General features: G+C 62.9%; 59 protein-coding genes and 1 other RNA gene (1 of these 60 only partly in view). 32 read left to right on the top strand and 28 right to left on the bottom strand.

Translation table 11 applies throughout. The features are described from left to right. From F3H26_RS06115 to F3H26_RS06105, 3 genes are all read left to right on the top strand, one after another. Positions 1–759 carry the 3' portion of a hypothetical protein gene (locus F3H26_RS06115; RefSeq protein WP_149775168.1) on the top strand. Its footprint begins 456 nt before the window's first position, so 759 of the gene's 1,215 nt are visible here — the last part of the coding sequence; its start codon lies off the left edge, out of view; it ends in the stop codon at positions 757–759. Then, on the top strand, positions 756–2,105 hold the full coding sequence (locus tag F3H26_RS06110) for a cytochrome P450 (RefSeq protein ID WP_149775167.1): 1,350 nt from the start codon (positions 756–758) through the stop codon (positions 2,103–2,105). The genes F3H26_RS06115 and F3H26_RS06110 overlap by 4 nt, the downstream gene beginning before the upstream one ends. 72 nt (positions 2,106–2,177) lie before the next feature. Further along, a complete protein-coding gene (locus tag F3H26_RS06105; protein ID WP_149775166.1) occupies positions 2,178–3,059 on the top strand; it encodes a fructose bisphosphate aldolase in 882 nt (293 codons plus the stop codon). A gap of 2 nt (positions 3,060–3,061) precedes the next feature. Here the strand turns inward: F3H26_RS06105 and F3H26_RS06100 are convergent, their stop codons facing one another. The 4 genes from F3H26_RS06100 to fumC are packed head-to-tail and all read right to left on the bottom strand — an operon-like array spanning position 3,062 to position 5,513. Beyond that, a complete protein-coding gene (locus F3H26_RS06100; RefSeq protein WP_149775165.1) occupies positions 3,062–3,664 on the bottom strand; it encodes a DNA-3-methyladenine glycosylase I in 603 nt (200 codons plus the stop codon). A gap of 51 nt (positions 3,665–3,715) precedes the next feature. Then, the gene (locus F3H26_RS06095) at positions 3,716–3,946 is read right to left on the bottom strand and encodes a ribbon-helix-helix domain-containing protein (RefSeq protein ID WP_149775164.1); all 231 of its coding nucleotides are present in this window, start codon (positions 3,944–3,946) and stop codon (positions 3,716–3,718) included. Further along, on the bottom strand, positions 3,943–4,119 hold the full coding sequence (locus tag F3H26_RS06090; protein ID WP_149775163.1) for a DUF4169 family protein: 177 nt from the start codon (positions 4,117–4,119) through the stop codon (positions 3,943–3,945). The genes F3H26_RS06095 and F3H26_RS06090 overlap by 4 nt, the downstream gene beginning before the upstream one ends. Further along, complete coding sequence (fumC, locus tag F3H26_RS06085) at positions 4,119–5,513, bottom strand: class II fumarate hydratase (RefSeq protein ID WP_149775162.1); 1,395 nt, start codon at positions 5,511–5,513, stop codon at positions 4,119–4,121. Before fumC ends, F3H26_RS06090 begins: the two co-directional genes overlap by 1 nt. Positions 5,514–5,721: 208 nt before the next feature. Here fumC and F3H26_RS06080 point away from each other — a divergent pair, with 208 nt between their 5' ends. Continuing rightward, a complete protein-coding gene (locus F3H26_RS06080; RefSeq protein ID WP_149775161.1) occupies positions 5,722–6,282 on the top strand; it encodes a hypothetical protein in 561 nt (186 codons plus the stop codon). Between the two features lie 30 nt (positions 6,283–6,312). Here F3H26_RS06080 and F3H26_RS06075 read toward each other — a convergent pair whose 3' ends face one another. The 8 genes from F3H26_RS06075 to F3H26_RS06040 form a co-directional block, all read right to left on the bottom strand. Next, positions 6,313–6,777 (bottom strand): SspB family protein, encoded by a 465-nt coding sequence (locus tag F3H26_RS06075; protein ID WP_149775160.1) that lies wholly within the window; start codon positions 6,775–6,777, stop codon positions 6,313–6,315. Positions 6,778–6,853: 76 nt separating this feature from the next. Then, on the bottom strand, positions 6,854–8,107 hold the full coding sequence (gene chrA / locus F3H26_RS06070; protein ID WP_149775159.1) for a chromate efflux transporter: 1,254 nt from the start codon (positions 8,105–8,107) through the stop codon (positions 6,854–6,856). Between the two features lie 249 nt (positions 8,108–8,356). After that, positions 8,357–8,788 (bottom strand): ester cyclase, encoded by a 432-nt coding sequence (locus tag F3H26_RS06065; protein ID WP_149775158.1) that lies wholly within the window; start codon positions 8,786–8,788, stop codon positions 8,357–8,359. Positions 8,789–8,890: 102 nt separating this feature from the next. Next, positions 8,891–9,238: a transfer-messenger RNA gene (gene ssrA / locus F3H26_RS06060) on the bottom strand. Between the two features lie 35 nt (positions 9,239–9,273). Further along, positions 9,274–9,636, bottom strand: a complete 363-nt coding sequence (locus F3H26_RS06055) for a DUF4345 family protein (RefSeq protein WP_149775157.1) — start codon at positions 9,634–9,636, stop codon at positions 9,274–9,276. Between the two features lie 64 nt (positions 9,637–9,700). Continuing rightward, positions 9,701–10,351 (bottom strand): hypothetical protein, encoded by a 651-nt coding sequence (locus F3H26_RS06050; protein ID WP_188127711.1) that lies wholly within the window; start codon positions 10,349–10,351, stop codon positions 9,701–9,703. Between the two features lie 13 nt (positions 10,352–10,364). Next, positions 10,365–11,765 (bottom strand): selenium-binding protein SBP56-related protein, encoded by a 1,401-nt coding sequence (locus F3H26_RS06045; protein WP_149775155.1) that lies wholly within the window; start codon positions 11,763–11,765, stop codon positions 10,365–10,367. 127 nt (positions 11,766–11,892) lie between these two features. Continuing rightward, positions 11,893–12,624, bottom strand: a complete 732-nt coding sequence (locus tag F3H26_RS06040) for a FadR/GntR family transcriptional regulator (protein WP_149775154.1) — start codon at positions 12,622–12,624, stop codon at positions 11,893–11,895. A gap of 111 nt (positions 12,625–12,735) precedes the next feature. Here F3H26_RS06040 and F3H26_RS06035 point away from each other — a divergent pair, with 111 nt between their 5' ends. The 17 genes from F3H26_RS06035 to F3H26_RS05955 all read left to right on the top strand — a co-directional run bounded on the left by F3H26_RS06035 (position 12,736) and on the right by F3H26_RS05955 (position 28,804). After that, on the top strand, positions 12,736–13,473 hold the full coding sequence (locus F3H26_RS06035; protein ID WP_149775153.1) for a DUF2182 domain-containing protein: 738 nt from the start codon (positions 12,736–12,738) through the stop codon (positions 13,471–13,473). 17 nt (positions 13,474–13,490) lie between these two features. Beyond that, positions 13,491–14,120 (top strand): DUF1326 domain-containing protein, encoded by a 630-nt coding sequence (locus F3H26_RS06030; protein WP_005983316.1) that lies wholly within the window; start codon positions 13,491–13,493, stop codon positions 14,118–14,120. Next, the gene (locus F3H26_RS06025; protein WP_149775152.1) at positions 14,120–14,647 is read left to right on the top strand and encodes a DinB family protein; all 528 of its coding nucleotides are present in this window, start codon (positions 14,120–14,122) and stop codon (positions 14,645–14,647) included. The genes F3H26_RS06030 and F3H26_RS06025 overlap by 1 nt, the downstream gene beginning before the upstream one ends. Continuing rightward, positions 14,648–15,751, top strand: coding sequence for a dimethylsulfoniopropionate demethylase (locus F3H26_RS06020; protein ID WP_149775151.1), 1,104 nt, complete (start codon positions 14,648–14,650; stop codon positions 15,749–15,751). A gap of 102 nt (positions 15,752–15,853) precedes the next feature. Further along, positions 15,854–16,849 carry an acryloyl-CoA reductase gene (gene acuI, locus F3H26_RS06015; protein WP_149775279.1) on the top strand — a complete coding sequence of 332 codons (996 nt, stop codon included), beginning with the start codon at positions 15,854–15,856 and terminating at the stop codon, positions 16,847–16,849. A gap of 183 nt (positions 16,850–17,032) precedes the next feature. Further along, on the top strand, positions 17,033–17,596 hold the full coding sequence (gene frr, locus F3H26_RS06010; RefSeq protein ID WP_149775150.1) for a ribosome recycling factor: 564 nt from the start codon (positions 17,033–17,035) through the stop codon (positions 17,594–17,596). Positions 17,597–17,605: 9 nt separating this feature from the next. Next, positions 17,606–18,337 carry an isoprenyl transferase gene (locus F3H26_RS06005; protein ID WP_149775149.1) on the top strand — a complete coding sequence of 244 codons (732 nt, stop codon included), beginning with the start codon at positions 17,606–17,608 and terminating at the stop codon, positions 18,335–18,337. Next, positions 18,334–19,116, top strand: coding sequence for a phosphatidate cytidylyltransferase (locus F3H26_RS06000; protein ID WP_149775148.1), 783 nt, complete (start codon positions 18,334–18,336; stop codon positions 19,114–19,116). The genes F3H26_RS06005 and F3H26_RS06000 overlap by 4 nt, the downstream gene beginning before the upstream one ends. Then, on the top strand, positions 19,116–20,288 hold the full coding sequence (dxr, locus tag F3H26_RS05995) for a 1-deoxy-D-xylulose-5-phosphate reductoisomerase (RefSeq protein WP_149775147.1): 1,173 nt from the start codon (positions 19,116–19,118) through the stop codon (positions 20,286–20,288). The genes F3H26_RS06000 and dxr overlap by 1 nt, the downstream gene beginning before the upstream one ends. A gap of 4 nt (positions 20,289–20,292) precedes the next feature. Next, positions 20,293–21,645 (top strand): RIP metalloprotease RseP, encoded by a 1,353-nt coding sequence (rseP, locus tag F3H26_RS05990; protein ID WP_149775146.1) that lies wholly within the window; start codon positions 20,293–20,295, stop codon positions 21,643–21,645. Positions 21,646–21,985: 340 nt separating this feature from the next. Beyond that, entirely contained in the window at positions 21,986–24,346 is a 2,361-nt protein-coding gene (bamA, locus tag F3H26_RS05985; RefSeq protein WP_223162448.1) for an outer membrane protein assembly factor BamA, read from the top strand. Between the two features lie 71 nt (positions 24,347–24,417). After that, entirely contained in the window at positions 24,418–24,936 is a 519-nt protein-coding gene (locus F3H26_RS05980; protein ID WP_223162447.1) for an OmpH family outer membrane protein, read from the top strand. A gap of 72 nt (positions 24,937–25,008) precedes the next feature. Further along, positions 25,009–25,482 carry a 3-hydroxyacyl-ACP dehydratase FabZ gene (gene fabZ / locus F3H26_RS05975; RefSeq protein WP_149775144.1) on the top strand — a complete coding sequence of 158 codons (474 nt, stop codon included), beginning with the start codon at positions 25,009–25,011 and terminating at the stop codon, positions 25,480–25,482. Beyond that, positions 25,479–26,264: an acyl-ACP--UDP-N-acetylglucosamine O-acyltransferase gene (gene lpxA, locus F3H26_RS05970; protein WP_149775143.1), complete on the top strand. Its 786-nt coding sequence runs from the start codon at positions 25,479–25,481 to the stop codon at positions 26,262–26,264. Before fabZ ends, lpxA begins: the two co-directional genes overlap by 4 nt. Positions 26,265–26,268: 4 nt before the next feature. Then, positions 26,269–27,063, top strand: coding sequence for an LpxI family protein (locus F3H26_RS05965; RefSeq protein WP_149775142.1), 795 nt, complete (start codon positions 26,269–26,271; stop codon positions 27,061–27,063). Beyond that, positions 27,063–28,220, top strand: coding sequence for a lipid-A-disaccharide synthase (gene lpxB, locus F3H26_RS05960; RefSeq protein ID WP_149775141.1), 1,158 nt, complete (start codon positions 27,063–27,065; stop codon positions 28,218–28,220). The genes F3H26_RS05965 and lpxB overlap by 1 nt, the downstream gene beginning before the upstream one ends. Continuing rightward, positions 28,220–28,804, top strand: coding sequence for a hypothetical protein (locus F3H26_RS05955; protein WP_223162446.1), 585 nt, complete (start codon positions 28,220–28,222; stop codon positions 28,802–28,804). The genes lpxB and F3H26_RS05955 overlap by 1 nt, the downstream gene beginning before the upstream one ends. Here F3H26_RS05955 and mnmA read toward each other — a convergent pair. After that, positions 28,798–29,943 carry a tRNA 2-thiouridine(34) synthase MnmA gene (mnmA, locus tag F3H26_RS05950; protein WP_149775139.1) on the bottom strand — a complete coding sequence of 382 codons (1,146 nt, stop codon included), beginning with the start codon at positions 29,941–29,943 and terminating at the stop codon, positions 28,798–28,800. The two genes, F3H26_RS05955 and mnmA, sit on opposite strands and share 7 nt — an antisense overlap. A gap of 130 nt (positions 29,944–30,073) precedes the next feature. Between mnmA and sciP the strand changes: the two genes are divergently transcribed. From sciP to F3H26_RS19835, 5 genes are all read left to right on the top strand, one after another. Then, positions 30,074–30,367 carry a CtrA inhibitor SciP gene (gene sciP, locus F3H26_RS05945; protein WP_149775138.1) on the top strand — a complete coding sequence of 98 codons (294 nt, stop codon included), beginning with the start codon at positions 30,074–30,076 and terminating at the stop codon, positions 30,365–30,367. Positions 30,368–30,452: 85 nt separating this feature from the next. Further along, positions 30,453–31,169 (top strand): response regulator transcription factor CtrA, encoded by a 717-nt coding sequence (gene ctrA / locus F3H26_RS05940; RefSeq protein ID WP_149775137.1) that lies wholly within the window; start codon positions 30,453–30,455, stop codon positions 31,167–31,169. Positions 31,170–31,290: 121 nt separating this feature from the next. Then, on the top strand, positions 31,291–33,417 hold the full coding sequence (gene ligA, locus F3H26_RS05935) for an NAD-dependent DNA ligase LigA (RefSeq protein WP_149775136.1): 2,127 nt from the start codon (positions 31,291–31,293) through the stop codon (positions 33,415–33,417). Then, on the top strand, positions 33,414–35,504 hold the full coding sequence (gene recG / locus F3H26_RS05930; protein WP_149775277.1) for an ATP-dependent DNA helicase RecG: 2,091 nt from the start codon (positions 33,414–33,416) through the stop codon (positions 35,502–35,504). Before ligA ends, recG begins: the two co-directional genes overlap by 4 nt. Positions 35,505–35,615: 111 nt before the next feature. Continuing rightward, positions 35,616–35,738 carry a hypothetical protein gene (locus F3H26_RS19835; protein WP_262504552.1) on the top strand — a complete coding sequence of 41 codons (123 nt, stop codon included), beginning with the start codon at positions 35,616–35,618 and terminating at the stop codon, positions 35,736–35,738. Positions 35,739–35,922: 184 nt separating this feature from the next. Here F3H26_RS19835 and F3H26_RS05925 read toward each other — a convergent pair whose 3' ends face one another. Both F3H26_RS05925 and F3H26_RS05920 read right to left on the bottom strand, forming a co-directional pair. Further along, a complete protein-coding gene (locus tag F3H26_RS05925; protein WP_149775135.1) occupies positions 35,923–36,561 on the bottom strand; it encodes a MarC family protein in 639 nt (212 codons plus the stop codon). Between the two features lie 57 nt (positions 36,562–36,618). Further along, entirely contained in the window at positions 36,619–37,071 is a 453-nt protein-coding gene (locus F3H26_RS05920; RefSeq protein ID WP_149775134.1) for an iron-sulfur cluster assembly scaffold protein, read from the bottom strand. Positions 37,072–37,119: 48 nt separating this feature from the next. Here F3H26_RS05920 and hisI point away from each other — a divergent pair, with 48 nt between their 5' ends. Continuing rightward, complete coding sequence (gene hisI / locus F3H26_RS05915; protein ID WP_149775133.1) at positions 37,120–37,509, top strand: phosphoribosyl-AMP cyclohydrolase; 390 nt, start codon at positions 37,120–37,122, stop codon at positions 37,507–37,509. Positions 37,510–37,519: 10 nt separating this feature from the next. Here the strand turns inward: hisI and gluQRS are convergent, their stop codons facing one another. The 4 genes from gluQRS to F3H26_RS05895 form a co-directional block, all read right to left on the bottom strand. Continuing rightward, complete coding sequence (gene gluQRS, locus F3H26_RS05910) at positions 37,520–38,425, bottom strand: tRNA glutamyl-Q(34) synthetase GluQRS (protein WP_149775132.1); 906 nt, start codon at positions 38,423–38,425, stop codon at positions 37,520–37,522. Continuing rightward, a complete protein-coding gene (locus F3H26_RS05905) occupies positions 38,422–39,036 on the bottom strand; it encodes a class I SAM-dependent DNA methyltransferase (protein WP_149775131.1) in 615 nt (204 codons plus the stop codon). The genes gluQRS and F3H26_RS05905 overlap by 4 nt, the downstream gene beginning before the upstream one ends. Before the next feature lie 9 nt (positions 39,037–39,045). Next, entirely contained in the window at positions 39,046–40,413 is a 1,368-nt protein-coding gene (gene trmFO, locus F3H26_RS05900) for a methylenetetrahydrofolate--tRNA-(uracil(54)-C(5))-methyltransferase (FADH(2)-oxidizing) TrmFO (RefSeq protein WP_149775130.1), read from the bottom strand. A gap of 273 nt (positions 40,414–40,686) precedes the next feature. Continuing rightward, positions 40,687–41,472, bottom strand: coding sequence for an enoyl-CoA hydratase (locus F3H26_RS05895; protein ID WP_149775129.1), 786 nt, complete (start codon positions 41,470–41,472; stop codon positions 40,687–40,689). A 58-nt stretch (positions 41,473–41,530) separates the two neighbouring features. Here F3H26_RS05895 and F3H26_RS05890 point away from each other — a divergent pair, with 58 nt between their 5' ends. Continuing rightward, complete coding sequence (locus tag F3H26_RS05890; protein ID WP_149775128.1) at positions 41,531–41,974, top strand: PaaI family thioesterase; 444 nt, start codon at positions 41,531–41,533, stop codon at positions 41,972–41,974. 61 nt (positions 41,975–42,035) lie between these two features. Here the strand turns inward: F3H26_RS05890 and F3H26_RS05885 are convergent, their stop codons facing one another. Further along, entirely contained in the window at positions 42,036–42,263 is a 228-nt protein-coding gene (locus F3H26_RS05885) for a DUF1127 domain-containing protein (protein WP_188127710.1), read from the bottom strand. Between the two features lie 99 nt (positions 42,264–42,362). Between F3H26_RS05885 and F3H26_RS05880 the strand changes: the two genes are divergently transcribed. The 3 genes from F3H26_RS05880 (at position 42,363) to rpsI (ending at position 44,880) form a co-directional block, all read left to right on the top strand. Then, entirely contained in the window at positions 42,363–43,766 is a 1,404-nt protein-coding gene (locus tag F3H26_RS05880; RefSeq protein WP_149775127.1) for an aminotransferase-like domain-containing protein, read from the top strand. A gap of 163 nt (positions 43,767–43,929) precedes the next feature. Further along, on the top strand, positions 43,930–44,388 hold the full coding sequence (gene rplM, locus F3H26_RS05875; RefSeq protein ID WP_149775126.1) for a 50S ribosomal protein L13: 459 nt from the start codon (positions 43,930–43,932) through the stop codon (positions 44,386–44,388). A gap of 6 nt (positions 44,389–44,394) precedes the next feature. Next, on the top strand, positions 44,395–44,880 hold the full coding sequence (rpsI, locus tag F3H26_RS05870; protein WP_149775125.1) for a 30S ribosomal protein S9: 486 nt from the start codon (positions 44,395–44,397) through the stop codon (positions 44,878–44,880). 70 nt (positions 44,881–44,950) lie between these two features. Here the strand turns inward: rpsI and F3H26_RS05865 are convergent, their stop codons facing one another. The 8 genes from F3H26_RS05865 to F3H26_RS05830 all read right to left on the bottom strand — a co-directional run bounded on the left by F3H26_RS05865 (position 44,951) and on the right by F3H26_RS05830 (position 53,400). Further along, the gene (locus F3H26_RS05865; protein ID WP_149775124.1) at positions 44,951–46,111 is read right to left on the bottom strand and encodes an ABC transporter substrate-binding protein; all 1,161 of its coding nucleotides are present in this window, start codon (positions 46,109–46,111) and stop codon (positions 44,951–44,953) included. Positions 46,112–46,142: 31 nt separating this feature from the next. Continuing rightward, positions 46,143–48,029: an AMP-dependent synthetase/ligase gene (locus F3H26_RS05860; protein ID WP_149775123.1), complete on the bottom strand. Its 1,887-nt coding sequence runs from the start codon at positions 48,027–48,029 to the stop codon at positions 46,143–46,145. A gap of 5 nt (positions 48,030–48,034) precedes the next feature. Continuing rightward, positions 48,035–48,808, bottom strand: coding sequence for an ABC transporter ATP-binding protein (locus F3H26_RS05855; protein WP_149775122.1), 774 nt, complete (start codon positions 48,806–48,808; stop codon positions 48,035–48,037). Beyond that, complete coding sequence (locus F3H26_RS05850) at positions 48,805–49,569, bottom strand: ABC transporter ATP-binding protein (protein WP_149775121.1); 765 nt, start codon at positions 49,567–49,569, stop codon at positions 48,805–48,807. The genes F3H26_RS05855 and F3H26_RS05850 overlap by 4 nt, the downstream gene beginning before the upstream one ends. Then, positions 49,566–50,663 (bottom strand): branched-chain amino acid ABC transporter permease, encoded by a 1,098-nt coding sequence (locus F3H26_RS05845; protein WP_149775120.1) that lies wholly within the window; start codon positions 50,661–50,663, stop codon positions 49,566–49,568. Before F3H26_RS05845 ends, F3H26_RS05850 begins: the two co-directional genes overlap by 4 nt. A gap of 4 nt (positions 50,664–50,667) precedes the next feature. Further along, entirely contained in the window at positions 50,668–51,543 is an 876-nt protein-coding gene (locus F3H26_RS05840) for a branched-chain amino acid ABC transporter permease (RefSeq protein WP_149775119.1), read from the bottom strand. A gap of 81 nt (positions 51,544–51,624) precedes the next feature. Then, positions 51,625–52,653, bottom strand: a complete 1,029-nt coding sequence (locus tag F3H26_RS05835; RefSeq protein WP_149775118.1) for a zinc-binding dehydrogenase — start codon at positions 52,651–52,653, stop codon at positions 51,625–51,627. A 228-nt stretch (positions 52,654–52,881) separates the two neighbouring features. Beyond that, positions 52,882–53,400 (bottom strand): hypothetical protein, encoded by a 519-nt coding sequence (locus tag F3H26_RS05830; RefSeq protein WP_149775117.1) that lies wholly within the window; start codon positions 53,398–53,400, stop codon positions 52,882–52,884. A 387-nt stretch (positions 53,401–53,787) separates the two neighbouring features. Between F3H26_RS05830 and F3H26_RS05825 the strand changes: the two genes are divergently transcribed. Then, the gene (locus tag F3H26_RS05825; RefSeq protein WP_188127709.1) at positions 53,788–55,002 is read left to right on the top strand and encodes a tyrosine-type recombinase/integrase; all 1,215 of its coding nucleotides are present in this window, start codon (positions 53,788–53,790) and stop codon (positions 55,000–55,002) included. Positions 55,003–55,275 lie beyond the last annotated feature (273 nt).

The raw sequence follows: 55,275 nt of genomic DNA, 5'->3' as shown, positions 1-55,275 counted from the left end.
TTTCCCTGGGCCGGAGCGTTGGCGGTGTTGCCCGCAGTGGCGGTGTCGGTGGCCGCGATGCTTTGGTTCCGCAGGATCGACAACCGCCTGTTCGCCTATTACTTGATGCACGATTATGCCTATTCGGCGCGGCTGCGGGGCGAAACGCCGCCCGAGTTGCAGGCCCGGTTGGACGAATTCCGCGCCTTGATCGCGGCGGCCCTGCGGTCGCCGGTCGATGAAGTTCTGGTGGTGGGCCACAGTTCCGGCGCCCATCTCGGGGTCTCGGTTCTGGCGGACCTGCTGCGGCGGGGCGAGGTGCCGCCGGATGGCCCGGTCCTGTCGTTCCTGACATTGGGGCAGGTGGTGCCGATGGTGTCATTCCTGCCGCGGGCCGGCCGGTTGCGGGCCGACCTGCAACTGCTGTCGCAGACCGAGCAGTTGGCATGGGTCGATGTCTCGGCACCCGGGGATGGCTGCGCCTTTGCGCTATGCGATCCGGTTGGTGTCAGCGGAGTTGCCGGTCCCGGCAAACGCTGGCCCCTGGTTCTTTCGGCCGCTTTCACGCAAACCCTGTCGCCCGAACGCTGGGCCGCGCTGCGCTGGCGGTTCTTCCGTCTGCATTTTCAGTATCTTTGCGCGTTCGACCGGCCTAGCGACTATGACTATTTCCGCATCACTGCCGGGTCGCTGACATTGGGCGCTCGGTTCGCCGGGCGGGCGCCGTCGAAATCGCGGATCGAGCGGGCGGTGTCCAAATACCGTACGGTGCGCGCATGATCCCGCCCAAGCCACCCGCCAGACCGGACAACGTATCGCTGTGGCAATACCTGCGCCTGTTCCGGCGCGATATCCTGTCGGCTCAGCCGCAACGCCTGTACCGCGCCTGGATGGCCGAGTTCCGCACCCCGTTCTTCCGGTCCTACCTGATCAACCAGCCCGAGCTGATCGACCGGGTACTGAAACACCGCCCCGAGGATTTCCCGAAATCCGGCCGGATCAGCGAAGGCCTGCGGCCCCTGCTGGGCCAATCGGTATTCCTGACCAATGGCGAAGCCTGGAGGCGCCAGCGCCGCATCATCGACCCGGCCTTCGAGGGCGGACGGCTGAAACAGACCTTCTCCGCGATGCTGGCCTCGGCCGAGGCTTGCGCCGATCGCCTGCGAGACAGGACGGGCGTGCCGGTCGAAATCGAGGAGGTCACCAGCCATGCCGCCGCCGACGTGATCTTTCGCACCTTGTTCTCGGTGCCGATCGAGCACGAAATCGCCGCACGGGTGTTCGAGAAATTCCGCGCCTATCAGCGGCAGCAACCACTGCTGAACCTGGCGGCTTTCGTGCCGCTGCCCGGCTGGGTGCCCCGGTTCCACGCGCGCAAGACCCGCCGTGCGGCGGCCGAAATCCGCGCCTTGATCGCCCGCCTGACCCGCGAGCGGGCCGCGCAAATCGCCGCCGGCACCGCGCCCGACGATCTGGCCACCAAGATCATGACCACGCCCGACCCCCTGACCGGGCAGTGTTTCAACACCGATGAGATGATTGACCAGGTCGCCATCTTTTTTCTGGCCGGGCACGAAACCAGCGCCTCGGCCCTGGCCTGGACGCTGTACCTGATGGCCGCCTATCCCAACTGGCAGGACCGCGTGGCCGAGGAGGCCCGCGCGCAGGACGAATTAAGCTTTGCCACAATGTCCAGACTGCGCATCAGCCGCGATGTGTTCCGCGAGGCGCTGCGCCTCTATCCCCCGGTCCCGATGATGGTGCGCGAGGCCACATGCCCCGAACGCTTCCGCGACCGCGACGCGCCCAAGGGCGCGCAGATCGTGATCAGCCCATGGCACCTGCACCGGCATGAACGGCTGTGGGAGGACCCGGACAGCTTTGACCCGGCCCGCTGGGCGACCGAAAACGGCAAGGCCTGCCAGCGGGCGGCCTTCATTCCGTTTTCGGCCGGGCCGCGCGTCTGCACCGGGGCGGGGTTTGCGATGGTCGAGGGACCGTTGATCCTGTCGACCCTGCTGCGGCGGTACCGGTTCGAACCTGTCGAGGGCCGCACCCCGGTTCCGGTGGCGCATCTGACGGTGCGGTCGCGCCATGGAATCTGGCTGCGCGTGGTTGAGCGCTAACAAACTATCATCGCCCCGCGCCATGCTGTATGCGATTGGAAAAGCGGAATCATTACTGAACGGGAAAGTGTTATGTCCAAGGCTGAACAGCGCGAACAGATGATCAACGGTGCGGGCTTCATCGCGGCTCTGGATCAGAGCGGCGGCTCGACGCCCAAGGCGCTGGCGCTGTACGGGGTGCAGCCGTCCGACTATGGCTCGGACGAGGAAATGTTTGCCGAGATCCAGAAGATGCGCGCCCGGATCATCCTGGCCGACGACTTCACCCGCGACAAGGTGATCGGCGCGATCCTGTTCGAACGCACGCTGGGCGAGGAAATCGAGGGGCGCAAGGTTGCTGATTACCTGTGGTCGGTCAAAGGCATCGTGCCGTTCCTCAAGATCGACAAGGGGCTGGAGGACACCGCCAACGGCGTGCAACTGATGAAGCCCATCCCGGGCCTGGCCGAGACGCTGGCCAAGGCCGAAGGCGTGTTCGGCACCAAGGAACGCTCGGTCATCCACGAGGCCAATGCCGAGGGCATCGCCGCCGTGGTCGCGCAGCAATTCGACGTGGCCCGCGAGGTGATCGCGGCCGGCATGGTTCCGATCATCGAGCCCGAGGTGAACATCAAGTCGGACACCAAGGCCGAAGCGGAAGAGATCCTGAAAGCCGAAATCCTCAAAAACCTCGACGAGTTGGGCGAGGGGCAGGACGTCATGCTGAAGCTGACCCTGCCCAGCAAGGCCAATCTGTATGACGAGGCCGCCGATCATCCGCGTGTTCTGCGCGTTGTGGCGCTGTCGGGCGGTTATTCGACCGACGAGGCCTGTGATCTGCTGGCGCAGAACGGCAAGATGATCGCATCTTTCTCGCGTGCGCTGACCGAGGGGCTGTCGAAGCAGCAGTCGGATGCCGAGTTCAACGCGGCCCTGGGCAGCAATATCGACAAGATCTACCGCGCCTCGGTCTGAGGTCAGACCGGTTTGATGAACGAGCGGCGCATTTGCGCCGCTTTTTCGCGCATGGCGCAGCCTGTGGCGTGGTCATTCACCAGCCCCATCGCCTGCATGAAGGCAAACACCGTGGTGGGGCCGACAAATTTCCACCCGCGCTTTTTCAGGTCCTTGGACATGGCGACCGACTCGGGCGAAGTCGAGGCCGTCTGCGGCGCAGGAGGGGTCTCGGGCTCGAACCGCCAGACATAGGCCGCCAGCGAGCCGGTTTCGGCCACCAGCTCCTGTGCGCGGCGGGCGTTGTTGATCACCGCCTCGATCTTGCCGCGATGGCGGATGATGCCGGCATCCTGCAGCAGGCGTTCGACGTCGGCATCAGTAAATTCGGCCATCACGTTGCAATCAAAGCCGGAAAAGGCTTTGCGGAAATTCTCGCGCTTGGCCAGAATGGTGCGCCAACTGAGGCCGGATTGAAAGCTTTCAAGGCAGAGTTTCTCGAACAGGCGCTGGTCGTCACCTACCGGATAGCCCCATTCATTGTCGTGATAGTCGAAAAACTCCGGCGCGGCCTGACACCAGCCGCATCGCGGTTGGCCATCCGGCCCGGTCACGAGTTCGCGCATCCAATGTACCCTTTTTGTTCGCCGTCAGCCTAGACGCCGACGGATATCAGATCAAGGGTTGCGATCGGGGGACCGGTACCAGTTCAGAACAAAGACGCGAATGGCCGAGGCCAAGCCGGTCCCGGGGTCGCGCGCGACATCAATTTCCGAGGCCAAGACATTGATAGGCAGCCCTTTTTCCTTGGCGATGTCCCGAAACGCCTGCCAGAATTCATCCTCGAGCGAAACCGAGGTTCTATGTCCCTTGAGGGTCAGCGAGCGTTTGACCGGTGGGCTGCTCATTCGTCCAGCTCGTGATTGTCCAGATCGCGGCGGGCCTTGTCGGCACGGGCCTTGTCCAGCTGCTTTTCCGCCTTGCTGCGCCCGAACGCCGCCGCGTTCCGGTCGGCGCGGGCCTTTTTCTCGGCCCGCGCCTTTTCCTTGCGATACCGGTTCAGATTGACCGGCTTGCCCATCAGTCCCTGGGCCCGATCATCTGTTCGGGGCGCACGACGGCGTCAAAGGTTGCCTCGTCGACGAAGCCCAGCTTGATGGCCTCTTCCTTCAGCGTGGTGCCGTTCTTGTGCGCGGTCTTGGCGACCGTGGTGGCGTTGTCATAGCCGATGGTGGGCGCCAGGGCGGTCACCAGCATCAGCGATTCCTTCATCAGCTTGTCGATGCGCGCCTCGTTGGCCTTGATGCCCAGCAGCATGCGCTCGGTAAAGCTGTCGGTCGCGTCACCCAACAGCTGGATCGACTGCAGCAGGTTGTAGGCCATCATCGGGTTGTAGACGTTCAACTCGAAATGGCCTTGGCTGCCGGCGAACTTGATCGCGGCGTCGTTGCCCATGACATGGGCCGCGACTTGGGTCAGCGCCTCGGCCTGGGTCGGATTGACCTTGCCGGGCATGATCGATGAGCCGGGTTCGTTCTCCGGCAGGATCAGCTCGCCCAGCCCCGACCGCGGACCCGAGCCGAGGAAGCGGATGTCGTTGGCGATCTTGTAGCAGCTGCCCGCGACCGTGGCCAAGGCGCCCGACAGGAACACCATCGCGTCATGGGCGGCCAGCGCCTCGAACTTGTTGGGCGCGGTGACGAAGGGCAGGCCGGTGATGTCGGCCATGTTGGCGGCAACGGCCTCGGCCCAGCCTTTCTGGGTGTTCAGCCCTGTGCCGACGGCGGTGCCGCCCTGCGCCAACTCGTAGATGCCGGGCATGGCGGCGTTCACGCGGGCGATGCCCTGGCGGATCTGATGGGCATAGCCGCTGAACTCCTGGCCCAGGGTCAGCGGAGTCGCGTCTTGGGTGTGGGTGCGGCCGATCTTGATGATGTCCTTGAATTCCGCCGACTTCTGCTCCAGCCCGGCGGCCAGCTTCTCGAGCCCCGGCAGCAGCACGTCACGCACGCTCATCGCGGTGGCGATATGCATGGCGGTGGGGAAGGTGTCGTTCGACGACTGCCCCATGTTCACATGGTCGTTCGGGTGTACAGGATCCTTCGAGCCGATCACCCCGCCCAGGATCTCGATCGCGCGGTTGGCGATCACCTCGTTGGCGTTCATGTTCGACTGGGTGCCCGAGCCGGTCTGCCAGACGACCAGAGGGAAGTTGTCGTCGAACTTGCCTTCGATCACCTCGCCGGCGGCCTGGATGATGGCGTCGGCGATGCGCGCGTCCAGCTTGCCGGTTGCCTTGTTCTGCATGGCGCAGGCTTTCTTGACCACGCCCAGCGCCCGCACGATGGCGACGGGCTGCTTCTCCCATCCGATGGGGAAGTTCATGATCGAGCGCTGCGTCTGCGCCCCCCAGTACTTGTCGGCCGGAACCTCGAGCGGGCCAAAACTGTCGGATTCGGTGCGGGTCTGAGACATCTGTCACTCCGTCTGGTATGCAGTCGCATGCCGTTTAGCCGCAGCCACGCCGCGGCGCAATCGGCCAGTTGCGCGCACCTTAATCCGATGGGCAAAAAAGGTATAGCCGGGCGGGTGCGTCATTTTTCTTCTCTCGGTCGGTCCATCTGCCATTGTGCCGGTGGCCCGCGTGTCTAGAATGCGAAGGGAGGGAAACGGAGAGATCGGGATGTTTCGTTCGGGGCTGAAAAAAACACGATTTGCGCAGATCCGGATTTGGGCGGCGGTCGTGGCGATGCTGATCGGGGTTCAGGCCAACGCGGCGGATATCGCGCCCTTTGTCGGAGCCTATGTCGGGTCGGCCCAGGTCGTGGATGCGGACGGAACCGCGACCCCGCGCGACATGAGCGTGCGCATTTCCGAAACCGACGAAGGGTTCAATGTCAGTTGGAAAACAGTGACATACAAGGCGGATGGCCGGGTGAAAGAACAGTCGTTCTCGGTTGATTTCCGGCCATCGGACCGGCCCCACATCTATTCGGCGGCCATGAAGCGCAACGTGTTCGGCCACGAGGTGCCGTTGGACCCGATGAAGGGTGAGCCCTTCGTGTGGGGCCGCATCGTCGGCGATACGCTGACCGTGTTTTCCCTGTTCATCGACCACGAGGGCGATTATGAGTTGCAGCAATACGACCGGACGCTGACCGAAGGCGGGCTGAAGTTGTCATTTTCGCGATTCAGCGACGGGCGCGAGGCGCGGTCGGTGGAGACCTTCCTGCGCAGGAAATAACCTTTCAGCCCTGCAATCGGCCGATCGGGGTTATTTGCGGAAACTGTCCAGCGATACGATGTCGGCGTCATGGTGCGGCTTGTCCTCGGGCTCGACTTCGATCGAGTCCTCTTCGGTCACCGCGATTTCCTCTTCGCCTTCTTCCGGGCCTTCGAAGCGCAGCCCGAATTCGACCGACGGGTCCACGAAGGTCTGGATCGCCGCGAAGGGGATGTACAGCGGTTCGGGCGAATCTCCGAAATTCAGCGTGATGGCAAAGCCGTCGTCATCGACGCTCAGGTTTTCGAACCAATGCTGCACCACGATCGTCATTTCATCCGGGTAGCGCTGGCGCAACCAGTCGGCAAGTTCGACACCGGGTGTGCGGGTGTCGAATGTGATGAAGAAATGATGCGCGCCGGGCAGCCCCGAGTCCGAGACCCGTTGCAGAACGGTCTTGATCAGGCCGCGCATGGCGGTGTGCATTAGGTTGCCGTAGTCGATGCCTTGCGACATGTCTTGTCCTCGAAAGTGGTTGCCCCAAGCATAAGGGATTCGGGCGGAAACGAAAGGCCCGGCAGCGCCGGATTGTTCAAAGAAAATGCAGGGCCAAACCTGCCGCGGCCATGGCGGCCAACGCGACCCCGAAACCAGATTTCAGCCGGAATATCAACAGCCCGGCGACAATTGCCAGAGCAAGCGCCTGAAAATTCAGGCTGGATGGAACGGGTATCGGGATCGAGACGGGGCCAAGGCCGTACCGGGCCACGTCCGCGAAAACCACGTTCAGCGCGAACCACACCGACAGGTTGAGAATCACTCCGACGACAGCCGCCGAGATTGCGCTCAAGGCGCCGGACAGGCGCGGATTCCGGGCGATGTGATCCAGATACGGGGCCGACAGGAAGATCCAAAGAAAGCAGGGAACGAAAGTCGCCCAAAGAGCGACCGCCCCTGCGATCAGGGCCAAACCGGGGCCGCCGGCGATCTGACCGGTCAGCATGGCCACGAATTGGGTCACCAGGATCAAGGGCCCCGGAGTTGTCTCGGCCAGGCCCAGCGCGTCGATCATCTGGTCGGCCGAGATCCAGCCATGCTGCGCCACCACCGTCTGGGTCATGTAGGTCAGCACCGCGTAGGCGCCGCCAAAGCTGACGACCGCGAGTTTGGCAAAGAACCAGCCCAGATCGGCCAGCAGCGTCTGACCCGACGCCGTCAGCACAGCCAGCGGCAAAAGCCAAAGCGTCATCCAGAACAAGGCGGTGCGCATCGCATGTCTTTCGGCTGGGAGCCCATCCGGATCGGACTGCGGACGTGTCGTTCGGGCGGCCGCGTACCCCCAGGAACCGGCCGCCAGGACGATCAATGGAAAGGGCAGATTCAGGGCAAAAATGGCCAGAAAAGCCAGCCCTGCGATAACGCGAGACTGCAGCCCAGACAGGGCCTTGCCCGACAGGTTGATCAGGGCCTGCAGCACGATTGCGATGACGGTCGCCTTGACGCCCAGAAAAGCCGCCTGGACAGGCGGCAGATCGCCATAGGCTGCATAGAGCAGTACCAGCGCAGCGATCACGATTGCGCCGGGCAGAACGAAAAGCGTGCCGGCGATCAGCCCGCCGGGCACGCCCCGCAGGCGCCAGCCGGCATATGTGGCCAGTTGCATCGCCTCGGGGCCGGGCAGCAGCATGCACAGCGACAGGGCGCGCAGAAACGTCTGTTCCTCCAGCCAGGCGCGGCGGTCCACCAGTTCCCGGTGCATCAACGAGATCTGGGCGGCCGGCCCACCAAAGGACAGCAATCCGATACGGCCGAACACCCGGACAAGATCCGCGACCGAGGGGCTCATCGGCAGTCCACGACCAGGATGGCCGGAGTGCCGGGGGTCGGCGCGTGTAGGCGAGCGAGCCAAGGCCAAGGCCGCATGCCTGACGGGTGTACTCGCACCCGCTGCGGAAAGTGACCCTCAACCACCGGCCCTGCCATGGCACACGCCCTTTCGCATTTCGGTATCTGGCAGCCCACGCCCTGCCTTGGCGGGCGCGTTGCCGGTCTCGGTCCTTGCTATGCGGGCTTTGCCTGTGCGGTCAAGAACCGGTCAGGCCCAATCCAACCGCTGCCCGGTCATGCAGACGGGCAATGTGTCCTGCGGAAACTGGCCGAGCTGTTCGAACAGCGACACGAAATCGAACTGATTGTAGGCTTCGACCATCTTGTCACCCTTGAATCGCGCCATGACCTGCCCCGTGACCTCAAGCGGCGCACCATTGTCGGCACGCGATGTGCGCACATGCAGGACCGCCGAGGCCCAGTCGCCGCTTTCGATGATTTTCGGCAGGTCCACCTGAATGTCGCCCAGCACATGGCGGAAGGCCATCACCAAGTCACGGAAATCATCGGCGCCGACCTGCATTTCCGGTATCAGCCCTTCGGCCATCGTTTCGGGCGCGAAATATTCGTCGATCGCATCGACATTGCCTTTTTCCCAAACCTCCGAGTACCAGGCCCGAAGAATCTCTGCATGAGTCATCGCAACTCTCCTGTCTAGCTGAGGAGAGATTTGCGCATAGAGGTGAAGAAACCCTGAACATTGTCAGGATCCAGTCAAAAAACGCAGACAATTGGATGGGAAAGTGCAGGTTTCTGTTGCCAGGTACCTGCGGACCCCGCCTTACGCGGCTAGGCGCAAGGACTTAGGTTTCGGTCTGGTTACTGCTTACGCAGCAACGGCAACCGGAGCACGATTGTCATTTGCAATTGTACTGTTTTCGCCGGTAACGGTGGCAGACAGCCGGGACAAAGCTAACCCCTTTAGACGTTCGTCGATCCTGTTTCGGCCCCATGATCCCCAAATGAAGGATATATGGTGGAGCCGCCGGGTACCGCCCCCGGGTCCGATCCGCTTATTACGAGCGCGTTTATGTCCATAGTCCCGAAGGACAGCATTTATATAGGTGAGGATATTTGCGGATGCAAACCCCCAATGCGCGGAATCGTGGCGATTTTTTCAACCGATCACGCGGGCTTCGCCAGGTTGGCGGCGATCAGCCAGATTGCCAGAACCAGTTCGATTCCGCCGAAGGTCAGCGCCTTGGCCAAGGGCGGCTCGTCCAGTAGAACCGACACGAACCGACCCAGCGCCGCGCCCGCATAGACGACGCCCAGCATCGCGTAGGCCATCGGGTGGTTCAGCCACATTACCGCGATGCCGGTCACGACGAACAGCCCGCCGACCGAGGCCCGCATCTCGCTGAGGCCCATCGTGCTGTTGGTGGGCGCAAGATCCAGCGCGGCCGCCGTCCAGGCCGGGGCCAGAAAGCCGAAAAGGCCAAAGCCGATGGTCAGAAGGGCTGCGATGATGTTGAGTGTTCCGGTCATTGGGGCCTCGCGTGTCAAATGCTTGCCCAATGAACCTAATCTGTTTCGGGGCAGGGGGAAGACCTCAGATTGCGGCCCAGAGGCCGAGCGCACCCACAAGGATCAGGCTGAGCGCCCAGACCATTTCCAGGTTGAACCAGCTGCGCGACAGAAACTGCAGGCCTAGCCAGCGATAGACCGCGAAGGCCAGCGCGCCGCCGCCCAGCATCATCGCGCCTGTATGGACCGCGGCCACAGCCAAGACCAGCAGGCCATTGGTGCCCATGATCTCGGGCACGGCTCTGTGGCCGGTATCCAGCTCGTCCAGCCCGCACAGGCCCAGATAGATCGGGACCAGCATCAGCGCCGCACCATGCGCCAGCGCCACCAGAAATGACCACAGCGCCAGCCGACTGGGCGGCACGCGCGCCAGGAACCTTGGGTGGCGACGGGTGATCGCGATGTAGAGGCCCATGGCGATCACGATCAGGGCCGCTCCGATCCGGATTTCGCGCTGAAAGTCCACAAGGATGGTCATCAGCGCAAAGGGCAGCAGCACGCCCATCATGGCCACGAAATGCCCGCCCGCCAGCGCTACCAGCGCATGCCAGAGGGCGTGTTGGCGCTGCTCCATCAATGCCGCCGACACGGCCAGCGGCCAGCCCATGCCGGGGTTCAACCCGTGATAGGCGCCGCTCAGAACAACGGCCAGCCAGAGGCCGGCCGTCGATGTCATCAAGACGTCCAATTCAGACCGAAGGATAGCAGAAACTGTCGGTGGAGCAGTCTCCGCCCTCAAGCCGGATCTGATGGGCGCGATAGCCTTCGGGGAATTCGACCCAGAAGTTCCTGTCGAGCTTCAGGCCGCCTTTCTTGCCGACATCCGCCTTGACCATCGCCGCGCCGCGCTCGCCGGGATAGAAATGGTCATCCCACGTGGAATAAAGCGAATTGGTCCAGTAGACGCGTTTGCCGTCACGGCTGATCTCGACCATCTGCGGGCCATAGCCAAAGTCCTTGCCGTTGGGGTGCTTGGTCTTTTTGACGATTCCGCCGATCTCGACCTTGCCGGCCAGCTTGGGTTTCATCGGGTCCGAGACATCGTATTGGTGCATTTCACCGGTGCCCCAGCACGCGACGTACAGGTATTTGTCGTCGAGGCTCAGGTCGATGTCGGTGACCAGCGGCGGCACCGCCGAGAACCCTTTCAGCAGTTCGGGAAGATCAGCAGGATCAGCGGGTTGCGGGTCGATCGTGATGGTCTTTTTGGCGTGGAACTTGCCTTTCTTGTCGCGCCACCAAGTAAAGATTGCGCCCTGCAGGTTGGTGGTGTCGACCACCACGCCGCAGAACCCGTATTCCTTGACCGGATCGTGCGCGGGCCGGATTTCCAGCGCCATCTGGTGGTTCTTGCCCAGGTCGATGGTCTGGATGTTCGTGCGGTCGCGCAGGTTCCAGAAATGGATCCGGTGGCCATATTTGTTCGAAAGCAGATCTTTGGCCACGATCCCGTTTTCGAATTGCGGCGGCAGGCCCCATTCGGAACTGACCATGTAGTCGCGCGGCAGATTCCACCAGAAATCATAGTGCTTGTCCTGCACGCCGCGCTCGATCTCGTAACGCCCGATGATGTCGAAGGTTTCGCAGTCCATGATGAAAATGCCCGGAGGCCCATCGGTGCCATCTGGTCCGCCGCCACCCAAGGTGCTGACATAGATGCCCTCGGGGCCGCAGTGGATCGTGTGCGGGCGGGAATATCCCGTTTTTGCAAAGACTTCCTCGGGTTCGATGATCTTGTGGATATAGGCCTGAAGCGGGTCCTTTACGTCGATGACGTAGATCCGGCTGGAACGGATTCCGGGGATGATCAGGTATCGGCGCTCAAGGAAGGCGTGGCCGGTCAGCGGCGACAGGGCCGAGGAACAGGCGTTCCAGCCGAAATGGTGAAACTCGTCGCCCTTGTTGGGCATCATCACCTTGTGAACGATCTTTCCGTAATCACTCGAAGTTGGGTCGACATTCACAACCGCCAGGCCATCGGGCTGCGAGAAATCGGGGCTGAGCATCAGCGTGAAGGCCAGGGTCTCGGGCAGGGCCTCCATGGCCAGTTTGGCGGATGGATAGAATGTCGGATCCGGTCTTTTGTTCATAACGTCCTCCCTTAAGTCATTGAAAATCAATTTTATTGAGAGTGCCGGTCTTCCCGCCGGATAATGATCTGCCTGCCCGAGTGTCCTTTCCGTTGATGTGATGCGTCAAGAATTATTCCAGCGGCGCTCAGGCCGGTTTCCGCCGACGTTCGGCCACGTCATGGGCCAGGCGGCGCGTGTAGGTTTCCAGCTCGACCAGCGCGGCGTCGACGGTCTCGGCGTCGCGCGCCTCCAACGCGTCGGCGATCTTGCTGTGCAGGCGGATGATCTCTTCGCGCGAGCGGGCGGTGAAGGTGATCATGTTCATCAGGGGCTGCATCGCCTCGACCGCGCCGGCCAGTTGATAGGACAAAACAGGGTTTTCCGCACCATCGACCAGTGCCCGGTGGAAGGCCACGTCCGAGGCGCAGAAGGCCTCATCCGTCAAACCGGGCTGCGCCTGGCGGAAGATTTCCGCGCGCATGGTGGCCAGGTGATCCGCACTGCGCCGTTGGGCTGACAGGGGCGCGCAGGCCCGTTCCAACGCATAGCGGGCCTCGCAGGCCGTATCGAAGCTGACCTCGTTCATCGACAGCAGCAGCGTCGAAGTGGTGATCTGCTGGGAATAGGCGTCCTGGAAGCTCAGCCGGTTGACGAAGGCACCCCCGGTCGCGCCGCGCTGGGTGCGGATCAGCGATTGCGCCGCCAGCCGTTTCAGCGCCTCGCGCACGGTGGGGCGCGACACCTGGAACTGGTCCGCCAGCTCGGCTTCCGAGGGCAGGCGCTCGTCCACGATCAGCTCTCCGGATACGATAGCATCGCGGATGGCCTGGGCGATCTGGGCGGACAGGTCGGTGCTTTTCTGCGGGTCGATTTTCATCTTCTGGGGGTCACCGTGAAAAATTTATTTGTCTGACATTTAAAAGTCTGACATTTGAAAAGCAAGGAGTGAGTCGCAGGGAGGGCCGTGACCGTGGATCGGATAAGAGCCATGACAGCACCGCATTGGCTGGGCCTGTTCGCCGCGATCCTGTTGGCCTGGGGGGCGCTGTACCTGATGGCGGTGCCGGCCGAGATGCGCGCCCTTGGTGCGGTATACGGCGAGGATTTCTGGCGCAGCCTGTGCACGGTAACCCCTGATGCGGCGGGGCTGCTGAAGATGGTGGCCATGTGGGCGTTGATGTCGGCGGCGATGATGGCGCCGACGGCTTTGCCGGCCTTTGCCACCTATGACGACCTGTCCCACGCCGCGCAGGGCACAAGGTTCGGGCATTTGCTGGCGGGGTATCTGACGGTCTGGCTGGGCTTTTCCGTTCTGGCCGCGCTGGCGCAGATGGCGCTGTACCGGGCGGGCGCGGTGAACGGGCTGGGCGAAAGCGTCTCGGGGCTGCTGTCCGCAGGCCTTCTGGCCGTCGCCGGCCTGTACCAGTTTTCGGCCATCAAAGAGGCCTGCCTGAGCAAGTGCCGCCATCCGCTGACCTTCTTCATCCAGCATTGGGAGGAAGGCCCCTGGCGCAACGGTCTGCGGTTGGGGCTGGTCTGTCTGGGCTGCTGCTGGGCGCTGATGCTGCTGGCCTTCGTGGGCGGCGTGATGAACCTGGCCTTCATGGGGCTGGCGACGCTGCTGATGGTTTTCGAAAAATTGCCCGACCTGGGCCGACTGGTGACCCGTCCGCTGGGCGTGGCGTTGCTGGTCGGGGCCGCCTGGGTCGCGTTCACGACAGTCTGACAAGAGGAGAGACAGACATGGCTTTGGATACGGTGGGCACGGTGCCCTGGACCATCAAGGGCGAGTTGATCCTGAACTGCAACTGCACGGTGTTCTGCCCCTGCGTGGTCAGCCTTGGAAAGCATCCGCCGACCGAGGGCTACTGCCAGGCCTGGGCGGGTATCCGCATCGACGAGGGCCAATATGGCGACGAGGACCTGTCGGGTCTGAACGTCGGCCTGTTCCTGGAAATTCCGGGCAACATGGGGCGCGGCAACTGGAAGGCCGCAGCCTTCATCGACGACCGCGCTTCCGAGGCGGCCTATGAGGGGCTGGTGAACATCTTCTCGGGCGCGGCGCGGGGTACGACCGGGCTGTTCTCGGTTCTGGTCAGCGAGTTCCTGGGGGCCGAGCGGTCGCCGGTGCATTTCGAGACCGAAGGAAAGGAACGCCGCCTGATGGTCGGCAAGAAGATCCAGGGCGCGGTTGTTCCGGTCGAGGGCAAGGACGGCAAGGAGATCGTCGTCACGAATACCGAATACTGGATGGGGCCCGACATCACCGTGGCCACCGCGACCAAGGGCAAGGTGCGTGCCTTTGGCCGGGTCTGGGATTTCGACGGCCGTTCGGCCGAGATCTGTCAGATCGACTGGCACGGACCCCGGTAATGATCACCGGCGCCTATGCCCGGCGGATGGCCCGCTATAACCGCTGGCAGAACAGCCAGTTGGCGGACTTTCTTCAAGAGCTTTCGCCCGAGGAATTGACACGGGAACGTGGCGCATTCTTCGGGTCGATCCTGGGCACGGCGAACCATCTGCTGTGGGGCGACTGGAGCTGGATGCCGCGGTTCGACGCGGGTCCGGGCCCGGATAGCCCCCCCGACAGCAAAGGCGGCGGTATCCATGAGAGCGTCCATCTGTGCCCCGATCTGGATCACTGGCTGCCGTTGCGCGAAACGATCGACGCGCGGATTGGCGCCTGGGCGGATACCTTGGGAGATGATCCGATCACTGGGGCGCTCACGTGGTATTCCGAAGGGAAGGAGAAAAATATTTCAATGCCTTACGCAGAGTGTGTGATCGGTTTCTTCAACCATCAGACGCATCACCGGGGACAAATCCACAAAATGCTGACCGAGGCCGGTTCCGAGGCGCCGGTCAGCGATCTCGTTTTCATGCCGCAGGAGGTCTAGGTGCCACAGATTTCTTTGTCGCGCCGGTTGCGGCGCACGCCGTTTTCCGATGGGGTCGAGGCGGCCGGTGTCAAAGGCTATACCGTCTACAACCGGATGTTGTTGCCGACGGTGTTTGAAAGCGTCGAGGCCGACTATCGGCATCTCAAGACCCATGTGCAGGTCTGGGATGTGGCCTGCGAGCGGCAGGTCGAACTGCGCGGCCCCGATGCGGCGCGGCTGATGCAGATGCTGACACCGCGCGACCTGCGCGGCATGTTGCCGGGCCAGTGCTACTATGTACCGATCGTGGACGAAACCGGGGGTATGCTGAACGATCCCGTGGCGGTGAAACTGGCGGATGACCGCTGGTGGATTTCGATCGCAGACAGCGATTTGCTGTTGTGGGTCAAAGGCTTGGCGAACGGGTATCGACTGGATGTTCTGGTGGACGAGCCGGACGTGTCGCCCTTGGCGGTGCAGGGTCCCAAGGCGGATGACCTGATGGCGCGGGTCTTTGGCGACCGGGTGCGCGATATCCGCTTCTTCAAGTTTGACATGTTCCAGTTCGAGGGGCGTGATCTGGCGATTGCGCGGTCGGGGTATTCCAAACAGGGCGGGTTCGAGATCTATGTCGAAGGCGGCGACATCGGCATGCCCTTGTGGAATGCGCTGTTTGCCGCCGGAGAGGACCTGCAGGTGCGGGCGGGCTGCCCCAACCTGATCGAGCGGATCGAGGGCGGGTTGCTGTCTTACGGCAACGACATGACCGACGACAACACGCCCCATGAGTGTGGGTTGGGCAAGTTCTGCAACACGCATACGGCCATTGGCTGCATCGGGCGGGATGCTCTGCTGCGGGTGGCCAAAGAGGGGCCGGTTCAACAAATCCGTCCGATCGCGATCGAGGGAGACGCGGTGCCCCCCTGTGATCGGCCGTGGCCGGTTTATGGCGATGGCAAGCGTGTGGGTCAGGTGACCTCGGCCACCTGGTCGCCGGATTTTCAAACCAACGTGTCGATCGGTATGCTGCGGCTGAGCCATTGGGATCCGGGGACACGGATTGAGGTCGAGACACCGGACGGCATGCGGAGCGCAGTCGTGCAGGCGAAGTTCTGGATTTGAGCCGGGAAGGGGGCTCTGCCCCCGTCGCTGTGCGACTCCCCCGGGATATTTGGGGCCAGATGAAAGAACCGTCTGGCCGAGAGGAAGGAAGGGAATGTGAGCATGTTCAACGCTTTGGTGATGGAGAAGGACGAAGAAAGCGGGCTGGCAAGTCCGGTGATCAAGCAGATTTCGGAAGACGATCTGCCGCATGGGGATGTGCGGGTGGCCGTGGAGTACTCGACCGTCAACTACAAGGATGGATTGTGCATGTCGCCCAAAGGCGGCGGTCTGGTCCGCAACTATCCGCATGTGCCCGGGATCGACTATGCGGGAACGGTGGAGGAGTCTTCGGATGCCCGCTACAAGCCCGGCGACAAGGTGGTTTTGACCGGGTGGCGCGTGGGTGAGGCGCATTGGGGCGGATATGCCCAGAAGGCCAGCGCGCTGGCCGACTGGCTGGTGCCACTGCCCGAGGGGTTGAGCACGCGCCAGGCCATGGCGGTGGGGACCGCAGGCTTTACGGCGATGTTGGCGGTCATGGCGCTGGAAGATCATGGTCTGACGCCGGATCGTGGGCCGGTTCTGGTGACCGGTGCCGCCGGTGGCGTGGGCTCGGTCGCGACCGCGATTCTGGCGAATCTGGGCTACGAAGTCGCAGCCGTGACCGGGCGACCGGAGGCTGGGGAGTACCTGAAATCTCTGGGGGCTGCGACCATCGTGCCGCGCGAGGAGTTGAATGAGACCACCAAGCGCCCACTCGAGAGCGAGACATGGGCAGGCTGCGTCGACGCGGTGGGCGGTGCGATGCTGGCGCGTGTGCTGGGTCAGATGAAGTATGGCTGCTCGGTCGCTGCCGTCGGGTTGGCGGGGGGCGCGGCTTTGCCGGCAACGGTGATTCCGTTCCTGCTGCGGGGGGTGAACCTGCTGGGCATCGACAGCGTGATGCAGCCCTATGAAAATCGCGTACGCGCGTGGAAACGGATCGCGACGGACCTGCCGATGGACAAGCTGGAGTCGATGATCCAGCCGGCAACCCTGAAGGATCTGCCCAAACTGGGCGAAGACATTCTGAAGGGCCGGGTCAAGGGCCGCGTCGTGGTTGACGTGAACGCCTGACCTTCGGATTGTCGTCAAAACGAAACCGGCCTCGTCGGGGCCGGTTTTTTGTTCACGTATTGACGTGCCTGGGGCAAAAGGAGTCGGGCTGTTGAAGCATTTGGCGATCATCATTGCTATACATCCCATTTGCGATGGCTTATGACCCTAGCAAACAGGACCTGAATACGGGGAGTGAGCAGCATGTCTGATGACTTCGAACTGGACACCGACGATCTGAAGCGCCGCATGGAGGGCGCCATGGCCAATCTGCGCACTGAGTTTGCGTCGCTGCGCACGGGGCGGGCCTCGGCTTCGATGCTGGATCCGATCATGGTGGACGCCTATGGGTCGATGACGCCGATCAATCAGGTGGGCACCGTGAACGTCCCCGAGCCGCGCATGGTGACCATCAACGTGTGGGACAAGTCTCTGGTCGGCAAGGTGGAAAAGGCCATCCGCGAGAGCGGTCTTGGCATCAACCCGCAACTGAACGGCACCATCATCATGCTGCCGATCCCCGAACTGAACGAGGAGCGTCGGCGCGAATTGGGCAAGGTGGCCGGGCAGTACGCTGAACATGCCCGTGTCGCCATTCGCAATGTGCGCCGAGACGGAATGGACCAGATCAAGAAGGCCAAGGCCGACGGTCTGTCCGAGGATGACCAGAAATTCTGGGAGAACGAGGTGCAGGAACTGACGGATCAGATGATCAAGGCCGTCGACGCCGCGCTTGAGGCGAAACAGGCGGAAATCATGCAGGTCTGAGACGCGGAGATGCCCAAGGATCCCCTGAACGGCGAGTTGTGCGGGCCGCGCCATGTGGCCATCATCATGGATGGCAACGGGCGCTGGGCCCAGGCGCGCGGCCGTCCGCGTCTGTTCGGGCATCATGCCGGGGCGCGGCGCGTGCGCGAAGTGGTCGAGGCCTGCCCGGGACTGGGGATCAAATATCTGACGATCTTTGCCTTTTCGACCGAGAACTGGAAGCGGACCCAGGTTGAAGTTGCGGGTTTGATGAGCCTGTTCAAGCGGTACATCATAAAGGAAACCCGGACGTTTGCCGAAAACGGCGTCAGGGTCCGGTTCATCGGAGACCGGGTCCGCCTGGATGCCAAGCTGATCGAGCTGATGGACCAGCTGGAACGGGAAACCGCCGACAACGACCTGGTGCATCTGACGGTGGCGCTGAACTATGGCGGCCGGGACGAGGTGGCGCGCGCGACCAAGCGGCTCGCCAAGGATGTCGCCGAAGGCAAGCTGCGCCCCGAGGATGTGGACGAAGAGACGCTGCCGAAATACCTGGATACGCGGGTGCTGCCCGATCCTGATCTGGTGATCCGGACCAGTGGCGAGGCGCGGATCTCGAATTTTCTGCTGTGGCAGTCGGCCTATTCGGAATACGAGTTCATCGACACGCTGTGGCCGGATTTCACGGCCTCGGAGCTTGAGCGACTGTGCAAAAGCTACGGATCGCGTGAACGCCGGTTCGGAGCCGTCCCCACATGAGCGACGGGCGTTGGTCCGATCTGACCGCCCGCGTTCTGTCGGCGGTGGTCCTGGTGGCAATCGGCGCGGTCGAGGTCTGGCTGGGCGGGCTGTGGTTCGAAACCTTCATCGCCGCCGCCTGCGGGATCATGATCTGGGAACTGGTCCGCATGGTTGACCCGCAGCGGTCCGGCGTCGCGGTGCAATTGTCCGTGCTGACCGGCGTTGCGGTTCTTTTGGCCAACTATCTGCCACCTGTGGCCACTTTGCCGGTTCTGATCGCGCCGGCGCTGGTCGGGGCCGGGCAGGTGGCGCGCGCACGCGGAACCTATGCCCTGTTTGCGATCTGGATCGCGGTGGCGGGTTTCGGATTCATCTCGATCCGCGAAAACATGGGCTTTGGCTGGATGGTCTGGCTGATCGCGGTCGTCGTCGCCACCGACGTGGCGGGCTATTTCGCGGGCAAGACCATCGGCGGTCCGAAATTCTGGCCCAAGGTCAGCCCCAAGAAAACCTGGTCGGGCACGGCGGGCGGCTGGGTTGCCGCCGCCGTGGTGGGCGCCGCCTTCGCGGTTTATGCAAGCCTCGGGGTCGGTCTGGTTCTGATCTCGGTTCTGGCCTCGATGGCCAGCCAGGCCGGAGACATCGTGGAAAGCGCGACCAAGCGGAAATTCGGCGTCAAGGACAGTTCGGACCTGATTCCGGGCCACGGCGGGTTCCTGGACCGGTTCGACGGCATGATGGGGGCATCGCTGCTGGTTCTGATCGCAAGTCTGTTCTACGCCCCCGGAGAGATGTGATGCGCAAGGTTTCGATCTTTGGCGCCACCGGTTCGATCGGGCAGAACACCATCGACCTGATCGCGCGGGATCCGACTGCCTATCACGTGGTGGCCGTGACCGGTGGCGCGAATATCCGGCAACTGGCCGAGGACGCCCGGCGCCTGCGTGCGCAGATCGCCGTGACTGCGTACGACGACAGGTTGGAAGACCTGCGCGCCGCGCTGGCGGGCAGTGGAATCGAAGCGGCGGCCGGCTCAACCGCGCTGGTCGAGGCCGCGGCGCGTCCGGCCGACTGGGTGATGTCGGCCATCGTCGGCGCGGCGGGTCTGGCGCCCGGGCTGGCGGCACTGGAGCAGGGGGCGACTCTGGCGCTGGCCAACAAGGAAACGCTGGTCTGTGCCGGGTCTTTGGTGCTCGAGACCGCAAGGCGGCATGGCGCGCGCCTGCTGCCGGTGGACAGCGAGCATTCCGCCGTGTTCCAGGCCCTGGTGGGCGAGGACATGGCCGCGGTCGAGCGTATCATCATTACCGCCAGCGGCGGGGCCTTTCGCGACTGGCCGGTCGAGCGGCTGGCGCAGGCGACGGTCGAGCAGGCGTCGAGCCATCCGAACTGGAACATGGGCCAGCGGATCACGATCGACAGCGCGTCGATGTTCAACAAGGCGCTCGAGGTCATTGAAACCAGGGAATTCTTCGGGATCGCGCCCGACCGGATCGAGGTCGTCGTCCATCCCGAATCGATCGTTCACGCGCTGGTCGGGTTTCGCGACGGGGCGGTGATGGCGCATCTGGGCGCGCCCGACATGCGCCACGCGATCGGCTATGCGCTGCACTGGCCCGAGCGACGCGAGTTGCCGGTGCCCCGGCTAGATCTGGCCCGTCTGGGACAATTGCGGTTCCGTGACCCCGACCCCGAGCGCTATCCGGCGCTGCGGCTGGCGCGCGAGGTCATGGCGCGCGGAGGTCTGTCCGGCGCGGTGTTCAACGCGGCCAAGGAACGCGCGCTGGATCACTTCATCGGCCAGCGCATCGGATTTCTGGACATGTCCGACGCGGTGGCGGCGGTTCTGGACCGGTTCGAGGACGCAGGCGACCTCATTGATGCCCCGATGACCCTTGATAACGTGTTGAAAACGGACCATCTGGCACGTCAATGGGTGGATGACGCCGTACTGAGAAGAGCAGGATAGACTTTTGGACATACTCTCGCTGATCCCGCAATTTGGTGGATTGATCTACACGATCGCTGCCTTCGTCGTGGCCCTGTCGGTGATCGTTGCCGTGCATGAATATGGCCACTACATCGTCGGGCGCTGGTCGGGGATCCATGCCGAGGTGTTCTCGATCGGGTTTGGCCCGGTGTTGTGGAGCCGCGTGGACAAGCGCGGCACGCGCTGGCAGATCGCGGCGCTGCCGTTCGGGGGCTATGTCAAGTTCCTGGGCGATTCCAACGCCGCGTCGGGCAAGGATGCGGAGGCGATGGACGAGATCGCCAGCAAAAGCCCCGAAGACCTGCGGCAAACGATGCACGGTGCGCCGCTGTGGGCGCGCACGGCGACGGTGGCTGCCGGGCCGGTGTTCAACTTTGTCATGTCGATTCTGGTATTCGCGGCGATCTTCTGGTCGCAGGGAGTGACCCGCGAACCGTTGACCGTGGGCACGCTGAAACCGCTGCCGGGAACCGTGCAGGAACTGCGCGAAGGAGACGAGATCTTGGCGATCGAGGGCATCCCGGTGCCGGATTTCGACGCCGAGGGCGCCTGGTCCGATTTCACCGATGCTCTGCCCGAAAAGCCGGTGCTGACCTATACCGTCCGGCGTGACGGCCAGACCATGGATGTCGAGGCGCCGTACCTGTTTCCGCCGCTGGTCGGGCGGGTCGCACCGCGCAGCGCGGCGATGGACATCCAACTTGCGCCCGGCGACGTGATCACCGCGGTGGACGGAGAGCCGATCTTTGCCTTCGATCAGTTGAAGGAAAAGGTCGAAAGCTCGAACGGCAAGGTGCTGTTGCTGGATGTCTGGCGTGATGGGGCCGAGCTTGAATTCGCGTTGGCCCCGCGCCGGACCGACGAACCGCAGCCCGATGGCGGTTTCAAGACCCATTGGCGGATCGGGATCGTCGGCGGGCTGATGCTGGAGCCGGCCACCGAACCGGCAGGGCTGTTCGAGGCCGCGGGCGCCGGCCTGCAACAGACCTGGCGCATCATCGAGGGGTCGCTTTCGGGCATCTGGCACATGATCACCGGGGCTATCAGCACCTGCAACATGTCGGGGCCGATCGGCATTGCCGAAACGTCGGGCGACATGGCCAGCCAGGGCGCGCAGAATTTCCTGTCGTTCATCGCGGTACTGTCCACCGCCGTGGGCCTGTTGAACCTGTTCCCGATTCCCGCGCTGGATGGGGGCCACCTGATGTTCTACGCCTACGAGGCGATTTCGGGCAAGCCGCCCAGCGAGCGGGTGTTCCAGATCATGATGGGCATCGGCGTGACACTGATCCTGACCCTGATGATTTTCTCGCTTGGCAACGATCTGTTCTGCTGATTGGGGCGGCTGCGCCTTTTGGATGCCGCAAATTTGCCTCAATTGCGGCGTAGGTGATGGCTGTTCCAACGAAGTGGGCTGAGGATCATGACGGGTACGTTGCGGAAATCATATCGTGGGATCAACTTCCTGTTCGTCCTGAATTGGGATCTTCTGCTCAGTTTTGGCATCACCGCGCTGGCCTTGGCGGGCGGGGCGGTTTTGGCCTCTTTGTGATTCTGTTCCAACACCGGTTCTTGCTGCGCGGCCCCTGACGGTCGCGCTTTGCGTTTGGGCTTTTGACAATATGAGCCTTTAAAGGTACTCAAATTCAAAGTCCCAGAACCAGGCAGAGAAAAACATGGCATACAGGGAAGACGCGGGCATATCCTGCGGTGCAGTCGGGCCGGAAAACAAGATTTTGTGGCGGCTTCTAACGGTTTTTTTCCTCGTTTCAGCGCTTTGGCTTGCGGTATTGTCGCAGTCCGCATGGGCGCAGACATACACGTTCAACTCGTTCGACGTCGAAGGCAACCGGCGGATCGAAACCTCGACGATCATCAACCGGACGGGAATCACGCCCGGTCAGACCGTCACGGCGGGCCAGTTGAATGACGCGTATCAGCGTTTGCTTGACAGTGGTGTTTTTGAAACAGTCGAACTGATCCCGCGCGGCAGCACGCTTGCGATCAAGGTCCAGGAATACCCGACGATCAACCGCATCAGCATCGAGGGCAACCGGCGGGTCAAGGATGACGTCCTGCTGGATGCGATTTCGTCGCAGCCGCGCCGGGTGTTCACCCCGCAGGTGGCCGAGGCCGATGCCGACGTGATCGCCGAGATCTATTCGGCCCAAGGCAGGGTGTCGGCCACGGTCATTCCGCGCATCATCCGTCGCAGCGACAACCGCGTCGACCTGGTGTTCGAGGTCGCCGAAGGCACCACGATCGAGATTGAGCGCGTCAGCTTCGTGGGCAACCGCGCCTATTCCGACCGCCGTCTTCGGCGCGTGCTGGAGACCAAGCAGGCCAACATCCTGCGGACCTTCCTGCGCGGCGATACGTTCATCGCCGACCGAATCGAGTTCGACAAGCAGGTCCTGCGTGATTTCTACCTGTCGCGCGGCTACATCGATTTCCGCGTCAACAGCGCCAATGTCGAATTCACCCGCGAACGGGATGCGTTCTATCTGGTGATGAACATCACCGAAGGGCAGAAATTCGCGTTCGGCAAGGTGACGACCGTCAGCGAGATTCCTGGCGTCGATCCGGCGCCTTATCAAGCCGCGTTGAGGATCAAGCCGGGCGTGACCTATTCGCCCACGCTGATCGAGAACTCGATCACCCGGCAGGAGCGGCTGGGCCTGAAGAACGGTGTCGATTTCCTGCGGGTCGAGCCGCGGGTGACCCGCAACAACCGCGACCTGACGCTGGATGTCGAATTCGTCCTGACCAAGGGGCCGCGCATCTTCGTCGAACGCATCGACATCGAGGGCAACACCACCACGCTGGACCGGGTGATCCGTCGCCAGTTCGACACGGTCGAGGGTGATCCGTTCAACCCGCGCGAAATCCGCCAGAGCGCCGAGCGCATTCGTGCCCTGGGCTTCTTTGCGGTCGCCGATGTGGACACGCGCGAAGGGTCCAGCCCCAGCCAGGTCATCGTGGATGTCGATGTCGAAGAGCAACCCACCGGCTCGCTGAGCCTGGGCGGCAGCTATTCGGTTTCGGACGGGTTCGGCATCGCGATCGGACTGGAAGAGCGGAACTTCCTGGGCCGAGGCCAGGCTTTGGGCGTGACGTTGTCCACGGCACAGGATTCCGAACAGTACATCCTGAATTTCACCGAACCCTACCTTCTGGGCCGCAAGCTGCGCTTCGATCTGGGGCTGGGTCTGTCCTCCACGAACTCGAGCTTTGCCAGCTATGACACGAAGACAGCGTTCTTCAACCCGCAACTGAGCTATGCGATCGGAGAGCTGTCGTCGCTGAAGCTGCGCTACAATTGGAGCGACAGCGAAATGACGCAACAGGATGGCGAGACCAACGGCGCGGTGATCGCCTCGGAAATCGCCCAGGGCAAGCGGTCGACCAGCTCGCTGGGCCTGTCCTATGTCTATGACAGCCGGATCGGCGGGTTGAACCCCAATGCGGGTGCGTTGTTCGAAGTCGGCGTGGATGCGGCCGGATTGGGGGGCGACAACAAGTATCTCAAGACCTCCGCCCGCGCCATCGCCCAGACCAAGGTGCTGAACGAGGAAATGACCCTGCGCGCCTCGTTCGAGGCCGGCGCCCTGCATTGGCAGGGGGATGACTTCAGCCGGACCGTCGACCGCTATGTACTGGGGCCCAACATCTTCCGCGGGTTCGAGCCCGCAGGTCTGGGGCCACGGGACCTGTCGAACGGCCAGGACGACGCGATCGGCGGCAACCTGTACTGGGTCGCGCGCTTTGAATCCGATTTCCCGCTGGGCCTGCCCGAGGAACTGGGTCTGCGCGGTGGTGTCTTCTATGACGTCGGCAACCTGTGGGACATCGACAATGTCGACACGACCGGGGCCAATATCGTCGGCGCCGACGGGTCGCTCCGCCATGTCATCGGCGTGTCGCTGCTGTGGGATACGCCGTTTGGCCCCTTGCGCTTCAACTTCTCGAAAGCGTTGGTCAAGGAAGACTTCGACAAAGAACAGAACTTTGACTTCACCATTCAGGCGCGGTTCTGACGTCCATGCTGAAACACATTTCCAGAACAGTGCGGGGCCCTCTTTGGGCCCTGTGCATTTTGACCTTCGCCTTGGCGGCAGGCCTCGCGTCGGCTCAGCAGTTGGGCATTCCGCAATCGGGGGTGCTGACCATATCCAGTGACCGGATGTTCGCCGAGTCCGCCTTCGGCAAACGGGTTCGGGCCGAGGTCGAGGCCGAAAGCCGTGCGTTGGCCGAGGAGAACGAACGCATCGTGGCCGAGCTGAGCCGCGAGGAAAAGGAGCTGACCGACAAACGCGGCGTCCTGACCCCGGACGAGTTTCAACCGTTGGCCGAGGCGTTCGACAGGAAGGTCCAGTCGCACCGCGAAAACCAGCGTGCCAAGCTGGATGCGCTGTCGCGACGCAGCGAAGAGGCGCGGGTCAGGTTCCTCGAACTGTCTCGCCCGGTTCTGATCGATCTGCTGCGCGACACGGGGGCGTCGATCATCATCGAACGCGCGAACGTCTTTCTCAGCTCGGATGCGTCGGATATCACCGATGCGGCCATCCGGCGGATCGACGCCGCCATCGGCGACGGGGCCGGGCTGGAAGAGCGTGACGAACCCTAGCGCGGCTTGCTCTCGCACGGCGGTATTGCTAACCACGCGGAAACCAGACCTCGAAAACAGGACATCCGGAACATGACCACGGACACCAAGAGCGCCGACATCCAGCTGATCCAACGGATCCTGCCGCATCGTTATCCGTTCCTGCTGGTTGACAAGGTTGTCGAAATCGACGGCTATCAGTCGGCGGTCGGCATCAAGAACGTCACCATGAACGAGCCGCATTTCCAGGGTCATTTCCCCGGAACGCCGATCATGCCCGGCGTGACCATCGTCGAGGCGATGGCCCAGACGGCTGGCGTGATGCTGGGCGTCGGCATGGACGTGATCGACAGCGAGCTGCTGATCTATTTCATGAACATCGACAAGTGCAAATTCCGCCGCAAGGTGGTGCCGGGCGACGTGCTGAAGATGCATGTGGAAACCGTGCGCGGCAAGAAAGGCGGCAAGATCTTCAAGTTCAGCGGCCGCGCGACCGTGGACGGTGAAGTGGCGGCCGAGGCCGAATTCTCGGCCTATGTCGACTGGGACATGGAAAAGACAGCATGAGCCGCATTCATCCCAGTGCCATCATCGAAGACGGTGCGCAGATCGGTCAGGACTGCGTGATCGGCCCGTTCTGCCATGTCGGCCCCAAGGTCCGGCTGGGCGACCGGGTCGAGCTGAAATCGCATGTGGTCGTGACCGGCGACACCTCGATCGGGGACGACTGCGTGATCTTCAACTTCGCCGTGATCGGTGAAATCCCGCAGGATCTTAAGTTCGGCGGCGAGGACACCCGGCTGGAGATCGGCAAGCGCAACCGCATCCGCGAGCATGTGACGATCAACACCGGCACCGAGGGTGGCGGCGGCGTGACCCGCATCGGTGACGACTGCCTGCTGATGGCCGGGGTCCATGTGGCCCATGACGTGCAGATCGGCAACCGGGTGATCATGGTGAACCATTCCGGCGCCGCCGGTCACTGCATCATCGAGGATGACGTGATCATCGGCGGCATTTCCGGCCTGCATCAGTGGGTGCGCGTGGGCCGCGGCGCCATCATCGGCGCGCTGACCATGGTGCCCAACGATGTCATCCCCTATGGCCTGGTTCAGGCTCCGCGGGGCGAGTTGGAAGGTCTCAATCTTGTGGGACTTAAGCGGCGCGGCGTGTCGCGGGCCGACATCTCGGCCCTGCGTGCTGCCTTCCGCGAGATGGCGCAAGGCGACGGGACCTTCATGGACCGCGTCAAGCGGCTGGGGGACGATACCGACAGCGACTATGTCCGCCGGATCGTGGAATTCGTGACCGGCGAGTCCGACCGGTCGTTCCTGACGCCGAGGAAATGAGCCGATGCTGGCCTTGATCGCGGGAACGGGCGTTTTGCCGGATGAACTGGTCTCGCACCTGGCCGAACGTCCGCTGATCTGCGCGCTTGAGGGGTTCGAGCCCGACAGGCTGCGCCCCGACATCACCTTTCCGCTGGAACAGCTCGGCAGCTTCATCGCCGAGCTGAAGGCGCGCGGCGTGACCCGTATCTGTATGGCCGGTGCGGTGCGCCGCCCGAAAATCGACCCCAGCCGCATCGACGCGCTGACCGCGCCGCTGGTTCCGATCATCCAGCAGGCGCTGGTGTCGGGCGACGATGGCGCGTTGCGGGCGGTGATCGGCGTTCTTGAAAATGCCGGTCTGCAGGTGCAGGCCGCGCACCAGATCGCGCCCGACCTGCTGCCCCCTCTGGGATGCCTGACTCAGGCGCACCCGACCGAGGCCGAGCTGGCCGATGCCAACCGGGCCGTCGGCGTGTTGCGGGCGATGGGGGCCGCCGATATCGGGCAGGCCTGCGTGGTGCATCAAGGGCAGGTTCTGGCGGTCGAGGGCGCCTTCGGCACGGCCTGGATGCTGCAATCGCTTGCTGCGCGACCCGATGCCGGTGGCGGCATTCTGTTCAAGGGGCCCAAACCCGGTCAGGACCGGCGCGCCGATCTGCCCGCCATCGGGCCGGACACGGTGACCGGCGCGGTTGCGGCGGGATTGTCGGGAATCGTCGTCGAAAAGGGCGGGGTGATCGTGTTGGACCGGCCCCAAGTGATCGCGGAATGTGACCGCCTGGGCCTGTTCCTGCATGTGCACGAGCGGGCGGTCTGATGCGTGTCTTTCTGGTCGCCGGTGAGCCGTCGGGCGACCGTCTGGGCGGTGCGCTGATGGAGGGGTTGAAGACCCTTGTTCCGGACATCGAATTCGACGGGGTCGGCGGGCCGCTGATGCAGGCCCAGGGTCTGGTCAGCCGCTTTCCGATGTCCGAACTCAGCGTGATGGGCCTGGTCGAGGTTCTGCCCAAGTTCTTTCACCTCAAGAGCCGCATCGCCGAAACCGCGCAGGCCGTTCTGGACACCCAGCCCGACGTTCTGATCACCATCGACAGCCCAGATTTTTCTCTGCGCGTGGCCAAGCAGGTCAAGGCGCGCAGCAATATACGGACCGTGCACTACGTCGCGCCCAGCGTCTGGGCCTGGCGCCCCAAGAGGGCCGACAAGATGGCCAAGGTCATCGACCATGTTCTGGCCCTGCTGCCGTTCGAGCCGCCCTATATGGAAAACGCCGGAATGGAATGCGACTTCGTCGGCCACCCGGTGGCAAGCGAGCCGGTCGCAACCGATGCGCAGATTGCACAGTTCCGCGCCGATCACGGCCTGGGCGACGCGCCGATCCTGCTGGCCTTGCCCGGATCGCGCCGGGGCGAGGTCGATCGGCTGGCGCCCGTATTCGGCGCGGCGCTTGACCTGTACCTGAAAGACCGCCCCGACATGCGGGTGGTGGTTCCGGCGGTCGCGCATGTGGCCGATACCGTGGCTGCCCATGTCCGGTCCTGGAAGGGGCAGCCGGTCGTGGTGGACCCGCGCAACATCGACACGGATCAGGCGGTGGCCAGCAAGCGTGCGGCCTTTGCGGCCGCCGAGATCGCCCTGGCCGCGTCCGGCACGGTTTCGCTGGAACTGGCGGCGCAGTCCACGCCGATGGTGATTGCCTATAAACTGACCTGGCTGACCCAGAAGATCGCCGAGCGCATGGTCAAGCTGGATACGGTCACGCTGGTCAACCTGGTGTCCGAGACCCGGACAGTGCCGGAATGCCTGCTGGATGATTGCACGCCCGAAACCATCGCCGCCGCGCTTGCCTCCGTGTCTGCCGCGCCGGGCGCGCAGGAACAGGCCATGGCCGTCACGATGGAGCGTCTCGGTCGCGGTGGCGAAGCGCCCGGCCTTCGGGCTGCGCGCGCGGTGTTGGAGCGGATGACGCCGTGATGCTGGGCCAGGTGGTCTTTGCAGCGTCGGCCTTCATGGCGCAGGTGCTGACCAATCTTGACAACCTCATGGCGCTGGTCGCCCTGATGATCGTCACCGGTCCGCAACGCGCGGTTCTGGGGTTTTTGCTCGCACAGGGACTGGTGATCGGCGCGGCTTTCCTGCTGGCGCTGGGGGTCGAGGATGTGGTGCCGCACTGGGCCGGCTACCTCGGCGCCATCCCTCTGGCCTTGGGGCTTTCCGGGGCCGTGCGACAACTTCGCGGAGCAAATTCCCAAGATGCACCCGCTGTGCCGGGCAGCGCCTCGGCGCTGGTGATCATGCTGTTGTTCACAAGTCTTTCGATGGACACGTTTTCGGTCCTCGCGCCATTGCTGGCCGACTCAACCCCCAATTTCCGACTGGCAGGTGCGCTGGGGGCCGGTCTGGCTGCGCTCTCGCTTGCGATCGTGGGGCTGATCGGAGGGCGCGCCCGGATCATGACGGGACGCGTGGCGCAGCGGCTTGAATACCTTGTGCCTTACGTCATGATCTGCGCCGGGCTTTATGTCCTCAGCAATTCGTGGACCGACGCGGTTCAGTAACCGCGCCAGATCCAGCCGCCGCCGAAGATGCGGCTGCCCCCGGTTTCATAGAACACGCAGGCCTGCCCGGGCGAGACACCTTCTTCGGGCGTCAGCAATTCGACCTCGGCCGTGGTGTCGGTCAGCGGACGGATGATCGCCTCGCGCGGGGGGCGTGTCGAGCGGACCTTGACCGAGACGTGCCATTCCTTTTGGGAGGTAAAGGGCGCATCGCCCAGCCAGTTGATCTCGCGCACGGGGATGGTGCGGGTGGCCAGCATTTCCTTGGGGCCGACGACGACCTGTTTGCGGTCCACGTCCAGCTTGACGACATAGAGCGGCTCGCTGAGGCCACCGATGCCAAGACCGCGCCGCTGGCCGATCGTGTAGTGGATCACGCCGTCGTGCTGGCCCAGAACGCGACCGTCGGCGTGAACGATCTCGCCGGGTTCGGCCGCGCCGGGGCGCAGTTTCTCGATCACGCTGGCATAGTTGCCGTTGGGCACGAAACAGATGTCCTGGCTGTCGGGCTTGTCGGCCACGCTCAGCCCGTATTGCGCGGCCATCTGGCGGGTCGCGTCCTTGGACGGCAGATGCCCCAGCGGGAAGCGCAGGAACTCCAACTGCTCGGGCGTGGTTGAGAACAGGAAATAGGACTGGTCGCGGTTGGCGTCTTCGGCGCAGTGCAGTTCAGGGCCATTGGGGCCCATTTTGCGCTGGATGTAGTGGCCGGTCGCCATGCAGTCGGCTTCCAGATCCTTGGCGGTTTCCAACAGATCTTTGAACTTGACGCGCTCGTTGCAGCGGATGCAGGGCACCGGAGTCGCGCCAGCCAGATAGCTGTCGGCGAACTCGTCGATCACGGCGTCCTTGAAGATGTTCTCATAATCCAGAACGTAGTGCGGAAAACCGCGTTCCTCGGCCACGCGGCGGGCGTCGTGGATGTCGATCCCGGCACAGCACGCGCCCTTCTTGGCCAGCGTCGCCCCGTGGTCGTACAGCTGCAGCGTGACCCCGACAACGTCATAGCCCTGATCCGCCAGATACGCCGCCACGACCGAGCTGTCGACGCCGCCCGACATGGCGACGACCACCCGCGTTTCCGACGGGGGTTTGGCAAAACCAAGCGAGTTGAGCGGAGTCTCGGTGTCGAGGGCCATGGGCTGTTCCAGTCCGGGTTAAGAAAGACCGGCAGAATATAAGAAAATTCTACGCACTCTCAAGGGGCGGTTTCACGCCACATTAAGTAGACTGGCGGCAGCTTTGTGACACAAGAAAAAGGGTCGCAGGATGTATTTGCACAAAGTCGAGGGACCAAGGTCGATAACCCTGCCGGATGGAACGGTTCTGTCACGCGCCGATCTGCCGCCGCCCGATACCAGCCGCTGGGTCGCCTCCAGGAAGGCCACGGTGGTGCGCGGCGTGCTGTATGGCCTGATCACCTTGTCGGACGCCAAGAAACGCTATGGGCTGAGCGACGAGGAGTTCAACAGCTGGGTTGCGGCGGTGGCCGAACACGGAATCGATGCACTGAAGGTGACGGCGATAAAAAAATATAGACAACCTAAAGGAGAAAGCGAATAAATGAATCAACGGTAACGTCAGATTAACCATTTATGGTCAGGCTCGGATCGAACCGGAATGAACTGACCTGAACTGGAGCAGCAGAATGCGCATACTTCTTGTCGAGGATGATCCCACAACGTCGAAAAGCATCGAACTGATGCTGACACATGCCAACCTGAACGTCTATGCGACGGATCTGGGCGAGGAAGGGATCGATCTGGCGAAACTGTATGACTATGATCTGATCCTTCTGGATCTGAATCTGCCGGACATGAACGGTCATGAAGTGCTTCGCCAGCTGCGCATAGCACGGGTCGAAACGCCGATCCTGATCCTGTCGGGGGCGGATGATACCGAAAGCAAGATCAAGGGCTTCGGGTTCGGGGCTGACGACTATCTGACGAAACCATTCCACCGCGAAGAACTGGTGGCCAGGATCCACGCAATCATCCGACGGTCGAAGGGGCATTCGCAATCGATCATCCGCACCGGCAAGATCGCGGTGAACCTGGATGCCAAGACCGTCGAGGTGGACGGGCAGGCCGTGCATCTGACCGGAAAGGAATACCAGATGCTGGAACTGCTCAGCCTGCGCAAGGGCACGACCCTGACCAAGGAGATGTTCCTCAACCACCTCTATGGCGGGATGGACGAGCCGGAACTGAAGATCATCGACGTCTTCATCTGCAAGCTGCGCAAGAAGCTGAGCAATGCCACCGGCGGCGACAATTATATTGAGACGGTCTGGGGGCGGGGATACGTGCTGCGCGACCCCCAGAAGGACGGCATCGAAGAAAACCGCCTGGCCGTCGGCGCCTGATCGGCCTCGAACACGCCGCCGGAGGTCCAGGGCGGCAATTCCACTCACGGCTCGGCACGTCTGGACCTGGCCATGGCCTCGCCCTATCACTGGTGCCAACCAGACATGACAGGGCGAGGCCATGAGCAATCCGATTCCCGTGCAAGACCTGACCGAAGACCAGGCCAAGGAAGAGCTGGCGCGACTGGCGTCCGAGCTGACGCGTGCCAACGAGTTGTATCATGGTCAGGACGCGCCCGAGATTTCCGACGCGGAATATGATGCGCTGAAGCGCCGAAACCAGGAAATCGAGGCGCGGTTTCCGCATCTGAAACGACCGGACAGCCCGAGCGAACAGGTCGGCGCCCGCCCGTCGGACGGGTTCGAAAAGGTACGTCACGCGGTTCGAATGATGTCGTTGGGCAACGCGTTTGACGATGCGGATGTGCGGGATTTCGTTCGCTCGGTCCAGAAATACCTTGGGCTTCCAGAAGACAACGTGCCTGAATTCACTGCCGAGCCGAAGATTGACGGGTTGTCCCTGTCCCTGCGTTATGAAGACGGCACGTTGGTTCAGGCCGCGACCCGCGGCGACGGCGAGGTTGGCGAGAACGTCACCGCCAACGCCATGACTGTCCGCGACATTCCGAAAACTCTCACCGGCGCGCCCGAGATCCTTGAGGTCCGAGGCGAGGTCTACATGTCGCACGAGGATTTTGCCCTGCTGAATCAAAGGCAAGCCGAAACCGGGGGCAAGCTGTTTGCCAACCCCCGAAACGCGGCGGCGGGTTCGCTGCGCCAGTTGGACCCGGAAGTCACCCGGTCGCGCCCGCTGCGGTTCTTCGCCTATGCCTGGGGCGAGCTGTCCGAACCCTTGGGCCGCACCCAGGTCGATGGCCTGTCCCGGCTGGCCGCCTTGGGGTTTGCCACCAACGAATTGACGCAACTGTGTCGCACGGTCGATGAGATGCTGGCCCACTACAGCGCGATCGAAGAACAGCGCGCGACACTGGGCTATGACATCGATGGCGTCGTCTACAAGGTGAACGACCTGGCGCTGCAGGCGCGGTTGGGCTTTCGCTCGACAACGCCGCGTTGGGCGATCGCGCACAAGTTTCCCGCCGAAACGGCCTGGACCCGGCTCGAGGCGATCGACATTCAGGTCGGCCGAACCGGCGCGCTCAGCCCGGTTGCGCGCCTGCACCCGGTGACCGTGGGGGGCGTGGTCGTATCGAATGCCACGCTGCACAATGAAGACTATATCGCCGGACGTGACGCCAAGGGCAATGTGATCCGCGATGGCAAGGATATCCGCGTCGGCGACTGGGTGCAGGTCTATCGTGCCGGCGACGTGATTCCAAAGATCGCCGATGTCGATCTGAGCAAACGCCCCGACTGGGCCGCGCCGTTCGAGTTTCCGACCAAGTGCCCCGAATGCGGCAGCGACGCCATCCGAGAGGAGGGCGACGCAGTGCGCCGCTGTACGGGTGGGGTCATCTGCCCGGCGCAGGCCGTTGAAAAGCTGAAACATTTCGTGTCGCGCAAGGCTTTCGACATCGAAGGCTTGGGCGCCAAGCAGATCGAGATGTTCTATGACGACCCCGACCTGCCGGTGAAAACTCCGGTGGATATCTTCACGCTGCAGCAACGTGACGCGAAGAACCTGAACAAACTGGCCAACCGCAAGGGCTGGGGCCGGCAGAGCGTCGCCAAATTGTGGGCCGCGATCGACGAAAAGCGCACCGTTCCGCTGGCTCGGCTGTTGTTCGCGCTGGGAACACGCCATGTGGGCGAGGCGGCGTCGAACCTTCTGGCCAACCACTATGGCTCGTGGGAGGCGTTTGAGAATGCGATGACCGCCGCAGGCGATTTTGAAGGCCCCGAATGGCAGGAACTGCTGAATATCGACGGCGTGGGTGAGGTGATGGCCCGCACCCTGGTGTCGACATTCGCGCAAGAGGCCGAGCGGAAAACCATCGACGACCTGGTGGCGCAGTTGAACGTGCTGGATGCAGTCCGGCCCGATACCAGCAACAGCCCGGTGGCGGGAAAGACCATCGTGTTTACCGGGACGCTCGAGAAGATGACCCGGGCCGAGGCCAAGGCCCGGGCCGAGGCATTGGGGGCCAAGGTGTCCGGCTCGGTCAGCAAGAAAACCGATATCGTGGTCGCCGGTCCGGGGGCCGGATCCAAGGCTAAAAAGGCGGCCGAATTGGGGATCAAGGTCCTGGACGAAGATGAATGGCTGCACCTGATCGGGGACGCATGAGCGGGCGTCCGGAACAGCTGTACCCCCTGTTTGCGGGGCTCGAGACGCTGGATGGCGTCGGCCCCAAGACGGCCCGTCTGCTGGGCCAGATGGGGCTCGAGACGCCGCGCGACCTGCTGTTCGCCTTGCCTTACGCGGTGATCGACCGGCGCAGACGCGACACGATCCGCGGCGTTGACCTGCCGGCGACCCTGACCGTCGAAGTGACCGTGGGTGCCCATAGGCCTCCTCGCAACCGGGGCGGCGCCTATCGGGTGTTCGTGCAGGACAGCCAGTGCGATTTCCAGCTTGTGTTCTTTCATGCGCGCGGCGACTACCTGAAGAAAATCCTGCCGGAAGGGTCGCGGCGGGTGATTTCGGGCAAGCTGGAACTGTTCGACGGTACGGCCCAGATGGTTCACCCCGATCATGTGGTCCCGGTTGATCAGGCCGGGTCGATCCCGGAATTCGAGCCGGTCTATCACCTGACCCAGGGGGTGACGCAGAAAACGGCCTTCAAGGCGGCGCAAAGCGCGCTGGCCCGGGTGCCGGATCTGGCGGAATGGTCGGATCCGGCGCTGGTTCAGCGGCAGGGGTGGCCGTCCTGGCCTGACGCGATCCGCGCCGCTCACAGACCGCGCGGTGCCGATGACGTCGCCCCATTCGCGCCTGCGCGCGAGCGTCTGGCCTATGATGAACTGTTCGCGCATCAACTGACCCTGGCGCTGGCCCGACAGCGCGAGCGCAAGTCGCGCGGGATCGTAAGCGTCGGCACCGGCGCTTTGCAGTCCAAGGTGTTGAAAAAACTTCCCTATCAACCGACGCAGGCACAACAGCGCGCAATCCGCGAGATCGCCGCCGACATGGGCTCGGACGCGCGGATGAACCGGTTGCTTCAGGGCGATGTCGGCGCGGGCAAGACGTTGGTGGCTTTCATGGCCTTGTTGATCGCGGTTGAGGCTGGCGGTCAGGGCGTGATGATGGCGCCGACCGAGATCCTGGCCCGTCAGCACCTGGAAGGGCTGCGCCCGCTGGCCGAAGATGCCGGTGTGGTGCTGGAAATCCTGACCGGGCGCGACAAAGGCGCCGAGCGGCGCGCGAAACTGGCGGCCTTGCAGGCCGGGGAGATCCAGATTCTGGTCGGAACACACGCGGTGTTCCAAAGCGATGTCGCGTTCAAGGATCTGCGGCTGGCCATCGTGGACGAACAGCACCGGTTCGGGGTGCGCCAGCGGATGGAGCTGGCGGAAAAGGGCAGGGGCGCCGACGTTCTGGTGATGACCGCCACGCCGATCCCCCGCAGCCTGGCGCTGGCGCAATATGGCGACATGGACGTGTCGGTGCTTGATGAAAAGCCGCCCGGGCGCAAACCGGTCAAGACCGCGATCGTCAGCACGCAGCGCATGAACGAGGTGGTGGACCATCTGCGGCGTGCGATCGGCGAGGGGCGGCAATGCTATTGGGTCTGTCCCCTGGTGGATGAATCCGAGGTTTCGGATCTGACAGCCGCCGAGGAGCGGTTCAAACATCTGCGGGCGCAATTGGGCGAAGGCGTGGTCGGGTTGGTGCATGGCCAGATGCCTCCGTCCGAGAAAGACGCGGCCATGGCGGCCTTTCAGGCGGGGCAGACCAAAGTTCTGGTTGCCACGACGGTGATCGAAGTCGGCGTGAACGTGCCCAATGCCACGATCATGGTCATCGAACGCGCCGAGATTTTTGGCCTGGCGCAGCTGCATCAATTGCGCGGGCGGGTCGGGCGCGGCGAGGGGGCCTCGACATGCCTGTTGATGTATCAACCCCCGCTGAGCGAGGGCGGGCGCAGGCGGCTGGAAGTGCTGCGCGAAACCGAGGACGGATTCCGCATCGCGCAGACCGATCTTGAAATGCGCGGAGCGGGCGACCTGATCGGGACGGCGCAGTCCGGCTTGCCGCGGTTCCAGATCGCCGACCTAGAGAGGCAGGCCGGATTGATGGAGATCGCGCAAACGGATGCGCGTGCGTTGCTGTCCGCCGACCCCAAGCTGACCTCCGAGCGCGGCAAGGCGGCGCGCGTTCTTCTGTGGCTGATGAAACGGGATCAGGCGATCCGTTTGATTTCAGTAGGTTAGGCAAAATCCCCCAGTAAGTTCACAAATGTTCTCAAAAAGTTCTTTACCGACTCGGGGAAATATGAGAACAAAAGGTCAACAAAAGATTAAGGCCCGACCGGAGGAGACGCCATGCTGAGCCAGATCAAGACCGCAATCAGCCGTTCGCAGAGCACGCTGCTGCAGGATGCAGCCGGCGCGGCGTCCTTGATCGTGATGCTGATGGTGGCGCTGCATCTGCCTGTCGGGTTCTGACCCTTTCTGCCTGCGATCTCGTGCCGATAGCGCCGCGCTGTCATCCCCATCTCAGTCAAGGGTGACCTGCCTGTCCCAAACCCCTTGAAGGGGCCGTGCCTCGGCCCCGCGCGGAAACCGGACCCCACACGAGACACGCATGACTGCCGCCGCCCTTTCGCCCGGAAGGAGCGGCGGTTTTTTTTTACAATTGTCCCGTCTTGATGATTTCCAGCAGCGCCGACAGAACCGAGTTGGCCGCGACCGAGGCCAGGATCATGCCCATCACGCGGCTGATGATGGCCGCGCCCGAATGGCCGATCAGGCGGATGATCGGCTCGGCCAGCAGCATCAGCACAAAGGCGGCGGCCAGCACCGCCAGCATGACCAGCGCGGTGATGCCCTGATCGACCAGGCTGTAGCGGTGGTTGTCGGTGAGGATGACGATGGCAAGCATCGCTCCGGGCGAGGCCAGAGACGGAACTGCCAGCGGGAAGATGGCGGGGTTGTGCTGGTGCATCTGGTCCTGCCGGTCTTCCTCGGCCACGCGTTGGTCAAGCTCGGGCTTGCTTTCGCCAAAGATCATCGACAGGGCGAACAGAAACAGGATGATCCCGCCGGCCACCTGGAATGAGTGCAGGCCGATATCCAGCGCCTCGATCAGCAATTGCCCGAACACCAGAAAGAAAAGCAGCACGCCCGCGCTGACAAGTATCGCTTGCAGGGCGGTCCGTCTGCGGGCGGCAGCCTCGATGCCGGCGGTCACGGCGATGAAAACCGGAATGGTGCCGATCGGGTCGATGACGACCCACAACGTCACGAAATGTTCGAGCAGACTATTCATTGAAATCTCCGGCAAATATGCTCGGAGGTTACATGCAACGTGCTGAAAACTCCATGTTCAGGCGCAATTGGCCTGTTCGGCCTGCGCCATGGCCTCGGCCGTGGCGTCCAGCGCCAGCATGATCGAGGCGTGGCGGTTCTTGTAGTCGCGCGCGGGCATCAGCACCTCGAGCCCGTCGAAAGGCGCGTCGGGGGCGGGGCCGTTCTGCTTGAGCATGGCCGCAAGCTGGTCGCGTGCCTGCTCGATCTGATCGCGCGTCGCACCGATCACGGCGCCTCCGACCACCGAGGCCGCGGCCTGCCCAAGCGCACAGGCTTTCACATCCTGACCGAACTCGGAAATCCGGCCGTCCTTCACCTTGACGTCCACCGCAATGGTCGACCCGCAGAGCGGTGAGCGTTTCTTGACGGTCGCATCCGGGCTTTTCAGGCGCTGCAGATGCGGGATGTCGGCGGCCAGTTCGAGAATCCGGCCGGAATAAAGCTTGATCAGATCGGTTTCGCCGGACATGGGTTCCCCTCGCAGCCTGTTCCCCATACATAGTGGCCATGTTCTGGGATGCAAAAGGTTTTTGCCATGTCGCGCGCCGTCTCGTTTGACCCGTCAACGCTGAAATTCAACGAAGCGGGGCTGATCCCCGCCATCGCCCAGCAGCACGACACCGGAGAGGTGCTGATGATGGCGTGGATGAATGCCGAGGCCGTGCGCAAGACGCTGGACACCGGGCGCGTGACCTATTGGTCGCGCTCGCGCCAGGCGTTCTGGATCAAGGGCGAAAGCTCGGGCCATGTGCAAAAGCTGGTCGATCTGCGGGTGGATTGCGACCGCGACTGCCTGCTGGTTCTGGTCGATCAGACCGGCCCGGCCTGTCACACAAATCGGCGCAGCTGCTTCTACACCGCCGTCCGCGATGGCGATGAGGTCGAATTGATGTCGCCGTTGGCCTGACGGCCGCGCCTCACAACCCGACCATTTCGCGGATGTCCTGCGGTGAGGCGCCTTCTTCGCGATATTTCGCGATTGCGCGGGCGTCGTCGCGTTTGGCCAGCCGCTTGCCCGCGTCATCGCGGATCAGGCGGTGATGGTGATAGATCGGCGTCGGCAGTTCCAGCAGACGTTGCAGCACCACGTGGATGCAGGTGGCCTCGAACAGATCCTGCCCGCGCACCACATGGGTGATCTGCTGCGCGGCATCGTCCAGAACCACCGACAGGTGATACGAGGTGCCCATTCCGCGCCGGGACAGAACCACGTCACCGACGCCACGGCGCAGATGGTCGGCCGAGATGGTTATCGTTCCGGTCTCTCCAGCGGGGCCGTGGCCGTCCTCGATGAAGGCCAGCGGTAAATCGGTTTTGTTGACAGACGGTTGAGGGGCGGAATTGATCTGATGTAGCGCCTCGGACATGTTCAGGCGCAAGGGCAGGTCGGTGGGTCGCGGCTGGCGCGCGGACTTGGGGGTCCAGCCTGCGCGGCATGTTCCGGGATAGACGATCCCGTCCGGGCCCAGCATCGGCTGGCCTTCCTGCGGCGCGCTGGCGGCTGCGGCGATGTCACGGCGGTTGCAGGTGCAGGGATACAGCAGTCCACGCGCCCACAACGCGTCCAACGCGCGTTGATACACGTCCAAACGGTCCGATTGACGCATGACCGGTTCGGGCCAGCTGACGCCCAGCCAGGTCAGATCGTCCTTCAGTTGCGCCTCCCAATGCGGACGGGCGCGGCTCTGGTCGATGTCCTCGACCCTCAGCAGGAATGTCCCGGCCCGGGCGCGGGCCATGTCATGCGCCAGCAGCGCGGAATAGGCGTGCCCCAGATGCAGCGGGCCGGTTGGAGATGGGGCGAAACGGGTGATGAATGTCACAGTATTTCAACGATATAAACGTCGGACTTCAGGTCTAGTCCCGGCAGATGAGGCCCGTGTTCGCGAAACAGCAGCCGCGCGGCGCCGATGTCCAGCCATTCGCTCAGGCGCGCGGTATAGGCGGGATCCTGCAGGGTGTGGTCATTGAACGAAAAGGCCAGCAGTCCCCCTTTGGGCAAAGCCTTCATCAACATGTCGAAGGTATCGGGCGGCTCGGCGCCGGCACCGATCACACCGATTGCGGTGATGGCGCGGTAGGCGCCGGGGTGCACAGGGCTGGGGTCGGTGATCTCGAAGGGGGTCAGGCTGCGATACACGCCTTTGGCCTCGGCACCCTCCAACATGCGCGGGGTCGGGTCCATACCGTCGATCACGCGAAATCCGGCCTTGTGCAGCGCCACGCCCGACAGACCCGTGCCGCAGCCGTAATCCAGAATGGGTTCCTGCGGGTGTGGGAACCTGTCCCACAGCGCCTCGGCCACGCGGCCCGGCGTGGCATAGCCGTGTTCGGCCACTTCATCCTCGTAGGACGCGGCCCATTTCTGATAATGCGCCTGCGTTTCCTGGGGCGAGTTAAGGCCATAGGTCTTGTCGAGATATTTCTTGCTCATGCGCTCAGTCTAGGCGGGCGCGGCGTCCTGCGTCCAGTCGGCCTGGGCCAGCCACGCCTGCCATGCGGCCTTGGCGCGGTCGGTATAGGCCTTGTAGCGGTCCTTGCGGCCGCGCCGTCCGCCTTTCAACCCGTCGACCGGCCGGAACAGGCCGAAATTGACGTTCATCGGCTGAAAGGTCTTGGCCTCGGCCCCGCCGGTGATGTGATGGATCAGCGCGCCCATGGCGCTGTCCTGCGGGACCGGGGGCAGGGGGTGGCCCAGAATCTCGGCCGCCGCCAGACGTCCGGCCAGCAACCCCATCGCGGCGCTTTCGACATAGCCCTCGACCCCTGTGATCTGTCCGGCGAACCGGATGTTGGGCCTGGATTTCAGCCGCATCTGCGCGTCCAGCAAGGTGGGCGAGTTGATGAAGGTGTTGCGGTGGATGCCGCCCAGCCGAGCAAAGCTGGCATTCTCGAGCCCCGGAATCATCCGGAACACCTCGGTCTGCGCGCCGTATTTCATCTTGGTCTGGAAGCCGACGATGTTGAACAGCGTGCCCAGGGCGTTGTCGCGGCGCAGTTGAACCACCGCATAGGGTTTGACGTCCGGCTGGTGCGGATTGGTCAGGCCAACCGGTTTCATCGGCCCGTGGCGCAGGGTCTCGCGGCCCCGTTCGGCCATCACCTCGATCGGCAGGCAGCCGTCGAAATAGCCGGCGGTTTCACCTTCGTGGAACTCGGTCTTGTCGGCGGCCAGCAGCGCGTCGATGAAGGCCTCGTACTGGTCGCGGTCCATCGGGCAGTTCAGATAGGCGGTGCGTTCTTCCTCGGTCTCGCCCTTGTCATAGCGCGACTGCATCCACGCCTTGCTCATGTCGATCGTGTCGGCATAGACGATCGGGGCGATCGCGTCGAAAAAGGCCAGCGCCTCGGCGCCGGTCTCGCGCTGGATTGCCTGACCCAGGGCGGGCGAGGTCAGAGGGCCGGTGGCAAAGATCCAGTGGCCCTGGTCCGGCAGTTCGGTCACCTCTTCATGGCTGACGCTGACCCTGGGGTGCGCTTTCAGGCGCGCGGTGACGGTTTCGGCAAAGGGCTCGCGGTCGACGGCCAGGGCGCCGCCGGCGGGCAGGCGGTGGGCATCGGCGCTGGCCATGATCAGCCCGTTGGCCGCGCGCATCTCCCAATGCAGCAGGCCGACGGCGTTCTGCTCGTCATCGTCCGACCGGAACGAGTTCGAACACACCATCTCGGCCAGGTTGCCGGTCTGATGCGCAAAGGTGCCGGTTTGCGGGCGCATTTCGTGGATCACGACGTCCACGCCCATCTCGGCGGCCTGCCACGCGGCCTCGGATCCGGCCATGCCGCCGCCCACGATATGCAATTTCTGTGTCATGCGCGTTCACATAAGCCACGCAGGCCGGTTGCGCAACGGTCAGCCGCAGACACACGCACAGCGGCGTCAAGCTATTGAAGGTAAGGGTAAATCTTGGGGTCGCCGCTGCGGGAATCTTAGCGCCAGTGAGAGAGACCGGCTGGAGGGACCTTCCGCCCACGGCGACCCAAAAGAATGTCAGAGCCTCGGCTCTGACTCAGCTTAGCCACAGAGTTGCCCTTTTGGGAAGTGCAAAAATGCGAACAGTCGAGAATTTTGCTGATCACCTTTGCGTCATTGCGTCCAATTGGGCGGACGTTTTTCGATGAAGGCGGAAATTCCTTCCTCGGTGTCGCGGTGCATCATATTCTGTGCCATTACCTCTCCGGTATAGGCATAGGCCTGTTCCAGCGGCATCTGGATCTGCTCATAGAACGCCTGTTTGCCGATCTTGACGGCAGCCCCCAGTTTCGAGGCCAGCTTTTCCGCCAGCGCCCATGTTTCCTGTCGCAGATCGGTTTCGGGGACGGCGCGATTGATCAGGCCCAGCTCGGCGGCGCGGTGGGCCGGGATGAAGTCGCCGGTGGTGAGCATTTCAAAGGCCTGCTTGCGCGGGATGTTGCGGCTGAGCGCGACCATCGGCGTCGAGCAGAACAGGCCGATATTCACGCCGTTCACGCCGAACCGGGTGCTGTCCGCCGCGATGGCCAGATCGCAGGTTGCCACCAGCTGGCATCCTGCTGCGGTGGCGATCCCGTGGACCTGCGCGATCACCGGCTGGGGCAGCGACTGGATCGACATCATCATCCGCGCGCAACGGTTGAACAGGTCGGTGAAATAGGCTTTGCCGCCGTCCTCGGCCTGACGGCCCGCCGTCATCTGTTTCAGGTCGTGGCCGGCGCAGAACGCCTTGCCCGCGCCCGACAGGATCACCGCGCGGATGGACCGGTCATCGCGCAGGGCGTCCAGTTCGGTCTGCAGCGCGGCCAGCATCTCGTCGCTCAGGGCGTTCAGCCGCTCGGGCGCGTTCAGTGTCAGATGAGCGATCGCCCCGGTGTCGTTACGTTCCAAAATTGCCATCTTGCCCTCCCGCTGGCTGTCGGGCCAACTCTAGGTCGGCAAATCGAGGAGGGGAAGCATGTCATTGGCCTTGAACAAGGAAGAACTGTCGCAGTATCTGGCGCAGGTCTTTCCGCAGGTGCATCAGGATTTCGTGGTCGAAGACCTGACCGAGGACACGATCACCATGCGCCTGGTCGTCGAGGACCGGCACCTGCGCCCGGGCGGCACGGTCTCAGGGCCTTCGATGTTCGCCCTGGCCGATGTGTGCGTCTATTCGATGGTGCTGGCGCGAAAGGGCCGGCAATCGCTGGCGGTGACCACCAACAGTTCGATGGATTTCCTGCGCAAGCCCGAAGGTGGCACCGATCTGATCGCGCATTGCCGGTTGCTCAAGCTGGGGCGGTCGCTGGCCGTGGGGGACGTGCTGATGTATTCGGACGGGGCCGAGGCCCCCTGCGCCCGGGCCAGCATGACCTACTCGCTGCCCCCCGAAGGCTCGGCTGCGGCGGCGTTTGGATGAAAAAAGGCCGGGGACTGACCCCGGCCCAGGAAGAGGTCCCGCGAACGGGACTGGGGATGCGTCATCCGATCCAGAAATGGCGCCGGCTTTCGCGGTCCGCCTCGCGGCGGGTCAGCCCGACATCGCGCAGCAGGCGATCATCCAGCTTGCCCAGATTGATGCGGCTGCGGCGCCGGCGTTCCCATGTGGTGACAGTCGCCGCAAACCGTACGGCCAATGCGGCGACCAACGGCAGCCGCGGGCTGTCGTTCAGCAGCAGAAGGGCGGAGGTGTGCATTGCGCGTGTCATCTGGGTATCCTTTCAAAATTGTATTGACACAAAACTTTAATGCTCGGTACATTGACGTGGTACACTTGGGATTGCGATGAAGGCAAAGGAAGAATTGTAATGGATACAATTTGGCCGCAGGCGTTGCCGAAGTCTAAGGGGCCCAAATATACGCTTGTGGCGGACACGATCCGAAGAGCCATAGAAAACAACACGCTAAAGGTCGGAGCGAAACTGCCTCCGGTGCGCGAACTGGCCTATCGGCTGAAGATCACCCCTGGTACGGTGGCGCGGGCCTATTCGATCCTGACCGAGGAAGGGTTGCTGAGCGCCGAGGTTGGACGTGGTACATTCGTGGCGCCGCCCAGGACACCTCTGCTGGATGACGTATGGTCGCGGCAGTTGCATTTGCGCGATGACAAATACGACGCCAATGTCAGCCTGTTCAGCCCCCGTCTGCCGGATGTGGGGCAGGTGGCGCTGATCCGGTCCTGTCTGGCCCGGGTGGCGCAGAGCGATCCGGCCCTGTTCATGAACTATCCCACCCGCGACGCCTACCAGGGCGTGCGGCAGGCGGTGGTCGACTGGCTTTCCGATCTGCCGCTTGGTGCTTTGAACGCCGACGACGTCGTGTTGACCCATGGCGGCCAAAGCGGGTTGTGCGTTGTGTTTCAGACCGTATTGCGCGGGCCGAAACCCGTGGTTCTGGTCGAGGACCTGTCCTATGCCGGGTTCCGCCGCGCCGGCGAGCTGATGCGGGCGGAAGTCATCGGGGTGAAGATGGATGAATGGGGCATCGACCCCGATGCGCTGGATCATGTCCTGCGCCAGACTCCGGCGCAGGCGATCTGCGTCTCGCCCGAGGTGCAGAACCCGACCGGCGGGCACACGCCGCTGGAGCGGCGTCAGGAAGTGGTCGAGATCGCCCGACGGCACGACCTGCAGATCATCGAGGACGATTGCTATCGCATGGGCGAGGCGCGCGCGCCCAGCTATCGGGCGCTGGCTCCCGAGCGGGGCTGGCATGTCTCGTCCATTTCCAAGACCCTGACGCCGGCCCTGCGTGTGGGTTTCGCCATCGCTCCGCGGGACCGCAGCAGTGATCTGCGCCGGTCGGCGGAATACGGCTATTTCGGCCTTGCCCAGCCTTTGGCCGAACTGACCCGTCTGCTGCTGACCGATCCCGCGGCCCGTCGGCTGGCGCGGGATGTGCGGGAGAAGATGGGAGAGTATGTGCGCGTCGCAGTGAATGCCTTGGGCGGGTTCGATTTGAACTGGGATCCGGAAATTCCCTTTGTCTGGCTGTACCTTCCCTCAGGCTGGCGCGCCGCTGCTTTCAGTCGCGCGGCCGAACGCGAGGGAATTCAGATTCGATCCGCCGACGAATTCGCCCTGCGGGACGGGCGCGCCCCCAACGCGGTACGCATCGCGATGAACGGACACGTCTCTCTGCGGAAATTCGAAGAAGCCATGTTGCGCCTGCGCACACTGCTGGACAATCCGCCCGAGCAGATCAGCGTCTGAAAATGGGGTAAAATGCTACCTATTTCGTAACGGTATGAAAACAAACATGAAAAACTGTGTGGCGTCGCTTGACCTGAAGTTTCCTTGCGTCTAGATACCCATCCATCGAATTCGGGCCGCCTCGGCAGGGGCGGACTTTCACATCAAACAGGATTGTCCTGACATGAAAACCTTCTCTGCAACTCCTGCAGACATCGACAAGAAGTGGATCCTGATCGACGCCGAGGGCGTTGTTTTGGGCCGTCTTGCCTCGATCGTCGCCATGCGTCTGCGTGGCAAGCACAAGCCGTCGTTCACTCCGAACATGGACATGGGCGACAACGTCATCGTCATCAACGCCGACAAGGTGCAGATGACCGGCAAGAAGCGTGACGAAAAGTTCTATTGGCACACCGGCCATCCGGGTGGCATTAAGTCGCGCACCAAGCAGCAGATCCTGGAAGGCGCGCACCCCGAGCGCGTGGTCTATCAGGCCGTCAAGCGCATGCTGCCGGGCAACCGTCTGTCGCGCAAGCAGATGACCAACCTGCGCATCTACGCCGGTGCCGAGCACCCGCACGAAGCCCAGGCCCCCGAAGTTCTGGATGTCAAATCCATGAACAAGAAAAACACCCGGAGCTAATGACCGATGGCTGATCAGATCAATACTCTCGAAGAGCTGAGCGCCGTCGCAGGCGTTGAAACCGTGGCCGAAGAAACCGTCGTGCGCGAGCCCGTGCGTGACGAACTGGGTCGCTCTTATGCAACCGGCAAGCGTAAAGACGCTGTTGCCCGCGTCTGGATCAAGCCGGGTTCCGGCAAGGTCACCGTGAATGGCAAAGACCAGGACGTGTATTTTGCACGCCCCGTTCTGCAGCTGATCCTGCGCCAGCCGTTCCAGGTTGCCGGTGTCGAAGGTGAATTCGACGTTGTGGCAACCGTCAAGGGCGGTGGCCTGACCGGTCAGGCCGGTGCGGTCAAGCACGGCATCTCGAAAGCGCTGCAGCTGTACGATCCCAGCCTGCGCGGAGCGCTGAAGGCCGCCGGCTTCCTGACCCGCGACAGCCGCGTCGTGGAACGCAAGAAATACGGCAAGCGCAAAGCCCGCCGTTCGTTCCAGTTCTCGAAGCGTTAATCGCGGCCGAGGGCACAAAATGCAAAGGGCTCGCATCCGCGAGCCCTTTTTTCTTGGTCGGAAGTTCGTGTTATTCCTCGTGCACTTTCTTCCACGCCCCGTTTTCCACCACGCTGACATAGACGGTATCGGCGCCCTGATGGTCATCGGGGCCAAAGGTCATGTGGTTGCCCACCAGATCATCCTGATAGTCCAGTGACTCCATCGCCGCGATAAAGCTTTCATGGGTCAGGTCGGGGCCGGCGGCCTCCAGCGCCTTGACCATCATTTCGGCGGCGGCATAGCCCAGCATCGAAAAGCCCACCGGGTCTTCGCCGGTGGCCGCCTTGTATTCCTCGATGAAGGCCTTGGGGGCGGGTTCATCCGCGCGGGCCCACAGGTCCTGCCACGAGGCGGCGGCGTAGAAACCGTCGGTCACGCCACCCGGCACCTGTGCCACCACGGTCAGGAAACTGGCCGAGGTGCCCAGGAACTTCATGTCGGTCAGGCCCATCTTTTTGGCGGTGCCGACCACGGTGATGGCCTGCCGTACGCCCAGGGCGATGGTGACGATGTCGCAGCCTTCTTCCTTCAGTTTGCTCAACGAGCCTACGAAATCTGTTTCGTCAGGTTTGTGAGTGGTTTCCGCGGCAAAGGTAATGCCGGCTTCCTTGGCGCCTTCCTGGCTGCCTTCCAGGATTTCCTTGCCGAAATCGGTGGGCAGATACATCGTGCAGACCTTGTCGCCACCGAATTCCTGCGCCAAGTATTTCACGCCCACGCGCGCCTGGTCAAAGTAGCTGGAAAACGAAGTGAACTTGTTCTTCATCGGTTCCTGCAGCATCTGCCGCGCGGCCGACAGGGGGGCGACGTTGGGAATGCCCTTCGGGTCCAGCAACTTGAACCCGGCCAGATTCATCGGCGTGCCCAGCGATTGCAACATCGCAAACACTTTGTCGCGGTTCAGCAGCTTGTTGTAGCCCTGCATCGCGCGCGGCATCTGGTAACCGTTGTCCTCGACCACATAGCGGATCTTGCGGCCATGCACGCCGCCATTGGCGTTGACCCGGTCGAACACCACGTTCGCGCCCTTGGTGGCCGGAACCCCGACGGCGGCAAAAATGCCGCTGAGGTCATTGACCGAGCCGATGACGATTTCGTCATCGGTCACGCCTTGCGTATCGGCCCAGCCCACCGAGGCCATTGCGGACAGGGCGGTTGCTGCCGCCAGCCGTCTGATTGCTTTGGTCATGTGTCTTCCTCCCTTGGGATTGATCCCTGTTCTATTTGTACATGTCTTCAATGAGATGCGCGTGTTTCTTTTCCACCAGGCCGCGTTTCAGTTTCATCGTCGCGGTCAGTTCGTCATCTTCGGCGGTCAAAAGCACGTCGATCAGACGGAAATCCTTGATCTGCTCGACGCGCGCGAATTCCTTGTTCACGGCCGCAACCTCGGCACCGATCAGTTCGCGCACCTCGGCTGCAGCGCAGAGCGAGGCGAAGTTCGAGAACGGCACCTTGCGGTCCTGCGCGAACTTCTCGACGTTTTCCTGATCGATCATGATCAGCGCGGTCAGATACTTGCGGCGGTCGCCGATGATCACCGCGTCCGAGATGTAGTGCGAGAACTTCAACCGGCTTTCGATTTCGGCCGGGGTGATGTTCTTGCCGCCGGCGGTGATGATGATGTCCTTGAGGCGGCCGGTGATGGTGACATAGCCGTCCTCGTCCACATGCCCCATGTCGCCGGTGCGCAGCCAGCCATCGGCGGTGAAGGTCTCGGCGGTCTTGGCATTGTTGCGCCAATAGCCCTGGAACACGTTCAGGCCGCGAATCTGGATTTCGCCCTCGTCCGAGATGCGCAGGTCGATCCCCGGTGCGGGCTTGCCGATGGTGCCGATGCGGTTGGCCTCGGGCGTGTTCAGCGTGGCGATGCCCGAGGTCTCGGTCATGCCGAAGCCCTCGACCAGCGGCACGCCGATGGCCCAGTACCATTTCAGCAGCTCGGGCGAGATCGGGGCCGCACCGGACCCGCCGCGCCGCAGCCGGTCCATGCCCAGCATCCGGCGCAGGTTGCGCAGCACCAGCCGGTCCCACAGCCAGAAATTCGCGGCCACCGCCGGTGGCACCGGTTTGCCCTGCAGACTGTATTCGGCCCGTTTCATCCCGGCCTTCAGCGCCATGCCAAAGGCGGCGCGCCCGGCCGGGGTGGCCTCTTGCGCCATGATCAGCACTTGCGAATAGATCTTCTCCCACACGCGCGGGACGGCGGTGAAGGTCGAGGGCGACACTTCCTGCAGGTTGGCAAAGACCGTCTCGGGGCTTTCGGCGAAGTTCACCGTGCATTTCGAGGCCAGCGGGAAATAGATCGACACGTCGCGTTCAAGGATATGACACAGCGGCAGAAAGCAAAGCTGCTCATCCGTCTCCAGCGCGGGCAGGCAGCGTGCGCCGCATTCGATCGCGGCCATGATGTTTTCGTTGCTCAGCATCGCGCCCTTGGGCATGCCGGTGGTGCCCGAGGTATAGATCAGCAGCGCCGTGTCCTGCGGCGTGGTCAGCGCGATTTCCGCCTCGAAGCGGCCCGGTTCTTCGCGCTCGGCCTCCCGGCCGAGGGCGTAAAGATCCTCGATCATCATGCAGCGGGGATGGGCCAGGTCGTGCAGGCCTTCGTCCTCGAGGATGATGACCTTCAACAGGCCGGGCACCTCGTCTTCGATGTCCAGGAATTTGTCCAGCTGCTCTTCGTCCTCGACGATCAGAAAGCGGCTGTCGCTGTCATTGACCAGATACTTCAACTGGCTGGCGGAATCGGTGGTGTAGACGCCCGAGGCGATGCCGCCGACGCATTGGATACCCAGATCGAACCACGCCCATTCCTTGCGGTCCTCGGACAGGATCGAGACGACCTCGCCGCGCTGCAGCCCCAGCTTGCGCAGCGCCAGCCCGATCCACTTGGCGTGCTGCCAATAGTCGGCCCAGGAATAGGATTTCCAGATGCCCAGATCCTTTTCCCGATGCGCGGTGCGGTCGCCCAAGGCGGCACAGCGTTTCTGGAACAGCTCGGGGATGGTGACGCAGCCATCGACCCGCACGGGGCGCTGGCCGGGGGTTGCGTTGAACTGGACGCCGTTGATGGTGGTCTGCGGGGGCAGGGTGGTCATGTTCATCCGGCTCACCTCCACGTCTTCTTGCGTTTCCAGCGGCGGTTTTCCCGCGCGCCTTCCTCCTGCACGCCCAGATAGAAGTTCTGGATGTCCTCGGACCGCATCAGCACGTCGGCGGGGCCGTCCATCACGATGCGCCCGACCTCCATGACATAACCATGATCGGCCAGTTCCAGCGCGGCGTTGGCGTTCTGCTCGACCAGAATCATGGTCATTTTCTGTTCGTCGTTCAAACGTCTGAGGATGCCAAAGATCTCTTGCACCAGCAGCGGCGACAGGCCCAGAGAGGGTTCGTCCAGCAGCATGATGCGCGGATTGGCCATCAGGCCGCGGCCGATGGCCAGCATCTGCTGCTGCCCGCCCGACAGGGTGCCGGCCTCTTGATTGCGGCGTTCCTTCAGGACCGGGAAGTAGGAAAACACCATCTCGCGGTCGCGCTCGATCTGGGCCTTGTCATGCAGGGTATAGGCCCCCAGGCTGAGGTTCTCGTTCACCGTCAGCAGCGGGAAAACTTCGCGCCCCTCGGGCACATGCACGATGCCCTTCTGGACGATCTTGTGCGGCTCCAGCCCCTGAATTTCCTCGCCGTCGAAGGTGATCGTTCCCTTTTCCGGGTCCATCACGCCCGAGACGGTCTTCATCAGCGTCGTCTTGCCCGCCCCGTTGGCGCCCAGGATCGAGACGATCTGGCCCGGATGCACGTCCAGCGACACGCCGCGGATCGCCATGATCGGGCCATAGAAGCTTTCGATGTTGCGGATGCTCAGGATCGGTGCGCTCATGAGGCTTTCCCCAGATAGGCTTCGACGACGGCAGGGTGCGATTGCACCTGCGCAGGTGTCCCAAGGGCCAGTTTCGCCCCATCGGCCATGGCCAGCACCCGGTCGGACACGCCCGAGACCAGCCCCATGTCATGTTCGACCATCAGCACCGTGATCCCCATCTGCCGCCGGATGTCGTCGATCCACCAGCGCATGTCGGTTGTTTCCTCGACCGACAGCCCCGAGGCCGGTTCATCCAGCAGCAGCAGCTTGGGGTCGGTGGCCAGCGCACGCGCAACCTCGACCACCTTGCGCACGCCATAGGGCAGGCCGGCGATCATCTTGTCGCGATAGGCCTGCAGATCGAGGAAATCGATGATCTCTTCGACCTTCTCGCGGTTCTCCAGCTCTTGCCGGCGGGCCGAGGGGGTAAAGAACACCTCGGACAGCAGATTGGTCCGCCGGTGGCGGTGCCGCCCGACCAGCAGGTTCTGCAACACGGTGGCATGTTCGAACAGCTCGATGTTCTGGAAGGTGCGCGCGACACCATAGGCGGCCACGCCCGAGGGCTTGACCTGCAGCAGATCGTGCCCGTCGAACCGGATCTGGCCCGCGTATGGGTCGTAGAAACGCGAGATCAGGTTGAACACCGTGGATTTGCCGGCCCCGTTCGGGCCGACGATGGCAAATACCTCGCCTTCCTCGACCGAAAAGGACAGATCGTTCACCGCCGTCAGGCCACCGAATTTCAGGGTGACGTTCTCGAATTCCAGCAGGCTCATCTCAGGCGCTCCGTCTTGAGATAGGATTTCTGCCGCTTGAACATGTCCTTGCGGTAGAAGGGGAACAGCTCGAACCAGGTGCGGATTTTCAGCCAGCGGCCATAGATGCCCATCGGCTCGAACAGGATGAAGCCGATCAGGATCATGCCGAAGATGCCGAACTCCAGCCCCGGAATGGCGACGGTTCCGCCACCGAAAAGGGCGCCCGCGTATTCCTTGGCGATCGACAGGAACTGCGGCAGAAACCCGATGACGATGGCGCCCAGAAACGCGCCGTGGATCGAGCCCAGCCCGCCGATCACGATCATCATCAGCAGCTGGATCGAGATCACCACGCTGAAGGTTTCGTTGTTGAAGGCCCCGGCATAAAGGCCCATCAGCGCCCCCGCCCATCCGGTCACGGCGCAGGACAGGGCAAAGGACACGGTCTTGGTGCGCGCGATGTCGATGCCCATCGCCTGCGCGGACACTTCCGAGTCGCGCACCGCGATGAAGCTGCGCCCCAGCGGCGTGCGCAGAAGGTTGATGTAGCCCAGCGTGACCAGAACCGTGACGGCCAGCACCAGCCAGTAGAACTGCTCGGGCGTGCCCCAGCGATCGACCAGATGGCCGAAAATCTCGACTCCGCCCATGTACTTGCCCGCCACGCCGCCGGTGATCGGCTCGGCCAGAACGATGAGGTCATCCATCAGGATCGACAGGGCCAGGGTGAAGATCGCCAGATAGATGCCGTGCAGCCGCAGGGCAGGGATGGCGACCGTGACCCCGGCGATGCCGGTCAGAATGCCGGCCAGCGGAAAGGCCACCAGAAACGGCACGCCGGACTCGATCAGGATCACGTTGGCATAGCAGCCAAAGGCCAGAAACGCCGCGTGGCCCAGGCTGGCCTGGCCGGTATGCCCGGTCAGGATCATCAGGCCCAGCCCGGCGATGGCCCAGATCAGAACGTTCGTCAGCTCACCCAGATAGAACGCGTCCAGCCACCACGGCGCGGCAAAGACCACCGCCAGCAGGATCAGGTAGAGCGACAATTGGTATCCGTCCTTCCAGGGGCGGATGTCCTGCATGTAGTCGGTTTTGAAAACGATCCTCATGCGCTCAGACCTTCTTGACCCGGACCTGGCTGAACAGGCCGTGCGGACGGAAGATCAGCACCGCCAGCAACAGCGCATAAGGCGCGATCTGGCTGTAGCCCGCCGCGATGTAGCGGCTGGCGAAGGGTTCGATCACACCAACGATCAGACCGCCCGCCAGGGCTCCGGGCAGGCTGCCGAACCCGCCGATGACCGCGGCCGCAAAGGCCTTGATCCCCAGCAGCCCGGTGGTCGGGTCGACCGAGCCCTTGGCGGCGAACAGGATGCCAGCGATCCCGGCCACGACACCCGCCAGACCCCAGATGAACCCCTGCACGCGCTTGACCGGGATGCCCATGTAATAGGCCGCCAGCTGGTTCTGCGAGGCGCCCTGCATCGCCAGCCCCAGCTTGGTCTTGCTGAAGAACACATAGAGCCCCCAGGTCAGCAGCACGGTCACGACGATGACCGCCACGTCCTCCATCCCCAGGACCAGCCCGCCAAAGCGGACCTCCTTGCCGGCCAGCGGGTTTTCCAGCGTCTGCGGCTCGTGCCCCCAGATCAGCCCGGCGACAAAGCGGATCACGAAGCCCAGGGCGATGGTCAGGATGACCACGGCGGTCTGGCTTTCCCCGAACAGGCGGCGGATGATCAGCCGGTCCAGCAGATACCCCAGCGCGCCCATGATCCCCAGCGAGATGGGCAGGGCCAGCCAGAAGGGCAGGCCCATATATTCGGTATTGGTCAGCCCGATGGTGACGAAAGCGCCCAGCATCATGAAATCGCCCTGGGCGAAGTTCACGGCCTCGGTCGCCTTGTAGATCAGCACGAAGCCAAGCGCGATCAGGCCGTAGACACAGCCATTCGCCAGCCCGCTGATCAGCAGCTGTGCGTTGTCCAAATTCTCCTCCCAATCGCCGGTTGGCCCGGCAACTTTTGTGTGTGCCCCGGATCTCCTCCAATCTCCGGGGCGCGTATTCTACTATGGCGTGATGATGACCTTTCCGTCACTCTTTTTCAGCGCATCGGCCAGACCGGATACGATATTTCGCAGCGGCAGGTGCGTGGACACGTCGGTTTTCCAGCGCCCGTCGGCAAACCGGGCCTGCACCTCGGCCACCACGCGCATCTGGTCTTCGGGCGGCGTGGACATCATCCATTGCGTCAGCCAGAAGCCTTCGATCCGTTTGCTCATGAAGATCAACTGCCCCATCTGGGTCAGACGCGGGGCCTCGGTGCTCAGCTTGCCGTAGCTGACCCAGCGCGCGCCGTTGGGCATGGCGCAGAAGATCTGCTCGGACAGCTGGTCGCAGACCGCATCCAGAAACACACGCGGCTTCAGCGTGGCGCTGGCCTGTGCGAATTGCTCTACGACATCGCCGTCGGTGGTCACAAGAACCTCGGCCGCGCCGTGGGATTTCAGCAATTCGACCGCCTCGGCCCGGCGCACCATGGCGATGGGCTTCAGCCCCAGATCGCGCCCCAGCCCGCACATCAACTTGCCCAACTGACTGGTCGCCGCCGAGACGACGAAGGATTCTCCGGCCGATTTGGCGATATCGACCATCGCCATCGCGGTCAGCGGGTTCACGATCTGGGCGGCCCCGTCATCATCCGAGATCTCGGGGCGCAGGGGGATGCACATCTGTGCCTGGGTCAGCGCATATTCGGCCCAGGCGCCCGAACCCGAGGCGACGAAGGCCACACGCTGGCCCATCAGGGCCTCGGCCCCTGTTCCGGTGGCGACCACGTCGCCGCAGCCCTCGAACCCGGCCGGGGCGCCCTTGATGCGCGGCTGACCGTATTCGCCCTTGATGAAGTGAATGTCGGACGGGTTCACCGACGCCGCGCGCAGACGGATCAGAACCTGGTCGGGGCCGGGAACGGGCACCGGGATTTCGACCTCTTCCAGCCAGTCCGAGGCTTGTTCGATCACGGGACCGGTGGCGGTTTTGGCGTATCCGTCGAATTTCTGCACGACGGCGAACATGGTTTTGGGCAGCTCGGTCACTTTGCTCTTCCTCTTGGGTCGTTCCCTGATCCAACGCGGCCCCTCACAGGCGGGTGGATTGCCCGCCCGCTCGGATCAACCAGGGCCACAGCCGTTCAAGGCAGCCTGTAAGGGCCAAGCCAAACAAATGCGGTCATGTCCGTCAATCGACCCGTTCCATTACGTTACGGAAGCCGCTCGGGTGGGTTGGGCATCCCGGGCCAAGCTGCCGGATGGCCCGGGAAAGCCTCATTGGGTCAGAAGGTTGCGCAATTCCTGCAGTTTCAGGGCAGCGGTTTCCGGGGCGGCCTTGATCTCGTCCAGAATGGCGATGACCTTGGTCTGGATGTCCTGGCTCAGTTGGCTGTTGCGCACCTCGTCTACCATCTTGTCATAGTCGAACTGATCCGCGGTCAGCATGCCCTCCTGAACCCAGGTGTTGATCAGCTCGGTCCCCTGGGTTGCCAGAGCGGCCACCTGATCGCTGGCCTGATCGGCAAGATCAGTGGCGGCCTGCCCCGCCTGCTCGGCGGTTTCCGAGGCCTGATCGACGACCGAGGACGCCGCTTCGCTGGCTTGATCCCCGGCTTCCGAAAGGGCTTGCTCTGCGGCTTCGGTCACGGCGGTCGCGGCGTCGCCGATGGCCTCTCCGGCCTGCTGCGCGGCCGATTCAAGTTTCTCGGCCGGAGTGGGTTCGGGTTGATTCAAATACATGTAGGCGCCGACGCCAAGAACGGCGATGACGGCAACAAGGATAAGGCGGGACATCACGGGTCTCCTTTTGGGATGCAGGGTATCGAGATGCGCCCAAACTAGTTGGGTTCAAAGGGGAAAACCCGTGTTTTTCTTCCCCGATCCGCGTTTGAGCCGCCGGGCGCTGATCGGTGCGGATGGGTCGGCAAGATCATGCCGCCGCGGGAATAGGGCACGATGGATTCATCCATGCCGCGTACTGCAATGCGATTTCGGGGCGATGATGGCGGAGAGACAGGCAGCCATGAGGTGATCCTGTGTGATCCGCGTGAAGCCTATAAGGCTAATATAATAAACAATAACTTTCCGGGTTAGCCTCCGAAATGGTCTTGTGAGTTCCGGTGGTTTCCAGCATCAAATGGGGGATAAACTGATGGACCAGAAAGTGGACCTCGCAGACTCATGGCAGCAGGCAAACCCCTGACGGCAACCTTTGTAAAGAACGTAACCAAGCCTGGGAAATACTTCGACAACAGCCGCTACGGCCTGTTTCTGAGAATAGACAAGGATGGCCGCAAATACTGGATTCAGCGGATCGTGATTTCCGGCAAGCGCCGCGAGATCGGCCTTGGCGGCTATCCCCTCGTCACATTGTCGATGGCGCGGGAACAGGCGGCTGAAAACAAGCGCAAGGCGTATCTTGGGGGCGATCCTCTGGCAGAGAAACGCAAAGCCAGGATCGCCACGGACTTTGCCAGCGTCGTGGAAAAGTACCTAGAGGCCAAGCTTGCGGAATTTCGGAGCGAGAAACACAAGAAGCAGTGGCGCGCGACCCTGGACACCTACGCCATTCCGGTGATCGGGCATATGCCGGTGGAAACCATCGACGTCACGGATGTTGTCTCGGTTCTCAAGCCGATCTGGGAAGAGAAGACCGAAACCGCCAGTCGCTTGCGTGGACGCATTGAGAAGGTGTTGTCCTGGGCAACCCTGAACGAGTTGCGCACCGGCGACAATCCGGCGCGCTGGAAGGGCAACTTGTCGGAGGTTTTGCCCAAACCCAGCAAGGTCGCAACCGTGAAGCATCACCCTGCGCTGGCGCAGAGTGACACCGGGCGCCGGTGGGCCGATCTTGCGAGTCGGGACGGCATGTCGATCAAGGCGCTTCAATTTGCGGCGCTCACGGCCTCGCGCTCAGGTGAGATACGCGGCATGACCCGGGATGAAGTGGACTTTGAGGCGGGTCATTGGACCATTCCAGCCGCGCGCATGAAGGCGCGGCGGCAGCATCGCGTTCCGCTGACCCCGACCATGATTGCTTTGCTGAAGGAACTTCCCCGGCTTGAGGGCTCGCCTTATGTGTTTTTTGGAGCCAAGGGCGGCATGCTGTCTGACATGGCCTTGTCGTCCGTCATGCGGAAGATGCATCAGGCCGATCTGGCAAAAGGCGGCCCCGGCTATGTTGACGCCAAGAGCGGCGCGCCCGCTGTCCCGCATGGGCTGCGCTCAACCTTCCGCGATTGGGCCGCAGAAGAAGGCTGTGACCACCACATGGCGGAACTCGCGCTGGCCCATAACGTCGACAGCATAGTCGTGCGCGCCAACCGCCGGACCGATGCCCTGGAGCGCCGCCGCAAGATGATGGTTGCCTGGGAAAAATTCCTGAAAAAAGAATAGTTGAAAAACAGACGCTTAGCATTTCCGTCCCCAAAAAGCGCAATTCATATGAATTCCCGTACCTAAACCCCCAATCCAACAGCCAACCCATTGGGAAATTTACGTTTTGCCCTGCCATCGGGAGCCCGTTGGCAGGTGTTTTTTCCTGTGCTTATTCGAACTTGTCCGTCGTCAGAGTTTTTCGGACAGCGCAAGCAGTTTCGTAACGGAGGCTCTGGTTCGGTTTCTGTCTGAGTTTAGGCGGCAGCGGCTTGATGTTGCAACCGGCGTTTT

This window comes from Ruegeria intermedia, assembly GCF_900129345.1.
GTDB classification, from domain to species: domain Bacteria; phylum Pseudomonadota; class Alphaproteobacteria; order Rhodobacterales; family Rhodobacteraceae; genus Ruegeria; species Ruegeria intermedia.
The sequence above is the reverse complement of the archived record's forward strand: the minus strand, read 5'-3'. Positions and strand labels throughout refer to the sequence as shown.

Bases quoted from the DNA above. Each gene is read 5' to 3' on its own strand.
- F3H26_RS06110 (WP_149775167.1), top strand. From the start codon at position 756: ATGATCCCGCCCAAGCCACCCGCCAGACCGGACAACGTATCGCTGTGG.
- F3H26_RS06105 (WP_149775166.1), top strand. From the start codon at position 2,178: ATGTCCAAGGCTGAACAGCGCGAACAGATGATCAACGGTGCGGGCTTC.
- F3H26_RS06100 (WP_149775165.1), bottom strand. From the start codon at position 3,664: ATGCGCGAACTCGTGACCGGGCCGGATGGCCAACCGCGATGCGGCTGG.
- F3H26_RS06095 (WP_149775164.1), bottom strand. From the start codon at position 3,946: ATGAGCAGCCCACCGGTCAAACGCTCGCTGACCCTCAAGGGACATAGA.
- F3H26_RS06090 (WP_149775163.1), bottom strand. From the start codon at position 4,119: ATGGGCAAGCCGGTCAATCTGAACCGGTATCGCAAGGAAAAGGCGCGG.
- fumC (WP_149775162.1), bottom strand. From the start codon at position 5,513: ATGTCTCAGACCCGCACCGAATCCGACAGTTTTGGCCCGCTCGAGGTT.
- F3H26_RS06080 (WP_149775161.1), top strand. From the start codon at position 5,722: ATGTTTCGTTCGGGGCTGAAAAAAACACGATTTGCGCAGATCCGGATT.
- F3H26_RS06075 (WP_149775160.1), bottom strand. From the start codon at position 6,777: ATGTCGCAAGGCATCGACTACGGCAACCTAATGCACACCGCCATGCGC.
- chrA (WP_149775159.1), bottom strand. From the start codon at position 8,107: ATGAGCCCCTCGGTCGCGGATCTTGTCCGGGTGTTCGGCCGTATCGGA.
- F3H26_RS06065 (WP_149775158.1), bottom strand. From the start codon at position 8,788: ATGACTCATGCAGAGATTCTTCGGGCCTGGTACTCGGAGGTTTGGGAA.
- F3H26_RS06055 (WP_149775157.1), bottom strand. From the start codon at position 9,636: ATGACCGGAACACTCAACATCATCGCAGCCCTTCTGACCATCGGCTTT.
- F3H26_RS06050 (WP_188127711.1), bottom strand. From the start codon at position 10,351: ATGACATCGACGGCCGGCCTCTGGCTGGCCGTTGTTCTGAGCGGCGCC.
- F3H26_RS06045 (WP_149775155.1), bottom strand. From the start codon at position 11,765: ATGAACAAAAGACCGGATCCGACATTCTATCCATCCGCCAAACTGGCC.
- F3H26_RS06040 (WP_149775154.1), bottom strand. From the start codon at position 12,624: ATGAAAATCGACCCGCAGAAAAGCACCGACCTGTCCGCCCAGATCGCC.
- F3H26_RS06035 (WP_149775153.1), top strand. From the start codon at position 12,736: ATGACAGCACCGCATTGGCTGGGCCTGTTCGCCGCGATCCTGTTGGCC.
- F3H26_RS06030 (WP_005983316.1), top strand. From the start codon at position 13,491: ATGGCTTTGGATACGGTGGGCACGGTGCCCTGGACCATCAAGGGCGAG.
- F3H26_RS06025 (WP_149775152.1), top strand. From the start codon at position 14,120: ATGATCACCGGCGCCTATGCCCGGCGGATGGCCCGCTATAACCGCTGG.
- acuI (WP_149775279.1), top strand. From the start codon at position 15,854: ATGTTCAACGCTTTGGTGATGGAGAAGGACGAAGAAAGCGGGCTGGCA.
- frr (WP_149775150.1), top strand. From the start codon at position 17,033: ATGTCTGATGACTTCGAACTGGACACCGACGATCTGAAGCGCCGCATG.
- F3H26_RS06005 (WP_149775149.1), top strand. From the start codon at position 17,606: ATGCCCAAGGATCCCCTGAACGGCGAGTTGTGCGGGCCGCGCCATGTG.
- F3H26_RS06000 (WP_149775148.1), top strand. From the start codon at position 18,334: ATGAGCGACGGGCGTTGGTCCGATCTGACCGCCCGCGTTCTGTCGGCG.
- dxr (WP_149775147.1), top strand. From the start codon at position 19,116: ATGCGCAAGGTTTCGATCTTTGGCGCCACCGGTTCGATCGGGCAGAAC.
- bamA (WP_223162448.1), top strand. From the start codon at position 21,986: ATGGCATACAGGGAAGACGCGGGCATATCCTGCGGTGCAGTCGGGCCG.
- fabZ (WP_149775144.1), top strand. From the start codon at position 25,009: ATGACCACGGACACCAAGAGCGCCGACATCCAGCTGATCCAACGGATC.
- lpxA (WP_149775143.1), top strand. From the start codon at position 25,479: ATGAGCCGCATTCATCCCAGTGCCATCATCGAAGACGGTGCGCAGATC.
- F3H26_RS05965 (WP_149775142.1), top strand. From the start codon at position 26,269: ATGCTGGCCTTGATCGCGGGAACGGGCGTTTTGCCGGATGAACTGGTC.
- lpxB (WP_149775141.1), top strand. From the start codon at position 27,063: ATGCGTGTCTTTCTGGTCGCCGGTGAGCCGTCGGGCGACCGTCTGGGC.
- F3H26_RS05955 (WP_223162446.1), top strand. From the start codon at position 28,220: ATGCTGGGCCAGGTGGTCTTTGCAGCGTCGGCCTTCATGGCGCAGGTG.
- mnmA (WP_149775139.1), bottom strand. From the start codon at position 29,943: ATGGCCCTCGACACCGAGACTCCGCTCAACTCGCTTGGTTTTGCCAAA.
- sciP (WP_149775138.1), top strand. From the start codon at position 30,074: ATGTATTTGCACAAAGTCGAGGGACCAAGGTCGATAACCCTGCCGGAT.
- ctrA (WP_149775137.1), top strand. From the start codon at position 30,453: ATGCGCATACTTCTTGTCGAGGATGATCCCACAACGTCGAAAAGCATC.
- ligA (WP_149775136.1), top strand. From the start codon at position 31,291: ATGAGCAATCCGATTCCCGTGCAAGACCTGACCGAAGACCAGGCCAAG.
- recG (WP_149775277.1), top strand. From the start codon at position 33,414: ATGAGCGGGCGTCCGGAACAGCTGTACCCCCTGTTTGCGGGGCTCGAG.
- F3H26_RS19835 (WP_262504552.1), top strand. From the start codon at position 35,616: ATGCTGAGCCAGATCAAGACCGCAATCAGCCGTTCGCAGAGCACGCTG.
- F3H26_RS05925 (WP_149775135.1), bottom strand. From the start codon at position 36,561: ATGAATAGTCTGCTCGAACATTTCGTGACGTTGTGGGTCGTCATCGAC.
- F3H26_RS05920 (WP_149775134.1), bottom strand. From the start codon at position 37,071: ATGTCCGGCGAAACCGATCTGATCAAGCTTTATTCCGGCCGGATTCTC.
- hisI (WP_149775133.1), top strand. From the start codon at position 37,120: ATGCAAAAGGTTTTTGCCATGTCGCGCGCCGTCTCGTTTGACCCGTCA.
- F3H26_RS05905 (WP_149775131.1), bottom strand. From the start codon at position 39,036: ATGAGCAAGAAATATCTCGACAAGACCTATGGCCTTAACTCGCCCCAG.
- trmFO (WP_149775130.1), bottom strand. From the start codon at position 40,413: ATGACACAGAAATTGCATATCGTGGGCGGCGGCATGGCCGGATCCGAG.
- F3H26_RS05895 (WP_149775129.1), bottom strand. From the start codon at position 41,472: ATGGCAATTTTGGAACGTAACGACACCGGGGCGATCGCTCATCTGACA.
- F3H26_RS05890 (WP_149775128.1), top strand. From the start codon at position 41,531: ATGTCATTGGCCTTGAACAAGGAAGAACTGTCGCAGTATCTGGCGCAG.
- F3H26_RS05885 (WP_188127710.1), bottom strand. From the start codon at position 42,263: ATGACACGCGCAATGCACACCTCCGCCCTTCTGCTGCTGAACGACAGC.
- F3H26_RS05880 (WP_149775127.1), top strand. From the start codon at position 42,363: ATGGATACAATTTGGCCGCAGGCGTTGCCGAAGTCTAAGGGGCCCAAA.
- rplM (WP_149775126.1), top strand. From the start codon at position 43,930: ATGAAAACCTTCTCTGCAACTCCTGCAGACATCGACAAGAAGTGGATC.
- rpsI (WP_149775125.1), top strand. From the start codon at position 44,395: ATGGCTGATCAGATCAATACTCTCGAAGAGCTGAGCGCCGTCGCAGGC.
- F3H26_RS05865 (WP_149775124.1), bottom strand. From the start codon at position 46,111: ATGACCAAAGCAATCAGACGGCTGGCGGCAGCAACCGCCCTGTCCGCA.
- F3H26_RS05860 (WP_149775123.1), bottom strand. From the start codon at position 48,029: ATGAACATGACCACCCTGCCCCCGCAGACCACCATCAACGGCGTCCAG.
- F3H26_RS05855 (WP_149775122.1), bottom strand. From the start codon at position 48,808: ATGAGCGCACCGATCCTGAGCATCCGCAACATCGAAAGCTTCTATGGC.
- F3H26_RS05850 (WP_149775121.1), bottom strand. From the start codon at position 49,569: ATGAGCCTGCTGGAATTCGAGAACGTCACCCTGAAATTCGGTGGCCTG.
- F3H26_RS05845 (WP_149775120.1), bottom strand. From the start codon at position 50,663: ATGAGGATCGTTTTCAAAACCGACTACATGCAGGACATCCGCCCCTGG.
- F3H26_RS05830 (WP_149775117.1), bottom strand. From the start codon at position 53,400: ATGTCCCGCCTTATCCTTGTTGCCGTCATCGCCGTTCTTGGCGTCGGC.
- F3H26_RS05825 (WP_188127709.1), top strand. From the start codon at position 53,788: ATGGCAGCAGGCAAACCCCTGACGGCAACCTTTGTAAAGAACGTAACC.